Genomic DNA, 57,671 nt, shown 5'->3' with positions numbered 1-57,671 from the left:
CATCATTGTCTTTCAATGCTGTCGTGTAGATACCGCGTAACGTTCCACAGTCTTGATCGATAACAATCATATCTTGTGCAACATCATGCAAACGACGTGTCAAGTAACCCGCATCGGCCGTTTTCAAAGCCGTATCGGCCAAACCTTTACGCGCACCGTGTGTAGAGATAAAGTACTCGAGTACCGATAGTCCTTCTTTGAAGTTGGACAAAATCGGGTTCTCAATAATTTCACCACCTGATGTACCTGATTTCTGTGGCTTAGCCATCAAACCACGCATACCACATAGCTGACGAATCTGCTCTTTGGAACCACGTGCTCCAGAATCCAACATCATGTATACTGAGTTAAATCCTTGATTGTCGTTAGACAAGATATCCATTACGTGTGCCGTTAGACGGTTGTTGATACGTGTCCAGATATCGATAATTTGGTTGTAACGCTCGTTGTTCGTAATGAAACCCATATTGTAGTTACCCAATACTTCTTCCACTTCGTTCGTTGCTTGGTCTAGCAAATCTGTTTTAGCTGCTGGAATGTTAAGATCCTGCAAGTTAAATGACAGACCTCCTTTGAAAGCGGTTTGGAAACCTAACTCTTTCATATCGTCCAAGAATCTAGCCGCACGTGCCATACCAGTATTCTTCACGATCTCACCAATGACGTTACGTAAAGATTTTTTGGTCAACAAATCGTTGATATAACCTACTTCTTCTGGTACAATCTGGTTAAAGATCACACGGCCAACAGTAGTTTCAATGATTTGTTGTTCGAAGTTGCCTTCTTTTGTTTTGATCTGTGTTTTCACTTTGATGAACGAGTGCAGGTCAACTTGCTGCTCATTCAACGCGATGATCACCTCTTCCGGAGAATAGAACACGGTTCCTTCACCTTTCATACGACGAGCATCATCTGTCTTACGGCCTTTAGTAATGTAGTAAAGACCCAATACCATATCCTGAGATGGAACCGTTACCGGTGAACCATTCGCAGGGTTCAAGATATTGTGTGCTGCCAACATCAGAATTTGTGCTTCCAAGATTGCCGCATTACCTAGTGGTAAGTGGACTGCCATCTGGTCACCGTCAAAATCGGCGTTGAAAGCCGTACATACTAACGGGTGTAACTGAATCGCTTTACCCTCTACCAATGTCGGCTGGAATGCTTGGATACCCAAACGGTGAAGCGTAGGTGCACGGTTTAATAATACCGGGTGACCTTTCAATACATTCTCTAAGATATCCCAAACCACTGGATCTTTACGATCCACGATTTTCTTCGCAGACTTCACTGTTTTCACAATACCACGCTCAATCATCTTGCGGATGATAAACGGTTTGTAAAGCTCAGCAGCCATATCTTTAGGCAAACCACATTCGTGTAATTTCAAGTGTGGGCCTACAACAATAACCGAACGTGCTGAATAATCCACACGTTTACCGAGTAAGTTCTGACGGAAACGACCTTGTTTACCTTTCAATATATCAGAAAGAGATTTCAAGGCACGATTACCTTCGGTTTTCACCGCATTTACTTTACGGGAGTTATCGAATAATGAATCTACCGCTTCTTGAAGCATACGCTTCTCGTTACGCAAGATTACTTCTGGTGCTTTAATCTCGATTAGACGTTTCAAACGGTTGTTACGAATAATCACACGACGGTACAAATCATTCAAATCGGAAGTCGCGAAACGACCACCATCCAAAGGCACCAATGGGCGCAACTCTGGTGGAATAATAGGTACAATTTTCACGATCATCCACTCCGGACGGTTTTCAATACGGGTATTGGCACCACGGAAAGCTTCTACTACATGAAGGCGTTTCAATGCCTCATTTTTACGTTGTTGAGAAGTTTCGTTTGCTGCCTGGTGACGTAGATCGTACGACAACTGATCTAGATCCAGACGTTTTAGTAATTCTTCTAAAGCGTCGGCACCCATTTTAGCCACAAATTTTTGTGGGTCGTTGTCATCTAAATACTGGTTCTCTTTCGGTAAAGTATCTAGGATATCTAAGTACTCTTCTTCCGTTAAGAAATCCATGTACGATAGACCATCATCCTCTTTGATACCGGCTTGGATAACCACATATCGTTCGTAGTAGATGATCATATCCAATTTCTTAGTTGGAAGACCTAATAAGTAACCAATTTTGTTTGGCAAAGAACGGAAGTACCAAATGTGTGCCACAGGAACCACCAAGTTGATGTGTCCCATACGCTCACGACGTACTTTTTTCTCCGTTACTTCTACACCACAACGGTCACACACGATACCTTTGTAACGGATACGTTTGTACTTACCACAGTGACATTCGTAATCCTTTACCGGGCCGAAGATACGCTCACAGAATAATCCATCGCGTTCCGGCTTGTAGGTACGATAGTTAATCGTTTCCGGCTTAGTTACTTCACCGCTAGAACGCTCCAAGATAGTCTCAGGAGAAGCTAAGCTGATCGTAATCGACGTGAAGTTACTTTTGATTTTATTATCTTTTTTATAAGACATACGTTGTATAACTTAAAAGCTGTATGTAAAGTTTGGGAAGCTCGCACCTCCCAAACTCAAATTACTTGATTAATCTAATGTGATATCCAGACCTAGACCACGTAACTCATGAACCAATACATTGAATGATTCTGGTACGGACGGTGTAGGTAGGTTGTTACCTTTCACGATCGCCTCATAGGTTTTCGCACGGCCAATCACATCATCGGATTTCACGGTTAAGATCTCCTGTAGGATATTAGATGCACCGAATGCCTCTAGTGCCCAAACCTCCATCTCACCAAAACGCTGACCACCAAACTGGGCTTTACCACCCAATGGTTGTTGTGTGATCAATGAGTATGGCCCGATCGAACGCGCGTGCATCTTATCATCCACCATGTGACCTAGTTTCAACATGTAGATTACACCTACTGTTGTTGGCTGGTCAAAGCGCTCTCCTGTCAATCCATTGTACAAGTAGGTACGTCCGGATGCAGGAAGACCTGCTTTTTCTACCCATTCTTCTACCTGACCCATTTCAGCACCATCAAAGATTGGCGTCGCGAACTTCATTCCAAGTTTCTGCCCAGCCCATCCAAGAACAGTTTCATAGATCTGACCCAAGTTCATACGAGAAGGTACACCTAATGGATTCAACACGATATCTACTGGCGTACCGTCCGATAAGAAAGGCATGTCTTCGTCACGTACGATACGTGCTACGATACCTTTGTTACCGTGGCGTCCAGCCATTTTATCACCGACTTTCAACTTACGTTTTTTCGCTACGTAAACTTTAGCCATTTGTACAATACCCGATGGCAACTCATCACCTACAGATACGGCAAACTTATCACGTTTGAATGCACCTAACTCCTCATTGAACTTGATGTTGTAGTTATGCAACGCGATTTTGATCGCATCGTTTTTCTCGTCATCTGTTGTCCAACCCGCAGGGTTAAGGTTTGCATAATCTAAATCCGTTAAGATTTTTTGGGTGAATTTCGCACCCTTAGCAACCAAAAGCTCTTTGTAGACATTGTAGATACCTTGGCTGGTTTTGCCATTTACCACGGTAAACAATTTATCTACTAAACGCTCTTTCAGCACGCGAAGGTTTTTCTGGTGCGTTGTATCCAGTTTCTCTAATGCTTTTCTTTCGATGTCTTTAGACATCTTCTTAGCACGGGAGAACAACTTCGTATCGATAACCACACCTTTGATGGATGGTGGCGTTTTTAACGAAGCATCTTTCACGTCACCTGCTTTATCACCGAAGATTGCACGTAGCAACTTCTCTTCTGGTGAAGGATCTGATTCACCTTTAGGTGTAATCTTACCGATCAGGATATCGCCTTCCACAACCTCTGCTCCGATACGGATGATTCCGTTTTCGTCCAGATCCTTAGTAGCTTCTTCGGATACGTTCGGGATGTCTGAAGTCAATTCCTCTTCACCACGTTTTGTATCACGCACTTCTAATTCAAACTCTTCGATATGCAAAGAAGTAAAGATATCCTGAGATACTACACGCTCTGAAATTACGATCGCATCCTCAAAGTTGTATCCCTGCCAAGGCATGAATGCTACTTTTAAGTTACGGCCTAATGCCAACTCGCCATCTTCTGTTGCATAACCTTCACACAATACCTGTCCTTTTACTACTTTCTCGCCTTTGATAACGATCGGCTTCAAGTTGATACAGGTATTCTGGTTGGTTTTCTTGAATTTAATTAATTTATATGTTTTGACGTCGTCGTCGAATGATACCAAGCGATCAGCATCTGTACGTTCGTAACGGATATGAATCTCTTGTGCATCTACGTATTCTACGACACCATTTCCCTCTGCATTGATCAAGGTGCGGGAATCGGATGCCACACGGCCTTCCAATCCTGTACCTACAATCGGCGCTTGCGGACGCAACAATGGCACCGCTTGGCGTTGCATGTTGGATCCCATCAAGGCACGGTTGGCATCATCGTGCTCCAAGAAAGGAATTAACGAGGCTGCAATAGACGTAATCTGGTTTGGCGCAACGTCCATGTAATCCAACTTCTCCGGCTCGATAATCGGGAAGTCACCCTCATATCTTGCTTTTACTTTTGCGTCTTCGAAGTTACCTTTATCGTCATAGATTGCATTCGCTTGTGCGATTGTTTTGCCATCTTCATCTTCTGCGGATAAGTATACCACAGGATGATCTACCACTACTTTACCTTCATCTACCTTACGGTATGGTGTTTCAATAAAACCAAGGTTATTGATTTTTGCATGTACTGCTAATGAAGAAATCAAACCAATGTTTGGACCCTCAGGAGTTTCGATAGTACACAAGCGACCGTAGTGCGTATAGTGAACGTCACGAACCTCGAAACCTGCGCGCTCACGAGATAGACCACCAGGACCTAACGCGGATAAACGACGTTTGTGTGTAATCTCGGCCAATGGATTGGTTTGATCCATAAACTGAGATAACTGATTGGTACCAAAGAAAGAGTTGATTACGGACGATAACGTACGTGCATTGATCAAATCTGTCGGTGTAAAGACCTCATTGTCCCGAATGTTCATACGTTCGCGGATAGTACGCGCCATACGAGCAAGACCTACCCCAAATTGAGCGTAAAGTTGCTCACCAACGGTACGTACACGACGATTAGACAAGTGGTCAATATCATCTACTTCTGCTTTTGAATTGATCAGGTTGATCAAGTATTTTACGATCGCGATGATATCTTCGCGAGTTAATACTTTAGTTTCTGATCCAGTCGATAAGCCTAATTTACGGTTGATACGGTAACGACCTACATCGCCCAAGTCATAACGCTTATCAGAGAAGAACAAGCGATCGATAATACCGCGAGCTGTTTCCTCATCAGGTGGTTCGGCGTTACGTAATTGGCGATAGATATGCTCCACCGCTTCTTTTTCCGAATTAGACGTATCCTTTTGTAGTGTATTGTATATAATAGAGTAATCGGCATTGTTCGACTCATCGTCTTTCGCTAAGATAATAGACTTAACTCCAGCGTCGATGATCATTTCAATGTGATCTTCTTCTAGTACGGTTTCACGTTCAAGGATGATTTCGTTACGGTCGATAGACACGACTTCACCCGTATCCTCGTCTACGAAATCTTCTATCCATTTCTTCAATACCCTAGCCGCCAGGCGACGACCTACGTATTTTTTAAGACCCGATTTACTAACTTTTACTTCATCAGCCAGATCGAACAATTCTAGGATATCTTTATCCGAATCGAATCCGATGGCACGTAATAAAGTGGTAACCGGGAATTTTTTCTTCCGATCGATATAGGCATACATGACGTTATTTACGTCTGTTGCAAATTCGATCCAAGATCCTTTAAAAGGAATTACCCTAGCAGAATAAAGTTTTGTTCCATTTGTGTGTCTACTCTGACCGAAGAATACGCCAGGTGAGCGGTGTAGTTGGGATACAATTACCCGTTCCGCACCATTAATCACGAAAGTACCTTTTGGTGTCATGTAAGGAATGGTACCTAAGTACACATCCTGTACAATCGTCTCGAAATCTTCGTGCTCTTCGTCGTTACAAGATAACTTTAATTTTGCTTTTAGAGGTACACTGTACGTTAAGCCACGCTCGATACATTCTTGAATGTCGTAACGTGGTGGATCTATGAAATAGTCCAAAAACTCTAGCACAAAAATGTTTCTTGAATCAGAAATAGGGAAGTTTTCGGCGAAAACCTGATAAAGCCCTTCCTGATGGCGATCGTCAGAAGTAGTTTCCAGTTGAAAAAACTCCCTGAAAGATTCTAATTGCACGTCCAAGAAATCAGGATAATCAATTACCTTCTTACTTGTAGCAAAATTCACTCTTTCTTTTTGAATATTGTTGTTTGCCAAGGGAATAAGATTTTAGTTTTAATAAACTGCGCTAACATGTTTGTTGAAAACCCTGGAATCGACGTGTCAACAACACCACATCGAGGGGTAGATAGTATAAACAGGGAAAGACTCTGATAGAAAATCCATCAGAGTCTATACCTTAAAGGTGCTTTACGCAGGAGAGATTACTTAACCTCAACTACAGCTCCAGCTTCTTCTAGTTGTTTTTTCAAAGCTTCAGCTTCGTCTTTAGAAACACCAGTTTTCAATTCTTTAGGTGCTCCATCAACTAAGTCTTTTGCCTCTTTCAAACCTAGACCAGCTAAATCTTTTACCAATTTAACTACCGCTAATTTAGAACCACCAGCTTCTTTCAAGATTACATCAAAAGATGTTTTCTCTTCAGCAGCAGCAGCACCACCATCAGCAGGGCCAGCAGCAACAGCAACTGCAGCAGCAGCTGGTTCGATACCGTACTCGTCTTTTAAGATATCAGCTAGTTCTTTAACTTCTTTTACTGTTAAGTTCACTAACTGCTCAGCAAGTTGTTTTAAATCTGCCATTTTATTTTGAATTTTTGAATTTACTAAATGAATATTGTTAATTAAAATGTTAACGAACGTTTATAAGAGTGTTCGTTAGCCTCTTTCTTCTAAAGCTTTAAGCAATCCTGAAACTGTATTTCCGCCTGATTGTAGTGCAGAAATAACATTTTTCGCTGGAGATTGAAGTAGAGCAATAACGTCTGCGATCAATTCGTCTTTCGATTTTAGGTTGACCAAAGCATCAAGCTGAGAATCACCAATGAAAGCCGTTTCCTGGATATAAGCCGCTTTTAAAAGGGGCTTGTCACCTTCTTTACGCAATTGTTTGATCAATTTAGCGGGACCGTTACCAGTCTCTGAGAACATCATAGTAGATGCGCCTTTCAATACGCCAAATATCTCTTCCGAATCTACACCTGCTTCGATTAGGGCTTTCTTGATCAAGGTGTTTTTCACTACCTGAACTTCGATGCCACTTTCAAAACATTTGCGACGGATTTTGCTCACTTTTTCCACAGGTAAATCAGCAGTATCTGCAATGTAAAAGTTGCCGTAGGATTTAATCTGCTCTGCCAAAGCTTGAACAATTTCTTGTTTTTCTTCTTTTCTCATGATTAAATACCCGCTACTGATTTAGTCTCGATATGAATACCAGGACTCATAGTCGATGAAATGTGAATACTCTTGAAGTATGTACCTTTCGCTGCAGATGGTTTAAGGCGTGAGAGTGTTTGCAACACTTCTAACGCGTTATCATAAATCTTGTCTGCTTCGAATGACACTTTTCCAACTGAAGTGTGGATGATACCGGTTTTGTCGACTTTGAAATCTATTTTACCGCCTTTAACATCAGTTACTGCTTTACCTACGTCTGTAGTAACAGTACCTGTTTTAGGATTTGGCATCAAGTTTCTTGGACCTAAAATACGACCCAATTTACCTACTTTCGCCATCACACTAGGCATAGTAATAATGATATCAACGTCAGTCCAACCACCTTCGATCTTGCTGATATAATCGTCAAGACCTACGTAGTCAGCACCTGCTGCTTTAGCTTCTTCTTCCTTATCAGGAGTACACAATACTAAAACGCGAACAGTTTTACCGGTTCCGTGAGGTAATGTTGCAATACCACGAACCATTTGATTCGCTTTACGAGGATCTACGCCCAAACGAACGTCGATATCCACAGAAGCATCAAACTTAGTCGTTGTAATCTCTTTTACCAAAGCCGCAGCTTCTTTTAAAGAGTACGCTTTACCAGCTTCAATTTTGGATAGTGCCGCTTTTTGATTTTTTGTTAATCTAGCCACTTTCTTAAACTGATTTCGTTAATTAATTGTTCCAAGGAGCGTCACCTGATACAGTGATACCCATACTGCGCGCCGTACCTGCTACCATTCTCATAGCTGACTCTACAGTAAACGCATTCAAATCTGGCATTTTATCTTCTGCAATCTGCTTTACCTGATCCCAAGTAACTGAAGCTACTTTCTTACGGTTAGGCTCACCAGATCCACTCTTCAATTTAGCAGCGTCTTTCAACTGAACCGCAACTGGAGGAGTTTTGATGATAAAATCAAAAGATTTGTCCGTGTAAACTGTAATGACAACTGGCAGAATTTGACCAGGCTTGTCTTGCGTACGAGCATTGAACTGCTTACAGAAATCCATAATGTTCACCCCTTTAGCACCTAACGCAGGCCCTACTGGAGGTGACGGATTAGCTGCACCGCCCTTTACTTGTAATTTTACTAACGCACCGACTTCTTTTGCCATTTCGTTATAAATTTAATATTTGTAAATGTTTGTTAGTAAGTGGAAGCTATACTGTAACATTTATTCGAAGGACACAAAACATGTCTTGCAACCAAACGAGGTGCAAAGATATACAATATACCAACACAAACAAAATCTAAAATAAAAATTAGCGCTGTAACCCGCTGATTTAGAACTGAACTTCTACGGTTTCGTCCCACTCCTCATTAATCTCCACCTGGAAGCCTGCCTGGAATGGCAAAAAACCAAGTAGCTCTCCCCTAAAAAGCACCTGCACGTTGTTTCTTACGGCAACCGACACATCAAGAACACGCAAGAGTTCTCCTGATTTCCCAAACGCCATCAGCTGGTAAGACAAAGGAACCGGATCAACTACGCGACCAATAAACTGATTGAACTGTAATTCCTTGCTGAGAGCAAGATTGGGGTGCATTTCAATTTCCGACTGATCTAATACGGGATTAGCCAGCTGCAGGTTGAACGGAGCATAAAAAGCGGGTTCCTCCATACGCACAATAACGACACTTTCTACGATCGATAAATCCCTCGCATCTGTAAATTCGAATTTGATTTGGCTGTGATAGCGATCAAGCACCACAGATTCTTGGATATTCTGGTTGATGAAGATTGATTTTTCGAAGCCATAGACTTCTCCAGCGTACGCCGAAAAACGATTGCCAAAGTAGTAGGTATTGGACGATGATACATAAGCTGGCAAAAGTATATCCGATAGTCCAGTGTGTCGTAGAAAGGAGAACCTGTATTCGCCATGAGGCAAATTCATGGATATGGCAGGCATGTCCAGAGCATATTCTTGTATCAAAGAAGATGCGAGGTCTCCAGTGGCCTGGTCGAAAGCATATATTCGTAATTGATCTCCTTCCTGTGGTTTAGCCGCTTGCACAGTACCCTGAAAACGTAGATTATCCAATCGAAGTACACCCGTGTTTTCATTATATTCGCTTCCCCCTCCCCGTTCACCAGCAGCACTTACCAAACGAAAGCGAATAATATCCGTGGAAGACAAGTCCAGATTGCTCAAGTCAAACAAAAAACTATTCCTGGCTTGGCTGGTCGTAAAATTGGAGAATTGATTGACATTACGCAATATATGCCATTCCATATCATCATAACTGTAATGGAGATCGAAAGCTTTGGGCCCTGTGGCGGAGGAGCTGATATCAAACCCCATATTGGTCAACGATGAAATTATGTGGGTGGGCAATGCTATAGTGAGCTCTTTTACGCCGTTTATAGAAAGGGCTCGTCCTGCCGGGAATTGCTCAAAGGGCCATCCCGCCGCAAAGCTTGTTGGCTCTAGGCCATCATTATAGGTGATTGTTGCGCCAGGCTGTATGGCAATATCTGCTCGAAGCGATTCGTTGTTAAAAGACCAGAAGTAAACATAATCAACCAAACCATCCAAACCAGCTGCTTGCTGTGACAAAATTCCTGAGCTGGCATTTCTATCTGCAACAGAAAGCATAGCCTCTTGCACATTGAAATTAATAGTATACGTTTCATCAGAAAGTCCGGAAGCAGAACGTGGATCTTTTTGACAGCTGAGCATAGAAACCACAAAAACAAGTAGCCCTAACCGCTTGAGCAAGAGGATGGATGACGCATTAAACATAATAATTAGTATTGGTTCAAACGCAAATTAGCCATATTATTTCTTTAAAAGAAATAATATGGCTAATTAAATAAATTAGTTAACTAATTTATTTAATGAAACCCAGCTCACTTGCGCTGAAACCTCGTTCTACGGTTTCAGTAGCTTCAAATTTTATGTACTTGTATTGCACGTTTTTACTAAAGCGAACGACCTGTTCTATGGGATTTGATTTGATATTAGAAAATTCCCCTTCTTTAATTATTTCCCATTTGGCATTATCCTGACTTCCCGAGAGGCGATATCTAGTTACCATACCTTCCTTTTTGCCATCCTGACGTGGTAGATAGAAAAAGCCTCCGATAGTTTGTGTTCCTATATCAAATACGAATATCTTTTCTGAAAGTTCTGAAAAAGTAACAGGGTTACGGTCCATCGCTGCCGCAAGTCCATCTCCAGTCGTTAATTTCACAGAATTACTTGGCACTCGGACAATTGCGGATGGAGACTGGTCGATATCGTAAGCAACGTGTGCCTCTTTATATAACCCAAAGTCGCTTAACGTGGGGGCCACTGGTGCAAACAGTTCTATACGAACCTTTGTCGCTCTGACAGGTTCGCTCAGTTTTATGATGCGTGTAGCTCCGATGCTGGTCGCTCCCGCAATCTTCTGCCAATCTTGTCCGTCCCATGTAGAAATACGCACGCTATCTAAACGTTGGCCTAGCTTAATGTTCTCCCGCAAACGAATTAGATCAAACTCCTGTTCGCCACCTAAATCTAACTCCAATGATGGATTCAAGACGTCATCATCCGATGCATAATAAGAATAGCGATCGTCGTCTAGAATCTGGTCTGCTGAGTACGCTTTATGATCGCCACGCGTATTAGATGTCGTGATCTTTGCTTTGGACGCGAGATTGCTCGAAAAGGTTTTCTCTAGCTTTTCACCAAAACCTTTTAGTGAAGCGACATCATTGGCATGTAATTGGCCATTTGGCATCGGAGCTAATCCAAGGTTCATATTAGCACCTCGCCCAACAGATTTCAGATAAATTTCGAACAAAGCGTCGGGACTTTTCACTTGTGCATCTTGCTCCGGATGGTAAAACCAACCAGAACGATGTGGCACATCACACTCTGCCGGGATCCAGGATTCTCCGCCACGCGTACCGGTAGTCAGGTTGCTATCATCCAGGTATCCGGGCATCGGCTCCTTCCCCTCTATCCCTTTCAGTGTAATCGTTGCCCAGCTTGTTTCGGCTGCGTGACCGTGTTCATTACCTACCCAACGCATATCAGGGCCAATGTCTGAGAAGATCATCGCCATAGGCTGATGCTCTCGTACGATTGGCCAAGTCTTATCCTTCCAATTATAATAACTAGAGCGGTCTATCAGGCGTTTTTCATTTCTACCACCATAATACCCGTCGCCACCATTGGCACCATCATGCCAAGAGGTAAACAGATCTCCATATCCTGTCATGAGTTCGGTGAGCTGCTGGCGATAGGCTTCTGGATAGGCTTCAGATCCGTAGCGGATATCGTTACGATCCCAGGCAGAAAGATAAACGCCAAAAGCAAGATTCGCCTTTTTGGCGGCGCCCATAAATTCCTTCACCATATCACCTTTACCATCTCTCCAGGGAGATTGTGCTACACTATAGTTGGTGGTGGCTGTTGGCCATAAACAGAAACCATCGTGATGTTTCGCAACAGAAATTAATCCTTTAAATCCACCTGCTGCGGCAGCATTTGCGATTTGATTCGCATCAAACTCTGTTGGGTTGAAAATAGCAGGGTCTGCATCTCCGAATCCCCATTCTTTATTCTGGTAAGTAGTCGGTGTAAAATGTATCAACGTATACGTCTCCATCTCATGCCAACGTAGTTGACGTTCGGAGGGTAAAGCACCATACGGTTCGGGCGGCGGCGGTGTGCTCACTTGGCAAGCGGTCAATGTTCCTGCTAACAATCCTAACGCTATGCCTAATTTTTTGGAAAATATCATTGGTAGTTATGTTTGAGCGCTGAATATACGTTTTTTCCAGCGAAAATATTGATTACTTCTGGCAGGAAAGAATTAGATCTGGAGCCGCAATTGCCAATATTGACTTTCACATGAACGATATCTAGCATGAAATGGATAAATTCGCATTTTAAAATAAAATTATAGATGGCGAAGGTAGAAAAGGATATTTCCAGAGAAAGATCAGGTCAATTATTCGAAGAAGCGAAAGGCTATTTCCCAGGTGGCGTGAATTCACCTGTGCGTGCATTCAAATCAGTATATGGCACTCCCCTATTTATTGAACGTGGCGACAAAGCGCACTTGTGGGATGCCGATGGCAATGAGTTTATCGACTACTGCTGCTCCTGGGGGCCACTTATTTTAGGGCATAACAACGACGCCGTGCGAGAAGCCGTGGCAGAGCAGTTGCACAAAGGGTTGAGCTTTGGAGCACCTACCGCTTTAGAAAACAAGCTGGCCAGCCTGATCATCAATAATAATCAATATTTAGAAAAAATTCGTTTTGTAAGCTCGGGTACAGAAGCCGTTATGTCGGCGATTCGCTTGGCCAGAGGATATACCAAACGAGATAAAATTGTCAAGTTTGAAGGCTGTTATCATGGACACTCCGACGCGCTGTTGGTAAAAGCGGGATCTGGCTTGGTGACTTTCGGCGAAACTTCATCTGCAGGTGTGCCAAAGGCTTTTGCAGCAGAAACCATTGTGATTGCCCTTAATGATTATGAGGCCTTGAAACAAGTTTTTGCAGACTTTAAAGATCAAATTGCCGCTGTCATTATTGAAGGTGTGCCTGCTAATAATGGTCTGCTACTCCAAGATAAGGCGTATGTGCAATTCTTAAGGGAGATCACGCAGCAAAACGGTAGTTTGTTGATCTTCGACGAAGTGATCACGGGTTTCCGCTTAGGGTTTGAAGGTGCTGCACGCTACTATGATGTAAAACCTGACATCATTACTTACGGCAAAATCATTGGTGGAGGAATGCCCGTCGGCGCTTATGGTGCATCCAACGAGCTGATGAGTCATATATCACCGGATGGGGCGGTATATCAGGCAGGCACTCTATCCGGAAATCCGGTCGCGATGTCTGCGGGTATTGCGGCATTGAGTATCTTAGTACAAGAAGGATTTTATGAGAATCTTGAGGCGATCACGCAAAAATTTGTACAGGAAATTCAGTCATTTATCGCGCAAAAAGGATACCGTGTGAAGGTGTTTACCATTGGATCAATCTTTTGGTTTGCCTTTACAGACCAGGAAAAGATTCAACGCGCGGATGAAATTGTACATGATTCCATGGAGCAATACAAAATCATGCATCGCGAATTGTTGAACCGTGGCATCTATTTTGGCCCATCCGGTTATGAGGTCGGCTTTATTTCCGCTGCTCATACGCAAGAAGATTTGAGCACAACCCTCGTTGCACTTCAAGAATCGCTAGATGTCGTTTTTGCCTTGTAAAGAAGCTTTATATAGATATCAAAATGGGCTGCGTTGAAGAACGCAGCCCATTTTAGTTTTTAGATCAAGTCGTAACCTACTCGCGAAGAAGTTATCAGACTGTATAAACCTGAACTCGATCATTTAATATATTGATGATAAATAACTGAATACTTACTTTGCCCTCTAATGCCGGACGGGCATGATACTTTTAGTCGCAAAAGCATCCAAAACTCGCCGCTTACCGTATTGGCACAACGTCCGTGCATCCTAGTGCTATTGCCAATCCGCTAAGGCGGCAATTTGATAAAATGGATAGGGGTTGCTTGAGTCAAGTTTTAATTTGGGTATTAAAATTGGGAAACTTTGCAATCGACCTAGCGTTACGACTGCAGCAAGCCGCGCGAAAGTAAATCTGTGTTTATGAAGCTAAAAGCAGGTTTCGCGTAGCCCTTGATCGAAACGTCTTTGCGAAGTCGAGGCACGAGGCTGCGGCAATCTAAACTTAATTTGGAATGATGGCCATCACGCTATCAACTTTATTAATCTTATTAACTTTAAAAATAGATTGCTTCGTACTTCGCGATGACGCATAAAAAAATGGCAGTGAGCTACTGCTCACTGCCATTTTCTATACTGCATTGATTGAGTCTAAAACCCAGCAGGTTTCAAATTCAAACCGGCACGTTCATCTAGGCCAAATAGCAAATTCATATTTTGCACGGCTTGACCGGAAGCTCCTTTTAGCAAATTATCTGTGGCATTCAAGATCAACAATTTATCGCCATGCTTCTCTAAATGCATAATACTTTTATTGGTATTCACTACCTGTTTCAGATCAATGTTTTGCTCGCTCACAAAAGTGAACGGATGGGATTGATAATAATTGTAGTACAAGCTGTACGCGTCCATTGCTTCAATATCCACATCCACATATATCGCAGAAAAAATACCTCGAGCAAAGTCGCCACGTTGAGGCACAAAATTGATGCGTTGCTGCGCCCGCGACAGCAAAGATCCATCGCCAAATGGTAAATAGCCCGCTTGCAATTGATCCAAAGATTCCGAAATCTCTTGCAAATGTTGGTGCTCGAAAGATTTATAAGCAGATAGATTGTTGTTGCGCCAAGAGAAATGTGTCGTCGGGCCAGGTTTTTGGCCTGCTCCGGTAGATCCAGTGGTGGCATTTACATGAATCTGATCGGGTAACAAACCAGCATTGGCCAAGGGCAATAAGGCCAATTGAATATTAGTCGCAAAACATCCTGGGTTGGCGACATAGTGCGCCTGCTTAATCGCTTCCCTATTCAGTTCCGGCAATCCATAAACAAATGCACCTTGTGCATATGCCTGATGATCACGCAAACGGTAATCTTGCGACAGATCGATAATTTTGACCTTGGCATCGACTGGATTTTCATCTAGAAACTTGCGCGCATCGCCATGTCCCAAACACAAGAAAAGCACATCAATATCCGAATGGAAGTCGGTAGAAAATTCGAGTTCGGTATCGCCCAACAAGTCATTATGCACCGCATAAATCTTATTTCCTGCATTGGATGCGCTATTCGCAAACACAATCTCCACGTCAGGATGATAAACCAATACGCGTAACAATTCTCCTCCGGTATAGCCGGCCGAGCCTACTATTCCTGCTTTTATCTTTGTCATGTACTTTCTTATTTGTTGGGTAGCCAAGCGTTACGACTGCCCGTTCACTTTAAACCAGATTCCTACTTGATTACCGAATATTTTCGAAAATCCTTTTACATCATCTCCCGTGTAGCCTTCGTTCATTTCGCCGTAGCTTCCGAATTTATTGTTCATCAAATCATGATCCGACTCGATGCCGATGATCACAAAACGGTGTGGATGCAGTTCTATAATTACGCGGCCTGTCACCGTGGCTTGCGCACTGCCCAAGAATGCTTCGATATCGCGCATCACTGGATCGTGCATCTGACCTTCGTGCATGTAATTCCCGTAGAAAGATGCGATTTGATCTTTCCATGAAAGTTGCCATTTGGTCAAAGTATGCTTTTCCAACATATGGTGTGCTTTTACCAAAATGATTGGCCCAGCAGCTTCAAAACCCACACGGCCCTTGATACCGATAATCGTATCACCTACATGGATATCTCGCCCAATACCGTAAGGTTGCGCGAGTTCTTGCAATTGTTGGATCACTTTTACCGGACCGATCTTTTCTCCATTTAGCGCTACTGGTTCTCCTTTTTCGAAATCGATGGTGATCTGCTTTGGTTGATCTTGCGTGATCGGCGTTGGCCAAGCAGATTCTGGCAAGTATTGGTTGGATGTCAACGTTTCTGCGCCACCAACCGAAGTACCCCAAAGGCCTTTATTAATCGAATATTTAGCTTTTTCTGCCGAATACTCCACGCCATGTTTATTTAAGTATTCGATCTCCGCTTCGCGGGATAATTTAAGATCGCGGATCGGAGTGATGATTTCAATCCCTGGAATCAAGGTTTGGAAGATCATATCAAAACGAACCTGATCGTTACCAGCTCCGGTAGAACCGTGAGCCACACAAGTAGCGCCGATTTTCTTCGCATAGTTGGCTATTGCCGTAGCTTGTGTAACGCGTTCTGCCGATACGGACAAAGGATATGTCGCATTTTTCAATACGTTACCAAAGATCAGGTACTTGATGGTATCTTTGTAATAATCTTCCGTTTCGTCGATGGTAGTATGCGATTTTACGCCTAATTCATACGCGCGCTTTTCCACAGTTTGTAACTCTTCGGCAGAGAAGCCACCGGTGTTGACAATAACAGAATGTACTTCCAAACCCAAATCTTTGGAAAGATATATACAGCAAAACGAGGTATCCAAACCACCACTGAATGCTAAAACGACTTTTTTCATCTTATTCTTGAGGTATATAAATTAAAATCCCTTTACTGGCTTAACACCAACAGGGAATACAAATGTGACCATTTTTTTAGTGGATTTCCAGAGCCTTGCTTCGATGCGTTTGAGCAAAGATTGCTTTTTTGCGATGCGATTGAGCCGCTCTTTGGCTTCCGCTTTGCGTTGAATCTTTTCTTTGAGTTCGCGTTCTTTCTCTACCGGATCCCACAACATGGCTGTACACATACAGTTTTTACGCTCTTTAGCCGTCAGAATATCGAAATTTACGCAAGATTGGCAGCCTTTCCAGAACTCTTCATCTTGAGTAAGCTCCCCATAGGTGACTGGCTCGTAGCCTAAATCCGAATTGATTTTCATGACAGCCAATCCGGTTGTCAATCCGAATATTTTGGACTTTGGATACCGTTCGCGTGAAAGCTCAAAGATTTCTTTCTTGATGGCTTTGGCCAATCCCTCTTTACGAAATATGGGATTTACGATCAGGCCCGAGTTGGCCACATAATCGCCATGGCTCCAAGTTTCTATATAACAAAAACCCGCCCAGCGACCATCTTTGTGTAAGGCAATCACGGATTTGCCTTCTTCTATCTTCTTAGCAATATATTCTGGCTGCCGACGTGCTATGCCTGTTCCCCGCGCTTTGGCAGACTCAAACATTTCATCACAAATCTGCTGAGCATAATTAATATGCGAAGCATTAGCAGGAATAATCAAAAAATCTGAAAGTATCATTCTGAGACTTCGACCTAAAAAACATTCCACTCTACATGGAATCTATACATGAATTTAACGATTGTAATAGCAGCACACACCCGAGCACTTAATGGTGGCCACCTATCCGGAAATTTCCTGCCCTTTTATCAAGCTCTGGGCAGTATTGGTCGTCGAAATCGCAGAAAAGGACAACTCAACGCAAAACCTTGGCGCATAGCATATGCCACAAGCCCGTTATTTGCTCGTGATACTATCTGCGTATTATGGTTATGACAGTGCATTATCGTTTCTTCTTAAAATTCTGACAGACAAAAGTATAAAATATTTCCGTGTCAACAATGGTATTCGTTTTTTTTTACAAATACCCTAATATATTAACAAATATGCGACCAAGTACTCATCTTATGCATTCACAAATAATGATTTAATGAAAATTTGACGCGAATTTTATGACGTTAATATTCTAAACTTTAGCGAGTAAAAGCCTACTTTTGCGGAGTATAATTTAAAGTTATTATGGTTACTCCAAGTATTGTTTTCTACCTATTTTTTGCGATTCCCTACATCGGTATCATGTACTGGTTAGTTAAACAAGATAAGAAAAAGCATGCCTGGGGCGTCACCGTGATTACCGCTATTGCCATTGCGGGGTTTTTCGTATCTCAACGGGCCAGCAGAATTGCGGTACAGAATTACAAACAACATCAAATTGATGCGCGTAAGCAAGAGCAGGAAGCAGATAGCATATTGCGAACGTTGAATCGCGACACCGTTAAATAACTGCTCTTTAATAAGCATTTATCATAGCATGAAAAAGGGGCTTTCTTTCGAAAGCCCCTTTTTATATAATAAAAAATTCTCCTTTAGTCTTCTCCTAAAAACGGGTAACGGTAATCTGTATCCGGATTAAACGTTTCTTTGATCGTACGTGGAGAAACCCAACGTAAAAGATTGATCATCGAACCGGCTTTATCGTTGGTACCTGATCCACGCGCGCCACCAAATGGCTGCTGACCTACTACTGCTCCTGTACATTTATCGTTGATATAGAAGTTACCTGCCGCGTGGCGTAATGCCTGGCTTGCTTCTTCAATCGCGTAGCGATCTTGCGCAATCACAGCACCTGTAAGCGCATAGATGGACGTGGTATCCACTGTTTTTAATGTCTCAGACCATTTTTCGTCTTCGTACACAAAAATCGTTAATACTGGACCAAATAGCTCTTCTTGCATGGTCTCATAATCGGCGTTTTGAGCCAAAATTACAGTCGGGCGAATAAAGTACCCGGTTGACTTATCATAGTCTCCACCGAAAACTACCTCAGCATCTGCTGATTCTTTTGCACGATCGATGTACTTTGTAATTTTATCAAAAGCTTTTTCGTCGATCACCGCATTGATGAAGTTGGTGAAATCTTCTGTACCACCCATTTTGAATGTTTTCAGATCGTCCTCCATAAAGCCTTTCACTGCCGACCAAAGTGATTTAGGAATGTAGGCACGAGATGCAGCAGAACATTTTTGTCCTTGAAACTCAAAAGCTCCACGTACTAAAGCGGTACTTACCACTTTTGCATCTGCAGACGCGTGTGCTAAGATAAAGTCCTTACCACCAGTCTCACCAACAATGCGTGGGTACGTTTTGTACACATGAATATTTTCTCCGATCGTTTTCCAGATATCCTGAAATACTCCTGTAGAACCGGTGAAGTGGATGCCCGCAAAATCAGCATGTTTGAAGATCACTTCTCCAGCATCTGGACCAGATACATATACCAGATTAATAACACCGTCTGGCACACCTGCTTCGCGGAAAATTTCCATCAGCACATTAGCAGAGTAAATTTGTGTGTTAGAAGGTTTCCAAACCACCACGTTACCCATCATCGCTACTGAAGTCGGTAAATTACCGGCGATAGCCGTGAAGTTAAACGGCGTTAATGCAAACACGAATCCTTCTAAGGGGCGTTGTTCTACACGATTCCACACTCCTTTAGGCGATACAGGCGGTTGCTGAGCATAAATCTCGGTCATGTATTTCACATTGAAACGCAAGAAATCTGCAATCTCACATGCCGAGTCAATCTCTGCTTGAAAAGCATTTTTGGACTGACCTAGCATCGTTGCTGCATTAAGCTTATAACGATATTTGGTAGAGATCAATTCCGCCGCTTTTAAGAAAATAGCTGCACGGTGCTCCCATGGCAGATTTTCCCAAGCTTCTTTTGCAGACAATGCTGCATCGATCGCTGCCGTTACGTGCTCTTTGGTACCTTGATGGTAATGACCTAGAATGTGCTTATGATCGTGTGGAGGTGTCAATGGCGATTTATTTCCAGTACGCACTTCTTCAGATCCGATGTACATCGGAATATCTACCTCTTGTGCTCTCGCTGTTGCGATCGCCTCTTGAAGCAATTTTCTTTCTTTGGTTCCCGGCGCATACGAATAAATGGGCTCGTTGATTGGATTGGGAACATTAAAAAAACCTTTCAGCATAACTTTCCTTTTTTATCTTATTCTTATGGGTAAAGATACGGGAATGTGGACACAATTCATAAACGCCGATTGTCTGAATATAAACATATATTGTCCATCCTTAAGACAAGACCAGCATCATCTACTTCAATTACAAGCCTAATTAACAAGTATATAAATAATCAAATCGAAAAATCAATCACGAAATACTTAACAGTAAAATGACAAATTTAGTCTATATATTACACTCCGTGCTGCTGTAGGTAAAGCCTGGGTGAAACCTGCATAATTTGCTTAAATACCCGGTTGAAGTGCACTGCATTTTTAAAACCGACCTGAAATGCAGCTTCAGCAACAGACTCTGTCCGTCTGTTGATTAATAGCTGGCAAGCCTTCTCAATGCGTAATTCATTTAAGAAGCCGACGTAGGTTTTGGTCGTATGCTTTTTGAAGAATTTACAGAATGAACTCGATGTCATATGGACAAGGCTGGCCACATCAGCAATAGCTATATCCTCATGCAAATGATCGAAGGTATATTTATATACCGCACTAATACGCGCGCCGTCCTTATCTGAATAGCTGATCTTACGCGCACCAGAATAGAGGGACTCCGCCTCATACCGATGCTGAGTCAGCGTGTGCAGCATGGAGATAAATTCCACAAACCGAGGAATGCCGCTTTTTGTTGATAGTTCCCTGAAAAAAGGCTGTAAGTCACGGGCATGTTCTGCTCGTACCCTTTTACTGGCATCCAAGCCAATTAAATAACGGCCTACCTGATCAAATTCTGGAATCACAAATAATTTTTCCATACGTTCCAGATGTACGAACACATGCACAAGACGCACGGTTTCGTCGTACACACCTGGCTCTTCATATTTCGTAAACATGTGAGGTTCATCGGGCCGAAGGATAAATACATCGCCTTGTTGAAAGGATTGTGCCACATTGCCAACCACAATGGTTCCCCTCCCTTGCACAACACAAGTTACTTGCAGTTCCGTGTGGCGATGGTAATAGCCATAAAGAGAACTCCCTATATTTTCGAGGGTGGCAAATACACCTTCACCGTAAACTGGAACAGTAAACCGAATGGGTTCCATCGAAAAAGCGAGGATTATTTTAGCTTATCTGCAAAGACCTTTTTAAACTTATCCAACTTCGGCTGTACCACAAACTGACAGTAGCGATCGTTAGGATTCTTATTATAATAATCCTGATGATAATCTTCTGCGGGATAAAATACATTTGCCTTTTCGATCGTGGTTACGATTGCTTTATCGTACACTTTCTCCGCATTAAGCTGTTTAATGTAATAATTTGCTTTCTCTTCTTGTTCGGCATTAAGTGGAAACAAGGCTGAACGATATTGTGTACCCACATCGTTTCCCTGACGATTTAACTGTGTAGGATCATGCAGTTGAAAGAAGGCTTTCAGGAGCTCATCGTAGGAAATTACTTTGGGATCGTACGTGATTTTCACTGCCTCAGCGTAACCTGTTTGCCCAGTTGTAACCTGCGAATAGGTTGGATTTTCTCCTTTACCGCCAATATATCCTGAAATGACCGTATCTACTCCATCTAACAATGATAGGGAAGTCTCAATACACCAAAAACAACCTGCTGCCATAATCGCTTCCTGACGATCGTCACTTACAGGCAATGTCGCCAGAGATACTGGCTTAGAGGTGTTGGATGTAGCTTGGCAGGATGCAAAAACAAGCGAACATAAGGTAAATAAATACACAATCTTTTTAGTCATAATACGTGCTTTTATATAGCTAATATACGAAAGAAGCTGCCTTTTGGTTTTAGCAAAGACAGCTTCTGTTCTTATACAATGATTGGGTTGGGGGTCACAAATTACCCTTTGGCCGCTGCATATCTTTCGGCTACGGCACTCCAGTTTACTACCTCAAAGATAGCTTCTAGATAAGCCGGGCGCTTGTTTTGATATTTTAGGTAATAAGCGTGCTCCCATACATCGATCCCGAAGATTGGCGTACCTTTCACCTCTGCCACATCCATTAATGGATTATCTTGATTTGGCGTAGAAGTAACGGCTAACTTTCCATCTGCTCCAACGATCAACCAAGACCACCCAGAGCCGAAACGTGTAGCTCCTGCTTCCTGCAATTTCTTTTTCAAATCAGCAAACGAACCAAAAGTTTCGTTGATAGCATCTGCCAACTCGCCTGTAGGCTCGCCGCCCGCGTTAGGGCCTAGTACAGACCAGAACAAATCGTGGTTGAAGTGACCACCACCATTATTACGTACCGCTGCTGGATATTTGCTAATATTTTTAATCAATTCTTCCAAAGATGCGCCAGCTCCATCGGTATCCGCAAGAGCTTTATTCAAGTTATCTACATAAGCTTGATGGTGACGATCGTGATGGATTTCCATCGTATCTTTATCAATGTGTGGTTCTAATGCGTCGTTAGCGTATGGTAACGCTTTCAATTCGAATGCCATAATTATATAATTTTAGTATAAATCAATGCTGCATGTGCTGCGTTACGAAGATAACAAATGTTTGGTTTTTATGTTTGAAAAGCACTCTTTCTATTGACCATCATCGTCTTTTATTACGAAAAAATGATTGTATGAGCTCGCTACATGCTGACTCTAATACTCCACCCACGATTTCTGTCTTAGGATGTATGATACGATCATGAAAAGCACTGTAACCTCGCTTATAATCTTTTGCGCCGTATACAACCCGATCCAGCTGCGCCCAGTAAGCGGCACCAGCACACATCACGCAAGGCTCGATAGTAACATACAGCGTACAACCTTTTAAATACTTCCCTCCCAAATGATTAGCCGCTGCAGTAAATGCCTGCATCTCGGCATGTGCGGTCACGTCGTGCAACCGCTCTGTAAGGTTGTATCCTTTTGCAATAATCTGCCCGTTGGCGACAATTACCGCTCCGATTGGAATCTCATCTTCCTCATAGGCGATTTTTGCCAATCGTAGCGCTTCTTGCATATATAATTCGTCTATCGAATGTGAGGTTTCTTCCTCGATACTAAAATACCTCATCTATTTGCTTAATATTTGCCTATCTAACTCAATCTTGTACCGTTTGGAACCTCTTTATCTACCGTCGTCAAAACGATATCGCCATTCGCATCTGCGAAACCCGTTACTAGACATTCAGAAAAGAAATTAGCAATCTGCTTACGCGGAAAATTCAACACGGCAACGATCTGCCTACCGATCAATTCCTCCCGCCTATAATGAACCGTAATCTGTGCGCTAGATTTACGCATACCTATTTCTGTTCCAAAATCTATTTGCAATTGATATGCGGGCTTTTTAGCTTTCGGAAAATCTTGCACATCTACAATCGTACCGACACAGAGGGCAACCTTCTCAAAATCCGACCAAGTGATTTCTTCCATGATCTATAGCCTGTTCGTATGAAGATCTTGCAACTCTTTAGCCAATGTAAACCGGACATATTCTGCATCTCGCCGAATTCTCTTTGCTAATCGCTGTACGAACGCTTCTTCTTCACCTGGTGTATAGGTTAAGTCTTCTTCGCTCAACGTGTTGTACTTTCTAGTAATCTTTAGTCGAATGATTTCCCATTCTTCTGCGGATATTTTTAGTGTATTTGTCATATGTCGGGACTATTCGTGGCTTTATTTTTGTGAGGCTAACGTATCTATTAAAAAGTTAAATTAAAAATATTAGGATGAAAAAACGAATACTATCCCTATTTGTTGCTTTGGCAACGTTTGCTACCGCTCATGCACAATTGCTTCCAACTTTTGATTTGGGATTGAAAGCTGGTATGAACTTTAGCAGTTTACGTTCCAATGGAAACTATTTTGATTCAGACAGCAGAGCTGGATTCCTTGCTGGTGCATGGGGTCGTGTAGGCATGCTGGGTCTTCACCTTCAACCGGAGGTTTATTACTCTTCAAAAAACACCACAATTATGGCAGAAGGTGAGTCTCAAAATTTACGCTTCTCTACAATTGACGTGCCTGTATTATTAGGCACAAAGATCGGATTAGGTCCTATTGGCGCTCGCATTCAAGCAGGTCCAATATTTTCTTTTATCTTCGATAAAGACAATGTGACCAGATTTGACCGCGATGTCAATTTCCGCGACAACTTCGCTGCTATTGCAGGTGGTGTTGGAGTAGACATTTCAAAATTGTCATTAGACCTTCGTTACGAACATGGTTTAGGAAATCTAAATCGTGGTGGTGGAGACAGACAACGTTTGAACCTTTGGACGTTAGCTTTAGGTTTTCAGGTATTCTAGAATCTCGCATTCTTACCGATTTATAGAGGGTCGTCCAATGTGGGCGACCCTTCTGTTTTAGAACAATTCTAAATTGCTCTTTTTAACCCACGCAACAAGGGTTATTGTGTATTATATGATAAATTTGTGACCAAATATAAATTTTAAAGACTAATGAGTAAATCAAAGCCGGTGTTAACTTCTTCATTAGGGAAGAAACTCGTGATGAGCTTGACAGGACTATTCCTGTGTACATTTTTGATAGTCCATTTGATCGGTAATTTTCAGCTTTTTAGCGACGACCTTGGCTATTCTTTCAACAACTATGCCTACTTCATGACGCACTTTACGCCGATTAAAGTAACCTCTTATTTGTTGTACGCATCTATTATCATTCACGCGGTGTACGCGTTAATCCTAACCATCAGAAACAAGGCAGCACGTCCTATTGAGTACAATCAATATGATGGAAAAGCAAACAGCACTTGGAACTCCAGAAATATGGGCATCCTGGGTACCATATTATTGGTATTCATTGTTACGCACATGCAAAATTTCTGGTTTCAGTACAAATTCGGCACTACTCCTTATGTAGAATACCGAACAGACATTACTACTGGTGATCGGATGACTGACCAATTTGACGAAACTCCTGCTACCTACACGGGTTACAGAACTTTTGTTGATAACGGAATCGAAGTCGTGCAGTCCAAGGACCTATACAGACAAGTAGCGGTTACATTCCAAAACCCTGTAATTGTATTCTTCTATGTATTGGCGATGGCTGCGCTGTCTTTCCACTTAATCCATGGGTTTCAGTCGGCTTTTCAGACGTTGGGTTTTAATCACCGCCGCTATATCGGGGTGTTGAGAGCTATTGGCGTGTGGGGATTTGGCGTGCTTATTCCAATAGGATTTGCGCTGATGCCTTTATATTTTTTCTTTTTAAAATAATGTTATTTACAGGTGTTGCTTCGCAGCATCTTATAAATAGATAGATCGTTAACTATGTTAGATTCTAAAGTACCTGCTGGCCCATTAGCTGAAAAATGGTCCAAACATAAATTCAACATGAAGCTGGTCAATCCGGCCAACAAACGTAAATTCACGATTATCGTCGTAGGTACGGGTTTGGCAGGTGCTTCGGCAGCTGCTTCTTTAGCCGAGCTGGGCTATAATGTAAAAACATTTTGTTACCAGGATTCTCCACGTCGTGCGCACTCTATTGCGGCGCAAGGTGGTATCAACGCGGCGAAAAACTATCAGAATGATGGTGACTCCGTTTACCGCTTATTTTACGACACCATCAAAGGAGGAGATTACCGTGCTCGCGAAGCAAACGTATACCGTTTGGCGGAAGTTTCTGTTAATATTATCGATCAGTGTGTGGCGCAAGGTGTACCTTTTGCCCGTGAGTATGGTGGCCTTTTGGATAACCGTTCTTTTGGAGGATCACAAGTGTCGCGTACATTTTACGCTCGTGGACAAACGGGACAACAATTGCTTTTGGGCGCATACTCTGCATTGAACCGTCAGATTCAAAAAGGAAAAGTAACTTCCTATACCCGTCACGAAATGCTCGACTTGGTAAAAATAGACGGACATGCACGCGGTATTGTAACCCGTGATATGATTTCTGGCAAAATCGAGACCCACGAAGGACATGCAGTATTGTTGTGTACTGGTGGTTATGGAAACGTATTTTTTCTATCGACCAATGCGATGGGCTGTAATGTAACCGCAGCTTGGCGGGCACACAAACGAGGTGCTTACTTTGCAAACCCATGTTATACGCAAATTCACCCTACTTGTATCCCGGTAACGGGCGACCACCAATCGAAGCTGACCTTAATGTCTGAATCTCTTCGTAATGATGGCCGTGTTTGGGTTCCTAAAACAAGAGAAATCTCGGCAAAGCTTCGCAAAGGTGAGTTGCACCCAGCTGAAATTAAAGAAGACGACAGAGATTACTTCTTAGAGCGTAAATATCCATCTTTCGGTAACTTGGTACCACGTGACGTAGCTTCTCGTAATGCCAAAGAAGCAGTAGATGATGAGCGCGGTGTTGGTAAATCCGGTGTTGCTGTATTCTTAGATTTCACAGATGCTATTAACCGCTTAGGTGAGGATACGGTGCGTGCTAAATATGGTAACTTGTTTGACATGTACCACAAAATCACAGACGAAAACCCATACAAACAGCCGATGCGTATTTATCCAGCGGTTCACTATACTATGGGCGGTGTTTGGGTAGATTACAACTTGATGACGACTGTACCTGGTTTGTACGCTTTAGGAGAATGTAACTTCTCTGATCACGGGGCTAACCGCTTAGGTGCGTCTGCGTTGATGCAAGGATTATCCGATGGATATTTTGTTATTCCATTTACTGTTGGAGATTACCTAGCTAACTTAGGATCATTTGCTCCTGTAGATAAAAATCATCCAGCGTTCGAACAAACACGTCAAGAAGTAGAAGGAAAAGTAGCGGCCTTATTGGCATTACGTGGTACCAAAACCGTTGATGATATCCACAAAGAATTGGGTAAAATTATGTGGGAATACTGCGGTATGGCTCGTACGGCAGAAGGTCTGACTAAGGCTAAAGCCATGATACAAGAATTACGTAAAGACTTCTGGCAGAACGCTAACGTATTGGGTAAAAACGAAGAGCTCAACTTGTCTTTGGAGAAAGCCGGTCGCGTGGCTGACTTTTTGGAATTAGGAGAGCTGATGGTAGATGATGCACTAGACCGTAACGAATCGTGTGGTGGTCACTTCCGCTTAGAATCGCAAACTGATGAGGGAGAAGCGATGCGTAATGACGAAGAGTACACTTATGTGTCCGCTTGGCAATATACAGCAGATAACCAGCCGGAAGTGCTTCATAAAGAAGATTTGGTCTTCGAGAATGTTAAATTAACCCAAAGAAGTTATAAATAAGATCCATTGGGCTTCGCGCTCAATGTGTTACTCTATATAGATGTTATGAGTGGACATATGAATTTAACGCTAAAAGTTTGGCGTCAGAAAAACATACAGGATAAGGGGCAGTTTGTGACCTATCAAGCCAAAGATATTGCAGACGATATGTCTTTTCTAGAAATGCTAGATATCGTCAACGATGATCTTACACGCAAAGGAGAAGACCCGGTATATTTTGATCACGATTGCCGTGAGGGTATCTGTGGTATGTGTTCATTAGTGATTAATGGACGTCCGCACGGGCCAGAATATGGCACCACGACCTGTCAATTACATATGCGTTCATTCCACGATGGACAGACTATCGTGATCGAGCCTTGGAGAGCAGCAGCTTTCCCAGTATTAAAAGATTTGGCAGTAGATCGTACTTCTTTCGAGCGTATACAGCAAGCTGGTGGTTATGTGAACGTGAACACAGGTGGTGTACCAGATGCGAATGCGATCGCTATTCCTAAGCGTATCGCTGATGAAGCCTTTGAATCGGCTACGTGTATCGGATGTGGTGCATGTGTGGCTGCTTGTAAAAATGCTTCTGCGATGTTGTTTGTTTCCGCTAAAATATCTCAGTTTGCGTTAGTACCACAAGGCCAGACGGAGCGCTACGAACGTGCACAAAGTATGGTCGATCAGATGGATGCCGAAGGATTCGGAAACTGTACGAATACTGGTGCTTGTGAGGCTGAATGTCCTGTAGGAATCAAAATGACAAATATTGCTCGTATGAATAGAGAATATTATACCGCTAAGTTGTTCCGCGAAGAAGACGTACACAACTAGCCGTAGCTAACATCAACAAAGAAGTCCGCGCCATTCACTTTGGCGCGGACTTTTTGTTATATTTAACCCTCTAAACAATCTTCTGTATGGGAAATAGAGTTCTTCTTTTGCTGTCTATCATTATGTTGTTGCTTTTCGCCACGGCATTGATTATACATGGCACCATCACAGAAGCAGATATGTTGGCGATCAACACGGAGACCGTCTCTAAAAACATTCACAAAAAAGAGAAAGTTATAGAGGAATTATTTGCAGACTCTCTGGCACTGAAAACTTTTGAAAATGTGGAGCGATACCCAAAACAGGCGCTTGACATGACTAAAAGCTATCTGGATGACGAGCTTGTTTTATTTTACGTCTATAAAAAAAATGTACCTATATTCTGGAGTTCCAATTTAATAGTACCGCCGAGTGACCGTCCTTTTATACAGGATGCTACTTTTATTAACACGGAGCCGCGTTCGTACATTGTGAAGAAAAAAGATATTGGTCAGGATATGTCTGTTATGGCCATTATACTTGTTAGGCGGGCATTTAATCATTCTAATCCCTACCTTACCAATCGTTTTTACAAAAACATTATTGCTTCGGATAATCTGGAGATCGCACAGTACAGTGATAATGAAATTGTGCGGAATGTTTATAGTAAAGGGGGCACATACTTATTTTCGGTCAAATTTAAAGAGGGTAAGTATCACAATGTGTACCTTACTATTCAGCTGCTTTCGTGGGTTTTAGGCTCAATTATATTGCTTTCCCTTATTAACAGGGTATGCATTACGTTCGCAAAAAAGGGCTACGCCTGGGCATCGGCATTTGCTATGGCAGCCGTGCTCGTATTCCTTAAGTGGATTTCTTTACAAGCAGACTGGCTTTCAGCCACCTCTAGCATGGAGCTGTTTGATCCAAGATACTATGCTTATAATCCATTTCTACCAAACTTATGGGAATTCATTATCACGACAGTGAGTGCCGCATGGCTAATCTTCTACATCCGTAGTATACAGGTGTACCTTGCAGATCAAAATCCATTTAAACGCGACTTTCAAGCATTATTGCTGGCAGGACTAGCTCTATCTAGCATTTACCTACTCAGTAATTTGTTGCTCGAGCATCTTAGCACCTTGGTCACGCATACGCCTAGCGTCAATATGGACTTTACCAACATTCTGGGTTTTAGTCACTATAGCTGGATAAATGTCTTTCTATTCTGCATCAACATTATTCTACTGCTCCTGTATATTGATTTTGCCATTGGACAAGTACGTACGATGTTGGGTAATCTCACGACAGAAATCAATATGCAACTGATTACGTTGATTCTGTTTCTCTTTATCAGCGCCTTGTTTTTTGAACAGGCAGTATACTACAATCTCCTAGTTGGTGGGGTACTATTTATCCGCTCTTATACACGCCACAAAAACACGCAGTATTCCTTTTTTAATATCGTGATTGTTTTACTATCTATCTCTCTCTTGTCCTCTTTTATCTATCATAAAAGTATTCGGACCGTAAAACAGAGAGAGATGGATTTGACATTGCAACATTTGGAGGCCGAAAATGACCTAAATGCGATATCCATATTTGTTGAGATGGAAAGAAATATGGCAGCAGATTCTACGATCATGCGTCAATTACTTCGCGATGCTGTAACGAACCATCAATCACAATTACTCAATAGCCATATTAAATCTCGGTACTTGGGCGGGTATCTTTCACGATACGAGCATCAATTTTATTATTATATCGACGAACTACCATTAGAGGAATACGATAATGATAAGATGACAGAATACCGCGAAAAGGTGATTAACTATGCAGTGCGCGTGCCACAAACAGAGCATTTTTATCGTGTTCGTAGTGAGCTGGGCACACACGAGTATTTTTTCCAGATGGACGTTCCGATAGATGAGGCTTCTAACGCACAGATCTTCATCAACCTAAAAAATTATGCCTATAGCCCATCACTGCCCTACCCGGAGTTTCTGGTAGACAACAAGGTCGATCTTATCCGGGAGCATTACTCCAGTGATGCCGCATTTGCGTTGTACAAAGATCGTGTTCTGCTCACGCAAAATGGTAACTATGTATACCCTGCTCAGGATACGCAATTTCCGGCTGGCTTGCACAAAACTATGGAACTTCCGGACGACAAAGGCTTCTATCATATGATGCTGCGTCCGGACATACATACGACCATCGTCGTTAGCAAGCCTAATTTTGATATTTCGCAATCTTTGGCGATCATATCCTTCCTGTTTATTTCCTTATTTATTGTATACCTGCTGGCACTAATGATTCAATATCTCACGACAGTAGCATTTCGAAGGTCTTTTAGTTGGCGTACATTACAATATCAATTCATCTTATTGCGCAACAAATTGCGGTACAGTACCCGAATACAGACCATCGTCATTTTTACCGTGATCTTAGCTATCCTGATATCTGGTACCATTGCTTTCTTCACGATCCGGAAACAATTAGAGACGAGTAATCTTGCATTACAAGAAAGCTATAGTAAAGAGGTCTCTCACAAACTCGAAAACCTGCTGTCTGATTCGGAGAAGAAGGCTTGGACGGAAGATGCTGTACAGCGGATACAAGAGATTAATGAATTCTCTAACTTGGATGCTAATATTTACGACAAACGTGGTATGCTGGTATACTCTTCTCAGCCTAGAATATTCGAGTCAGGACTAGTCTCTCAATACATTAATCCCGATGCGTACAATGAGCTAAATGTAATTAAGAAAACGAATGTAACATTGACCGAGAGAATTGGTGACTTCTCGTTTAACTCCAGCTATTCTACGATTAGAAATGAGGATAATAATTCTGTCGCATTTGTCAACATTCCAAATTACGCAGCAAAAAAAGAAGAGATCAGAAACAGTAATTTGTTGCTCAATTCTTTGCTTAATATCTATACCGTTATTATCCTTATTGCCGGTTTCATCGCGGTATCGGTATCTCGTTTGATCACCAGACCATTATTGATGATTGGCGAAAAGATGGCTGAAACAACGGTCAGTGGTAAGGATAATGAACCGCTCTACTGGGAGCGTGATGACGAGATCGGCGCTTTAGTAAAAGCGTATAATCTCATGTTGGTAAAAATGGATCAGAACACAAAGCAGCTAATGAATGCTGAGCGGGAGTATGCTTGGAGAGAGATGGCCAGGCAGGTAGCTCATGAAATCAAGAATCCACTCACGCCGATGAAATTAGGGATACAGCAGCTGATGCGCTCTTTCAATGAGCATGATCCACGATTTGAAGATCGTTTCAAAAGGTTTTCTGATTCATTTGTAGAGCAGATTGATAGCCTGTCGAAAATTGCCGTGGAGTTTTCAAATTTTGCGAAACTACCCGACACAGAATTGGTCAACATTGACATATTAGAGAAGGTTCGAGAAGTCGTTACATTTTTCAATAGCTCAATGAATACCAACATACTCATCGCCAATAAGACTGGTCGCGACAAGCTTCACGTATTGGGTGATAAGGATCAAATCTTACGTAGTTTTAACAACTTGATAAAAAATGCAATTGAGGCTTCTCGCGGACGTAAAAGACATGCAATCAAGATCAGTTTATCTCTGCTGGAGAACGACTTGTTGAAAATTGCTATTGCAGATAATGGCCTGGGAGTACCAGCTGATGTAATCCCAAAGATTTTTCAGCCAAACTTTACTACGAAAAGCTCTGGAACGGGATTAGGACTGGCATTTGTCAAGAAAACGGTAGAATCTATGCAGGGTAAGATTTCATTCACTACCGCAGAGAATGTGGGCACTACATTTACAATCATCTTACCGATGGACAGCGCTGATCAATAAAATTGGTTATGTTCTGTAACAGAGAAAGTTCAGGAATTAGAATTATCCTTATTTGACGTATCTTATCGTTATTTCAGCACTAAACTAGCGCGTCCCATAATGGCGTTGTCAGCATATAATAATACGGTATACGCTCCTTTTTTAAACCCGGCGTTTTCATCAGCCCAATGTAACTGATATTCCTCGCCATTGTTTGTAAAGGTAATTGCTTCTTTAAAAGTATACTGCAGCTTCTCGCCATGCACATAGAAAAGATCTTCGGAGTTGGCAATAAGATTTCCGCTGGGATTAATAATGCGTACAAAGACCTCCTTCTTGCCAATTTCCGCAATCGGATTATCTGCAATGGTAAAACTTATCTGCAACTCATCCACGCGTTTTGCACGCGCATTAGTTATGTGTGAACCATCTCTTTTGTTAGAGATCCCATTAATCGTAACTTTGGATACCTTTATGGAGGATGCCTTCGACATCTTGCTTGTCAGCGCAGATTGCGTGCTTCGCAGGCTTCTAATTTCTCTGGCACTCTCATCCAGCTCGTCTTTCAACAAACTATTTTCCTGAGCCAATAAATCAGTCTTAACGCGAAGTCCTACTACCTCATCGCGAAACTGAGAGACACGATCTTTAAGACCACTTACTTCCTTGCGGACATTAAGTAAGTCATCTTCAGACAAATCATTTTTATTTAAATCCTGACGGAGGTTATTAATGACCATACGCGCCTCACTTTCTGAAGCTTCCAAGTCTGTGGTATAATCCACTCCCTGATTACTCGCATTATCAAGTTCTGCTTCAATACGATCAATATCGGTCTGAAGGTTTTCACGCTGCAGTGTTACCGTATATAATTTCTCACCAGAAGATCTAAATTTTATGTAAAAATAGACATTGGTCGCAACCAGTGCGGCAATGGCTATAATAAAGAAGTATATATTTCTATTCACACCAGATTGAGGTGCTTTTTTTTCTTCTTCTCTTTCTAATTCCGCTCGATCAACATTCATCCCTTATGTACCCAAAAGTCGAGAATACTCTAACTGTAAACTATTTAAATTTTAATGATTTCATAATATATACAAAAACTATTCCAAGGTAGATTTATTCAAAATAGTTCAATGTATCAAAGCCACCTTTCTTGAGGTAGGCGTCTTTGCGCATGAGCTGCAGATCTGACTGCACCATCTCCTGCACCAATTCGTTCAACCCATATTTTGGATGCCAGTTTAATTGGCTTTTTGCTTTATGTGGATCGCCAACCAAAAGGTCTACTTCGGTAGGTCGGAAGTACGCAGGATCTACTTTTACCACTGTTTGTCCAAGTTTGATATGATCTGCATCGATCCCCAATTCCTTCATCCGATCTTGATCCCGGTCTATCACCACACCTTTCTCTGCAACACCTTTACCACTGAACTCGACTTCAATTCCTAATTCAGAAAAACTAAGACGAACAAAATCGCGTACACTAGTGGTTATACCTGTTGCAATTACATAATCTTCTGGCTTCTCCTGCTGCAAGATGAGCCACATCGCCTCGACATAATCCTTGGCATGCCCCCAGTCGCGCTGCGCAGACAGATTTCCTAAGAAGAGTTTATCCTGTAGTCCTAAAGCAATCTTCGCGGCTGCTCTTGTTATTTTTCGAGTCACAAAGGTTTCACCACGTACAGGGCTTTCATGATTAAATAAAATACCATTGCATGCAAACATACCGTAGGCTTCGCGGTAATTGACCGTAATCCAATAAGCATACATTTTGGCGACAGCATAAGGACTTCTGGGGTAAAAGGGTGTAGTTTCACTTTGTGGAACCTCTTGTACCAAACCGTATAATTCGGATGTAGAAGCTTGGTATATTTTTGTTTTTTTGACCATTCCCAATAGACGGACGGCCTCCATAACTCGTAGTACACCAATGCCGTCTGCATTTGCGGTATATTCTGGAGTATCAAAACTAACTTTAACGTGAGATTGCGCGGCGAGATTATAGATCTCATCGGGCTGTGTTTCTTGGATGACACGAATTAAATTCGTGGAATCCGTTAGATCTCCATAGTGAAGAATTAGATTACGATGCTCTGCATGGGGATCTTGATAGAGGTGATCTATACGATCTGTATTGAAAAGCGAACTTCGTCGCTTCAATCCATGTACGATATATCCTTTCTTCAGTAAAAACTCGGAAAGGTAAGCCCCATCCTGACCAGTTACACCCGTAATTAACGCTACTTTTTGATGCATAGCAATCTAATAATTTCCCCAAAAATAAAAAAAACCTCCTAAAGTGCAGTACACTTTAGGAGGTTAGTCGATTACGCGCAGTTATGGCGCCCTATTAACTAGTCTAAACGAGTGAAATTAAATACTAAATTTCCCTCTCCTTGTTCCAAAGGAATAGGCATACGCATCACCATAGTTTCTCCATCTGCATACGACAGATCCAATCGGTAACCTGTTGTTACGTTAGACGCCTTATCTCCTGCGTACAATTTCTTAAACTGAAACTGAGGCTCACCCATTCCCTTACCTGGGTTAAAGATAGACCAAACAATGTTACGAACAGCTCCATTAGCGCATAAAGTGCCTTCACTTCTAAATTCAATGCTTCCGCGGTAATTTCCAGTTGGCAATTCCCAAATACTGCCTACAAAACATTCTACCGGTGCTTCATCAAAAATATTTTTTACGGTGTAAGCCGCAGGAATATCTTCCCGATCTACGGTATTTAATACCCACTTGCCTTTCACTCCTGCACGCCATTGTGCTGCAGTTGGCCCGGATTCTGCTGTAGCAGAACCTGCAGATTTACGTGGCGCTCCACATGAGCCAAACACAAAGACAATCGCTAAAAGCGATAATATCGAAATTACCTGTTTACGCATAATACTAAATTTGATATTTTTGATCATTCTTAAAATCTATTCATTGCTATGAAGACTCCATCTTCCAAAAATCATACCACTAGCAAGATCGTCGCAAAGTCAATATTACGATTATTTTTTGTTTTGTTCGTGATGTTACTGGCTTTTTATGTTACGCAAGACGCTTCAAAACTGAGTCGTATTAGCTTGTATTTTGCGAACAAATGGTTCTTACTTTTTCCGATCAGTCTATTCATTCTGTTTGTAGGGCTACTGATTAAGGTATTGAAAAATAAGTACGTGCGTACAGAATACAATTGGTTGATGTCTTTAAATGGCGGCTTCTTAATCGTATACCTATTGCTATTATTTGCCCGGATATATCCATTGGTATTTGGATAGGAAGCCACAGGTAGTTTTTACAGCACGAACACCCAAAATTATTCAAACCATGTGGTCGAAAATCGGGAAATATATCTTTGAAAGTACTGATTACTAGTGCGCCGATCTACTTTGTGGTGTTACAGATTGAGTTTGATGTGGTGGGCTATAAGCTAGCCGTCTCCAATTATGTGACACTGCTGATATTAGCATTTCAAATAGAATCATCATCTTTACCAGAAGTAAAATAAAAAATTAATATGGCGAATATCATTATTACTGGAGCGAGTAGCGGCGTAGGCTTTGAAGCGGTATTGGATCTTACTGCAAAGAAGGAAAACAAGGTTATTGCATTAGCACGGTCCGCGGATAAGTTGCGGAAGTTACACGAAATATCGACCTCACTCAACCCCGATGGCGGCACATTGTATCCTGCACAGTTTGATATCGTATACGACGATTACCTGGACTCACTGATCCCTTTCATTTCTTCTAAATTTGATCAAGTGGACATTCTGATCAACAATGCAGGTACGTTAGTGAACAAACCTTTTTTGGAAACTTCCGCAGAAGACTTTGCTCAAGTGCTACAAACCAATTTGCTGGCACATGCAAAGATGATTCAACACATCGTGCCAATGATGAAAGCGGGTAGCCACATCGTGAACATCGGCAGTATGGGCGGTGTGCAAGGCTCCTCAAAATTCCCAGGTTTAGCAGCTTATTCCGCAAGCAAAGGCGCCCTAGCGATATTGACGGAGTGCTTGGCGGAAGAATTTAAACCATTGGAGATATCTGTAAACTGTCTCGCTCTGGGGTCTGCACAAACAGAAATGTTTGAAGAGGCGTTTCCAGGTATTCAGGCGGGTACGTTGGCCTTCGAGATGGGTAGATACATTGCTGAATTTGCACAGACAGGAAATAAGTATTTCAATGGCAAAGTATTACCAGTAGCTAATACAACACCGTAAGCCATACTTTTCTAGCAAGTGCTATAGCCCATTGATCCAGTTGGCGATGTCTTTAAGTAGCTCCGGCTCAATCGTAGTTTCAATGGTGTAGTATTCTTGTAAAGCGCCTGTTTTTGCTGGTTGCAGCAAATGATTTAAGTTTGGATATGTTTTAATGCGGCTTTGTGGATTACCAGGCAGATTAGCCACCAACGATTTCTGGTTTTCTTTAGCAGGCACCTGAATGTCTTTGTCTCCAAATGCAGCATAAAGCGGAATATTGATCTTTTGAATAAAAGGTACCGGATCTATACGCATAAAATAACGATAGGGTTCCAGCAGCATCACTTGAAGCTCTTTTTGGAGTGCACCAGACGCTCCACCGACAGATCGCATGTTTTTAAGCAATTGACTCATGGCCACGGGTGCGGGCAAATTACTTTTTACGATTTCAAAATTCTTGCGATTGATTGGGCGAACTTTTGCTAACTCTGCTTCACTCATTCCTTGACTTTTACCTACGTGATATAGCTGCAGGACCATCAAGGAGTCGATTGGCATAGCAGGCCCAGCCAGTGACACGATAAATCGCAAACCCGGCGCATGCTGACCGGCCAGTAAAAGCGAGATCAATCCTCCTTCACTATGCCCAATCATCCCCAAGCGAGCGGAATCCACATTCGTTTGCGTTTTTAAAAACGTCAAGCCAGCAAGTGCATCCCTGCTAAAATCCGCAATATTACTTTGCAGAAAATTTCCAGTGGATTGTGCAATACCACGGTCATCGTACCGCAGCACAATAATACCTTGCCGGGTAAGATAATCTGCCAATACCTCAAATGGTTTATGATCTTCAACTTCAGAGTTACGATTTTGTGGACCTGATCCGCTTACCAGAATCACGGCCGGATATCTCCCGGGCTCTTTTGGTTGGGTAAGCGTGCCAGCCAGCGTTACATCGCTAGCGGTATTCTCAAACGAGACTTCCTTTCTGTCGTATGGATAAGGACCTATCGGTTGCTGAGGTCGCTTTACCGTTTGGGTACTATCATATCTTCCCAAGCGCAATGCAGCCGCATAATTTCCTTGGCTGAAGGTACCGTCCACGTGTTCGCCATCAGCAGCAATGCGCCCACGATAAGACATGCCCAATGCTGCAGATTTCATATGGATAGAATCGCCCGTTACCTCAATGACATTCAGTTTAAAATCCAATCGCGTTTGGGACGGACTGCGCACGGTACCCGTCCAACTATCTCCCTTTTGCAAAGAAAACAAGAGTGGTAAACTGCCATTAGGGACGGCCAAATCGCCTTTCCAAGCACCTTCAAATGACTGCGAGACGCCGCGACAAGAATAAAAGAACGTTACTAAAATTATAATTATAAATCTCATTTTACTATTTTACGTACGGTCCCCACAGGTGCAACAATGTATCGGCTATGATGATCACTAATACAATCCATACCGCATGAACCCTTTTTTTAGAATTCATGGCTATCTTCATGCCAACTACCAATAAATAGAAAAAATAGACAAGTAATATCAGACCAATTATACTAGTAACGCCGATTACTAACAAATCGAAAGGTGCAACTGTCTCTAGCGTCATATCCCCAGCTTCAATTGCGCGTATTATGTGCTCACTTTTGGATCTGGAATAGGGATTAAGCAACAAAAATCCAACTACATAATTCACTACTTGCGAAAGCATTAGCACGATAAATACATCCAGCCATCGAACTTTATTATAAAGTGCCTTTGCCATGCCCCACAATAAAGCAGAAGGCAACAAGATGTTGATCGCTACATTTACAAGGCCTGCATACCAGGAAACTTCAGAAACTAAATGTTGCTGAAAAACACCGTCTGGCACGTAGCGAAACAAATACACCTGTACCGAAGCCCACACGTATCCAATGAAACCGATCCAGAGCATCGCGCGATCGGATAAGTTCTCAAAGGGATTTATTAGTAACTGACTATATCTGCTCATGTCTTCTGTTATCTAAAAATTGCTGAATTTCTTCCGGTTTTTGAGTACCCACTAATACCTTACTGCCATCTTTAAATTGAATCTGAAAACCATATTTCCCCTGAACGGTGTACGCTGTGCCTTGAGGCCCGATTCGATATCCCCAACCTCCATAATCTAGCAGAGTATATTTCTTGATCTGCACATCAGCGATTTTGTCCCAAGTCCATAACTTGCGCCATAGAAAAGGTTTGAAATCGACCATAATTCCAGTGCTATCAACGGAAGTGCGTAGCCTGACGAAAGCAAAAAATACAACTGTTAAGAATAGAATAGACAAACCAATAATCGGCTCTGACCCCCACTCCTTTTCTCGGAGCGCACCAAAGACGCCTACTCCTACTAATAATAGGAACAGGACAAAGAACCATCGCGACCAAAAACTTTGCGTTTCTACATACCTGTTATTTTCCATTTTAAAAAGGATTAGTTGCTGTACGGTTATATTACTTACTTGCTTTATTATTTTTCAACTTTGAGATGAGATCATCCAGTTTGTTTCTCACCGTTGGATAGCTTTTACCCATCTGACTAGCCATTTCTTTCAGACTTCCAGAATTCTCTAAAAATCGGATCACAAACTCCTGTTCTTCTCGATCCAGCAGCATTAGAGGTGGCAGATCGTATGTACCACTTACCTCCGTTCCGCAGGCATGGCATTGCAATTTGGCAACGCGAAGATCTGCATCGCAGCTAGGACAAACTGTAGGGAGCTTCATCATAAATTTTAATTTTATTAAATATAATATTAATTTTATTAAAACAAAAATTAATATTATCAATATACTGAGCAGAGATTTACGTTAGGACATTTTGTATCTTTGCAAGTAGTTTAAATTATGAGAAAAATTATTGGGTATTTGCTGTCACCGCTCTTTTACGCCGCGTTTTTTGTGGTACTTATGGTATTTCATCCTATTCAGTGGCTTTGCTTAAAATTCGGTGGTTATACTGCGCACAAATGGAGCGTTGATATCTTAAATGGTGGTCTGGTCGCTTGCAATTATTTATTATTTAACTCCGTACGTTTTATTGACAACGTGGATTTACCAACTGGCACACCTATCGTGTTTGTTGCAAATCATCAAAGCATGTACGACATTCCACCACTTATTTTCTTCTTACGCCGATTTCACGGAAAGTTTATCTCCAAGATGGAATTGGCCAATGCGGGTATTCCAAGTATCTCATTTAATCTAAAACATGGTGGTGCTGCCAACATCGACCGTAAAGATCCCAAGCAGTCTATTGCGGAGATTCTGAAGCTAGCGGAAAATATGGATAGCCAAAAATGGTCTGCGTTTATCTTTCCGGAAGGAACGCGTACTAAAACAGGGCAGATGAAAGCCTTCTCCATCGGCGGGATTGCCACGCTGCTCAAGAAGAATCCAGATGCCTTGGTAGTGCCGATTGCAATAAACGGCTCGTATAAGATGGTGCAATGGGGCATGTTTCCTTTAAGACCTTTCACGGCCATGTCTTGGGAAGTATTGCCTCCTATCGAAAAAGGAGATTTGCTGGTAGATGAAATTGTGTTGGCCGCGGAGAAGGCTATCCGAAAAAAGGTAAATGCCTAACTATTTAACGGTCCTTCCCTTCCAATCGTATTTGCCAATATTACCTGCAACACCAATATATACGAGATACAGTGCGTGCGCAAAAGATAAGAAAGGTAAGTAGCGCAATAACTCTGTACGACGCACAAACTGGGTAATGGGTAAGAGAAATATGAATTCTACCGCGACTTTTAGTACTACACAAATAGCGAATACCCAATCAAATACGGGCAACATATAGAAGAATTGGACCGTACCCCATAATAGCGCAAAGTTGAACAGCCAAATCACAATACCCAAAGCAACGATCCGTTTGTCTTTGTATTTTGTACTCTTGGATGCCCAACGTTTTCTCTGGCTGATGAATGAGGCTAATGTTGGCTTAGCTTCTGTGTATACAATTGCCTCCGAAGATTTGCAGAAGCCAATCTGATGAGCGGATCCCTCCGAAACCTTGTGTAATAATAATTCGTCATCACCCGACGCCAAATCATCTATTCCCTTGAAGCCACCTACGCGATAGAAGGTTTCTTTACGATAAGCCAGATTGGCTCCATTACAGGTGGTAGGCACGCCATTGCCGATACCAGAAGCACCCAACCCGATTAAATACAGAAATTCTAGGGTTTGTAAGCGCTCGAACAGTGATTTCTCTTCGTGATACGCTACAGGAGAGGATACCATCTCCAATCTACCGCGCTCCATATAATCCACCACTGTTTTGATCCAATTCGGACCCATACGGCAATCTGCATCGGTGGTCATAATAATATTGCCAGACGACAGATCAATGGCTTTGGCAATGGCTAGTTTTTTATAGGAGTTAAGCTTGTCGCCCTCATCCAGCTGCAGCAAACGAACACCTTGATCGTGATAACCGCGAACAATCTCGGCAGTTCGATCCGTAGAGTGATCATCGATCACGATAACTTCTAACAAATGCTTGGGGTAAGATTGCGCAACCATGCAATCCAGCGTTCTCTCAATATTTTCCTCCTCGTTTCTAGCCGCGATTAGCACCGATACAGACTCCAAATTCTGCACTTTGGTTCGTGTTGTAGAAAAGCCGGTGCGATACCAACCCAACCGCATGTACAGTACCAAACCTACGTACACTAATGTAGCAACCAATAAACAGCTATTAAGACTTTCCATTCCCCCCGACATAATTAACGTGAAACACAAAGAAAGTGCCTATGATGGCGGGTAATATTAGGTTGACAAACCACACGAAAGATACGATTGCCATGACAGCGATCTCCTGTGTAGTTATGTAGGCATATAAATTACTCGCCACAAAGCTGCGCACACTGAAGTCGAACAAGTCCAACGACGGCACAGCAGCCTGCACAAAGAACAAAATAAAAATCATAAATACCATCGATAACATGGGCAACTCGGGCAAAAAGAATACCATGAGTACCATATACTGCGATGTGAAGATAGCAAAGCGGGCAAAGGAAATCAATAATACATGCCATAATTCTCGTGTAGAAAAGTTTTCCAGAATACCAAAGAAGGGCTTTACTTTGGCCAGAAACTTCACTTTTCCGACTAGCACATCAATCCAATGCACATTGAAATACAGCACCAGAAAAGCAGCTGCATAGATACCTCCTATCATCCATACGGCCAATTTTACAAAGACTGGTGTAGGAAGAAAGGTCTGTACAAACCAGGCAATACTTAATGCTCCAAATACACTCGTTAGCACGAGTTGTGCAAATAATCCCACGCCCATTGCTACCGCACCGGATGCACGATTCTCTGGTTTGAGTAAAAGTACGCGTCCGCCATACTCTCCAATTCGATTGGGGGTAAAAATAGCCCAGGTCAATCCACAGAATACCGATCGGATGGCAGTCCACCAACTCAGTTGCTCAATTTTTTGACTCAAGTACCTCCACTTAACCACTTCAAGAAACCAGTTGGCAAACATCATGATCACCACTAAGCCTAAGACCAGCCAAATAGAAGAACCATCGAACTCATTGATCAAAGTTTTGAATTGCTTAAGGTTTTGTTGGTGACTTATCTTGCTATATACAAACCAGGTCGTCAACGCCACAATGAGCACTTTTATGAAAATATTGAGATATGTCTTCTGTACTTTGTTCAAGATAATTTTTGAAAGCACAATGTTAAGAATTTTTTAACACATAGTCGGGCAAACAGTGGGGTAATTTCCAGCGGAAATTTCCAGCATATCGTGCGCCCGAGACCAGTAAGAGCAGCATCCGGGACTGTAAATATAATTTTGTAATATTGCTCCATGCAAAGGGAGAAGGCGAAAGAGCGAATTATATTAGGAATAGACCCCGGTACGGTCGTGCTAGGCTATGGCGTGGTCAAAGAGGTGGGCAGTAAAATTACGCTGGTGAGCATGGGTGTTGTAAAAATGGGACATTTAGATGATCACGCCCTGAAATTACAACGCATTTTTAAAAAGACCACTTCTCTTATCGAGCAGTATAAGCCAGACTGCATGGCGCTAGAAGCGCCATTTTATGGAAAAAACGTGCAGGTAATGCTAAAACTTGGCCGAGCACAAGGTGTAGCCATGGCAGCGGGTCTGAACTACGATCTGCCGATCTTTGAATATGCGCCTCGTAAAATAAAGCAATCGGTCACTGGAAGTGGTAATGCCAGTAAAGAGCAGGTTGCTGCTATGCTAAAAAGTTTATTGAAGTTCGAAGAAAGTCCCGAATTTCTGGATGCGACCGATGGTCTGGCTGTCGCTGTATGCCATTCCTTTCAAAAGGTAGGTTCATCGGGCAAAAGCACCAGCTACTCCGGCTGGGAATCCTTTGTAAAAGACAATAAATCACGGATAAAATAAGCATTTACAATTTCACCTGCCGGATTACATTTTTCACATTCAACTCTACGATATCAATCATCGTTTTGCACCTTTCGTAAGCCGGATTTTTATAAAATTCGGCATAGCCGGATTTTAGCTGCTGGATATTTTCTGGTGTAGATACGGGTTGCGATCGCGAAGCATCCCGTAAATCTTTAATTCTATGGCGCTCACTTCGTACCCGATGTACGATAGACGAGTGCTCTTCTTGCTGATATTGCAGCACCGTGCGTTCGGTAAGGTACTCCATCGAAAGCTTCACATAAGGGAAATTCTCTTTGAAAAACTGTGGCATATATACCTTAGGATTCCCTTCATAAAATTGCTGATCAAAATCAATCGCTCTAATACGAAATTGAAAGTCATCGAAATCTGGCGTGATCTGCATCACAAAGTTGTAGGCGCGCATATCACCCAAAAGGGAGATGATGCATCGTTCGTTAAATTTCACGAACTCTTTGGCTATCCGCGTCTGGTTGAAATCTTCGCGACGCATAGTGGTCTTGGAGAAAACATCTCCGGGAATGCCGACTATATGCTCTTCCACCAAGGTATCTCGGTCATAAATGTAGTTTACCTGATTGGGAGAAATAATTTCTTCCAGCTCTAAGCCCAATATGCGCGAGGCATCTGCTTGTTTTATATAGAAGTAATCGTAGACATCGTTCAAGCGATTCACAATCTTCACCCGAAAGGGCTTTGTATTGCCAAATGCGCAGTATTCAATACGTTCGACAATCTTATGCTCCACGATCTTTGTATTTCCAGATGCTTTCAAACTAGCATACACGACTTTAAGCTTTGCATGCAATTGCTCCAAGGTGTGCTGTGGGTACAATGGAGACTCCCAATAGGTATCTTCGCCATGCTTATCATATACTGGCACAGATTCATCAAATTCCAATAGATCGACATAGCTCACGGGCAAACGGGCATCTCGCTGATAGAATTTCAGGTATTTTGACAAAGCCGCATCTACGGCAAACCGTGGCTTCTTTCTGGAAATATTTACGTCATCTAGCATTTGTCTTGTTACTTAGTAAGGCACTGTATCCTGTAAGGTATTTGCTGCCGCATGAGCAAGCAATTTATAAAAAATATAATAGTATCATTCCCGGCTAATTCAAAACACATCACTAGAAATCACCAAGTAAATTTAGACAATCTATTTGACTACCTAGAGTCAAGATTCTATGACAATATCATAAAAAATGTGTGGTAATATTACAAACAAAACATACAAATACTAATTAAACTTATTATTTTTGAAAAAGTTTAATTTAATCGAGCTAACGGAAGCACTTATGGAAAAGAAATATGCGAACTACGATCTAGATAATTTGGATGTTCAAATCTTATCAATTCTGATGGAGGATGCCTCCATTCCTTACACAGAAATAGCCAAAAAGCTGATTGTATCTGGTGGAACTATCCACGTACGCATGAAGAAAATGGAGGAATTAGGAATCATCCGTGGATCTCATCTGATGATCAATCCACAAAAGGTTGGCTTTGACATTACCGCTTTTCTGGGCATTTACTTGGAAAAGGGATCTCAATACTCTGATGCAGTAAGCCAATTGAAGGAGATTAAAGAGGTGGTAGAACTTCATTATTGTACGGGTCAGTACAGTATGTTTGCTAAAATCGTTTGTCGGGATACAGCACATCTGAGAAAAGTACTGAATGAAGATATTCAAGCTTTGAAAGGCATACAACGGACAGAAACGATCATCTCTTTGGAAGAGAGCATCAAAAGACAAATTACGTTATAAGATCTCTTTTAGTAGTTGGATGTAAAACGCGATGCCATCGTTGATCTCCGCTACATAAATAAACTCATCTGCAGAATGGGAGCGTGCGGAGTGTCCGGGGCCGACTTTTAAGGAAGGAATTGGCAGTAAGGCTTGGTCACTCATTGTTGGGCTCCCATAGGTATTTTTGCCTAGCTTGATCCCCGCTTTTACCACTGGATGATGCATTGCGATGGTAGAAGAATTTAATCGAGTAGAGCGTGGCGTGACGTCCGACTTTACCTGTGCACGGATTATTTCCAATATTTCCGCATTGCTATATACATCTGTCGTGCGTACATCGACCACATAATGGCATTCTGCCGGCACCACATTATGCTGCGATCCAGCATTCACCATCGTTACCGACATTTTGACTGGGCCTAGGAAGGTCGATTCCTTGGGGAATTTGTATTTGCTAAACCACGCGATATCTTCCAGTGCTTTATAAATTGCGTTTATACCTTCTTCACGTGCCGCATGCCCGGATTCACCATGTGCCACACAATCCAACACCATCAATCCTTTTTCAGCGATGGCCAAATCTAGAAGTGTAGGTTCGCCGACAATGGCAAACTCGCAGTCAGTAATAGCGGCGTAAGCTGCTTCAATGCCATTCTTGCCGGACACTTCTTCTTCTGCAGAAGCAATCAGACACAAATTGTATGCTAAATTCTGATCTTGGTAATAATGACAGAATGCCGCAATTAATGCAACTAGGCAGCCTCCCGCATCATTAGATCCTAAGCCATACAACTTACCATCGAGCAGCTCTGCATGAAAAGGATCGCGGGTATAGCCCGGATTAGGCTTAACGGTATCGTGGTGTGAGTTAAGTAAGATGGTAGGCTTCGAGACGTCGAAAAATTGATTGTAAGCAATCACGTTATTGCCGACCCGTTCGTTAGCGATGCTTCTCGCCGTCAGAAATTCTTCAATTAATTGCGCCGTTTGGCCTTCTTCCCTGCTCAATGAAGGTGTTTGGATAAGCGCCTGCAATAACATCAAGCTATCTTGCTGAAGCTGCTCGATACTGGGCCTATTCATGGTATAATCCTCCTGCTTTGAGCGCAGATAGCTTAATCCCTTTGATAAAAGCAGAGCTGAAACCGTGATGTTCCATCTCGTTCAATCCTGCGATCGTACATCCCTTTGGGGAAGTTACTTTATCGATTTCACTTTCCGGATGCGACTGCATTTGCAAAAGCAAATCTGCGGCTCCTTTGGCCGTTTGTACGGCCATTTTTAATGCATCATGGGCGTGAAAGCCAATTTCTACACCTCCCTGCGATGCAGCACGGATACTTCTTAAGAAAAACGCTATTCCGCAAGCACACAAAGCCGTTGCCGCAGTCATGAGTTCTTCTTGGATAACCACTACAGCACCTACCGTATTAAATAACCGCTCGACCACCCCTACCTGATCTGCTGTCGCGCGATCTGTTGTGATACAGGTCATTGACTGCCCGATAGCAATAGCGGTATTGGGCATAGCGCGTACGATGATCGCCTGCTCGCCCAACACAGCACGCATATCTGCGCAGGAAACTCCAGACACGACCGAAACAATTATTTGCTCTGGTTTCAATGCTGTACGAATCTCTTCCATTACGAGCTTTGCCTGCTGTGGTAGTATAGCAAGCACCACGATTTCTGCATCGAGTACTGCTTTCGCATTGTCCGCGCTCACCGTAAAGCCTGCCGCTAATTCCTCGGTCATGGCCTGTACCGAGCGACGGGTTAGCATAATGTCCGATTTAGTGTAAATACCAGCCTGAGCGATCCCTTTAGCTAGAGAAAAGCCGATATTGCCACTTCCAATGATAGTAATTCTGGCCATGATAATCGATTATAGCATTTTATAGCGCGTTATGCGGACAGCCGCGTACCGAACTTCTGTTGTTGATAGTGATGCAGGTTGTCAGCATTTCCGATGAATACATCTCGCACACCTTTCCCAATCGCATCAAAGGCGTTCTGCAACTTTGGAATCATGCCTGCATGCACAATATGATTCGCTTTTAGCAACTCAAACTCTGAACTTTTGATCACGTCAATTACGGAGCTATCATCATTCACATCCCGCAATACACCGTCTTTTTCAAAACAGTATAGTAGGGATACATTATAAGATGAGGCCAAGCCTACGGCTAATGCCGAGGCAATGGTGTCGGCGTTGGTATTTAATAACTGTCCAGTACCATTATGCGTAATGGCAGAAAAAACAGGCGTGAAGCCAGATTCTAAAAAACGCTTAATGGCATGTTCATTTACCGAATCTGCCAGTATATCGCCAGCAAAGCCATAATCGATTTCTCGCACAGGCCGTTTGATTGCTTTAATAGCATTGCCATCTGCTCCGCTCAGTCCAATGGCATCGCAGGAATATTTCTGCAAGCTAGCCACGATAGATTTATTGGTCAGTCCGGCATACACCATGGTTACTACCTTAAGCATCTCCGCGTCGGTGATTCGCCTACCATCTACCATCTTTACCTCCAGACCCAAGTCCGCAGCTAGGCGTGTAGCTATTTTTCCACCACCATGCACCAATATCTTTTTACCTGGCAATGCAGCAAAATTTTCCAGAAACGCATCCAATTTTGATGGATCATCAATGACATTGCCACCTATCTTTATTATACTTAAATCCGAATGATTCGACATGTTTACTATACGATCTATTTGAGGTTTTCCAACATACGTTTTAACACCAATTGTGCTGCCCAGACTCTATTGCTGGCTTCCTTGACGACTAACGAATGTGGACCATCCAGCACTTCCGCAGAAAGTTCCAAGTCTCGACGAACAGGTAGACAATGCATCACTTTTGCTTGGTTGGTTTGCTCCAGGTGTTTATTGGTAATGAGCCAATCTTGTTCTACAGGATATACTTTACCGTATTCTTTGAAAGAAGACCAGTTTTTGACATATACAAAATCGGCGCCCGTTAATGCTTCGTTTAGATCATGGGTAACAGCTACACCTTGGGTAAATTCATCCGATAATTCGTACCCTTCCGGGTGAGCGATGACGAAGTCTACCAAGCCCTGCTCCTGTGCTTTACCCATCCATTCGCTGAATGAATTTGGCACCGCTTGTGGTAATGCTTTCACGTGAGGCGCCCAAGCTAGTACGACCTTCGGTTTTTCTACTTTTTTATGTTCTGTGATCGTGATCAGATCAGTCAAACTTTGTAGTGGATGGCGCGTGGCACTTTCCAAGGACACAACAGGCACACCGCAAAATTTGATAAATTTATTAAACAAATCTTCCGTATAATCGGCTTCCCTATCTTTTAAAGATGGGAAAGAACGTAAACCCAGAATATCACAGTACTCACCCATGACGGCTGCGGCCTCACGAATATGCTCTACCGTTGTGCCATTCATAACTACACCGTCTTGTGTTTCTAACGCCCAGCCATCTTTGTCCATATTCATCACCATGACGTCCATACCCAGATGAATAGCTGCCTTTTGTGTACTAAGGCGGGTACGCAGGCTAGGATTTAAGAACACCAGCCCTAAGGTCTTATGCTTACCCAAATCAGCGTGTGCTCTCGGATTGGCTTTTAATGTTAACGCTTCTTGTACAGCCTCAGACAAATTGTCAATGTCTGCCGCTGAAAAAAAATTCTGCATGCTTGTATCCTAAAATTATGTTTGTCATGCTCTCATTCGAGCACTCAATTCTTCTCGTATAAATTGATTCTTTAAAGAATCTTAAGCTGTAGCGTGTTGTGCCTGTAGCTGCTCCGCAAATGCCGCTAAAAATTGATCGGCATGCTCCATGCTGAGATTTAAGGCCGGCAATAGGCGAATCACGTTTGGTTTGGCTTCGCCGGTGAATATCCTACTTTTCATAAGCAGATCTTTCTTCACGTTACCCAGCTCAGTTGGCAATTCTATTCCAATCATCAGGCCGCGACCGCGTACTTCAAGCACTTGATCAAAGGTGCGCAATTGATTGATGAGGTAGTTCCCCACCTTTGTGGCGCTGCTCATTAAATCGTCTTGCTCCATCACATCCAACACCGCTATAGCAGCTGCGCAAGCCAAGTGATTTCCACCAAAAGTAGTTCCCAGCATTCCGTATGATGCTTTAAATTTAGGGGATACGGATATCGCTCCGATGGGGAATCCGTTACCCATTCCTTTGGCCATCGTATAGATATCGGCTTCTACTCCGGAATAATCATGCGAATAGAAGATTCCAGTACGACCATATCCGCACTGTACCGAATCGGCGATGTAAATGGCGCCATATTGATCACATAGACGTCTGATGGCTTGCAAAAATGATTTCGATGCTTCGCGAATACCACCCACTCCTTGTATTCCTTCAATGATCACAGCAGCGATTTCCTCACCCTGTGTCGCAAACACGTGCTCTAGGGCTTCTTCATCATTGAACGCGCTAAAAATAATATTATCGGTTTCATTAACCGGCGCAACAATCGCCCGATTGTCGGTAGCAGCTACTGCCAAAGATGTACGGCCATGAAATGCTTTGGAAAAAGCTAACACTTTTTTTCTTCCAGTATGAAAGGAAGCGAGTTTTAGTGCATTTTCGTTGGCCTCTGCCCCCGAATTACATAAAAATAGTTCGAAATCTTCTTTGCCCGACACGCGACCAAGCTTTTCTGCTAATACGCGCTGCAACGGCATCTCTACCGAGTTGGAATAAAATCCAATACGATCGAGCTGCTCTTTCAACATATTTACATAATGCGGATGCGTGTGTCCAATAGAAATCACTGCGTGCCCGCCGTAAAGATCAAGGTACTTATTCCCCTGATCATCCCATACAGAAGACCCCATTGCCTTGGCAATGTTAATTGGGTTAATGGGATAAACGTCAAATAGTTTCATCGAATTAATAATTTGCAGGGTCTACGAAATCGTAATCCCCTCTGAGCAAATATAAGTAACAAGAAAAGGAAATAGTTGGGAATAGCGGAAATTATTTGTGATGAGCCAAACATCGTAAAGAAAGTGCAAATATCTCCAAAGTAGCAAAGAGCAGGTTTTCGAACCTGCTCTTTAATTTAGTCTATTAAAATAGGCTCCTTTAGAAAGACAACGGCACGCGGTTGGGGAAATGTTCTAAGCTGATCGGCTCCACACCCGCTGAGGTCAATCCATTTCCTTGTATAGCTATTTCAGAGTCAGCGGCAGTGTAACCCGGAGTGGTTGTTTGCAATGCCCCCGCCTGCAGCAACGGTTGAATGGCACTGGTCACAATGCCGTTCGTAACACCTGAATCCCGGATGTTCAATCGGTGCAAGCTGGTCAGTTGTACCAATACGCTGCCAGCAGCGTCCCCGAAATGGTTCCCTCTCACGATAACGGTTTGCAAGAATTCCCTGCTACCCAATAAGGGACTCAGGTCTGTGATGCCTCCAGTGGCAGCAGCTCCCCTATTGGCGTTGAAATAGGTCAATTTCGTCCATCCACTGATTGGGGAGACATCCACCACTTGTGTTCCATCGATACGCAGGGAAGATACCTGAGTGGCGTACTCCAGTCCGACCAATGAAGTAAGAGAGGTCAACGTTCTTAGGTCGACGGTTGTCAAAGCTTGTAGCGCTCCACGAGTAATGGGCGCACTAGCCTCTAGGTTTAACTGTGTTCTAATCAAATTAGCTAAGGCCTCATCTCCAAACACCACAGCTGTTTGATCGTTACCAGCCTCACCACCTGGAGTTGGCACACGGCAGGCGCCTTCTATCTCACCGGCCAAACGATCTCTGTACGGGTTCAGCACCTCACAATTGGTAATTTCTAGATCTTGGAGATTCAGTGTTGGATCCGATCCCAACTCACTGGCGCCTGGTGTAGTGCTCAAGAAAGCTCCGCGACTCATCAAGTCAGCAATTACGCTGAGATCAGTCACACCTGTGGAGCGAAGATTTAGACGATATAAGTTAACGAAACTAGAGATTCCTCGCAAACCGTCATTGCCTAATGGTTGGCCGCGAAGGATCATAGTCTGCAAACCGGTATTTTGAGACAGAGGGGTAAGATCCGAAATACCTGGAGATGCTTGATTAGCATTGAAATAGGTCAAGGTAGTATATTCACGAATGGGCGAGAGATCCGTTACTCCCGACTGGTTAAGGCGCAAATAAGTGATCTTACGCAACCCGGCTACCGGTGTTAGGCTTGTAACTGGATTACCCCCAAAGTCCAGATAATTTAATTCTGTAGCATGCTCCAATCCCACTAAGCTGTTGACATCCTCAATCATCTCCGTACGCAAGTCCACTCTTTCCAAACGAAGAAGTTCTCCTCTTGTGATTGGCGCATTTGTTGCCAAATTCAATTGCTCGCGTACGTAATTTGCTAAAGATGCATTTTCGAACGTGACGACCAGCGTCCTTTCATCAGGATCGGGTTCGACCATGCCATTATTACAGGCGCTGAACGTCAGTACTGCCCCAATTAACAGGAAGGCCAAAAAAAGTGTGTTAAAGTGTTTCATTTCTCTTTTGGTTTTATTGTTTTGTTATTGTTTTCGTGTGTATTTGTAGAGTGGTGGATATTGAGGTAGTCCAGCCCGCTCACTTACCGTGTAATAATTGTCGTACTTGTCAAAGCAAACTGCTTCACCCTGCACTTCGCCTTGATACGGCAACCGCTGGGGTGTGCGACTCATCATTTCCCAAATAGCTTCATTAGTATTTCGCTCCCAATAAAATAGGTTTTGGCGATTACGCACGATCAATTTGTCGGCCTGCAGATTCAAACTTGCAGCAGAAGCTTCTCTAAAGCCAAATTCACCAACGAAGTAAGTCTGATTGCCTGCCCCTTCCTGATAAGGAAAAGGCATAATATAAATTCTGGATAGTACATCTCTCTTAGTGACAAAATAGATGTCTTTGGTCGAAGGATCAACGAACATACTTTCTACATCTTTGCTTCCATCTGGATAGGAAAATGTGTACCGTTGAATCATAGAGCGATCCAGATCAATTGTTTGACCAAAGTCTGCCGCAGTGTACACTGGCTCTTCGACACGATACACTGCAGAGACTGCTCTACGTTGCGCGTTGTCGCCTGTATCCGAGATGTAGACGTATGATTTGCCAGTTTCTGGATCGATGACGGTCTCGATATCTTCCCAGTCGATATTATTTGTACCTGTTACACGATAACGACAAACGATCTCAGCATTGCTGTTAATTAAAAAGATGAAGTTTGTGTTTCCAGAGTCTTCATGTGTCCAAAACATACCTTCATTTTTGACGCTAGGGCTAATACCAGAGGCTTCATCCAACTGTAGATTGCCCAAAATAGTTGGTTCCGCTTCATAACGATTAGTGATTGGCAATAAATCCGCGAAATAATCGCCTTGAAAAGGTGTATGGTTCGACCAGTTATGCGAAGGGTTGTCGCCATCACCATCGATAACAGGACTATTTTCCCCACACCCAAGAAAGAGTAGCGAGAGACAACAGTATGCTGTAGCTATTTGAGTTCTATTCAGTCTTCTCATGTGTTTATTCCGAAATGGATTATTCCCTTCCAAATGCCCCAAAGTAAGCCGCCGGACGCGGTGCTGCATACGCGTCTCCTTGAAGGGTGGTGTAAGTAGCAAACTTTGGTTCGAAGTCAGTTTTAGCACCAGTTAAGGCAGGAGAGTTAGCCGTTAAATGGAAATTTGCTCCGTTTGGAATAGCACTGTTATTCGAGCGACCTGCCCAAGTAAATGTACTTACTCTGTAATTCACGAAACCTGGATCATTCTCGTTTGGTGCACCGATCACGTCAGTTGTCGGGATAGGAAGTGTAGAACCAATTAAACCGTTGGAAGGGTTATTTGCTCCTGTTGGATAAAAGTTGTCTGTGATATTACGATCAGTACCATAATGCCAGTTGTATCCAAATTGCATAGAGGTCACTCGAGGGGTTCCTTCTCCTGGGGTCAATCTTAGACCGTAGCGACTGTTAACGATCAGGTTATTGTACGCTTTACCATAAGCATCTGATTCGTAGTTTAAGCTGCCACCACGGGCTTCTTCAGCTCTTCGATAACCAGAGTTGACAATTGTATTGTTGTAGAAGTTTGTTTCTAGAATACCACGTACACCTGCCTGAGTATCTGCAGATTTCAATGAGTTTGTAGCGATGTTAAAGAACAAATTAAATGCATAGTCACCTGGAGCACCTGCTTTAATATTGACTGCTTCACCACCATTCAATCCAATTACTTCAAACGTATTGTAGGCCAACAAAGTACGACCACCGTTGGTGCGGATGGCATCGTCTAAGGTATATGCGATGTGTGAGTACAACAGAATAAACACTCCGTCTTGGCGTTCATCGACTGGACGACAATACCATAAACCATAGCCTCTATCACCTGCACCTAATCTTCCGCTTCCACCCGACTCTGGTGTAGTGATGATCGTGCCTTCACGTGCAATTCCTCCTGCATGAAGTACGTCTGCATGTTCGATAACAAGGTCTCCAGCTTTTCGACCGGCATGAATACCTCCCCAAAGACCACCGTAGCCTGTATTGCGTGCAGATGCTAATGCCGTACGCGATGCCGTAAACACCACTCGATTGTTTTCTGTTCCTTTGACATATAATGAACCGTGCACATCTAATACCCACGCTTCGTTGCGAGGCCCTAGATTAAACTCAAAAGTCACACCCGCAGGAATAGTGACCACTTGTCCTTCGGGAACTTGTAAATCACCTACCACCGTGTAGGTTGCACCGGCTCTCAATGTTATAGCGGAGAGGTTTCCAGATATTCCCGCTTGTTCCATTGGCGTTGGATCTGGCTCTCGTTCTTCGATGAGTGGCGCATTTTGTCCACATCCTAATACGACAAACAAGGCTAACAACACATAAATTTTTGACACTAATCTCATAACTTCTCAATATTTCAATTTCTCAATCAATTAATTACAGTTTAAAACGAAAACCAAGACGAAATGCGATACCGTAACGATCCAACCGCACATTCGCCATTTCTTCTGGATTTTCTTGGTGTGGATAAGGCCCCTCTGGCACTGCTAGTCCGCGACCAATCGTCAATCTATAGGGTGTATCCAACAGGTTGTTACCCTTGACGAATACGACGTAACGGCCGAAACCCTTCTCTATCGACAGATCCATGACGGCCATTGGACTCATAAAATGATCTGCTCCCTCAAAGGGTGATACAAATGCTAGACGCCGACCGGTATAGTTAAGAACGAGTTGCGCATCCCACTGCCTCATGAGGTCTTTGTAGAGTAAAGCAACATTTCCGATGTGGTCAGACTGACCTTGTAGAGCACGATTTTCATCTACCAAAACATATTCGTTGGGGGCTCCCTGTACTTGGCTTCCAACCAATTTAGTAGCTATGATATTGGAATTGGTATAGGTATAATTCAAACGCACCCCAACTTTTCGGAAATACCGTGTATAATCGACTTCCAAACCGAAATTATTAGCTGTGCCATAGTTTTGCGGAGCAATTACACTGGAGGCTTGGGGAGCACCGGTAGTGGCATTAAAACGCGGCACAAATCCATATTCTATTGGATCGAGTAGTCGCTTATAAAATGCACCGACCAATATCTGATCTAATACCGTCGGAAAGTACTCATACCGTACATCAAAATTGTGTGCTACTGTCGGTCGCAATTCGGAATTACCCTCTTCATGAAAAAATGAATCTCCTCCTCCCCGATTTCTTCTGGTTGGTACAATCTCAAAGAATCCTGGACGGCTGATTGCTTTGTAATAGGTTGACTTCAAGAAAGTTTCGTCATCCAATGCATATTTCAAACTCACGGATGGAAAAAAATTGAGGTAACTCTGTTTCTGTGATAACGCTGTAGCATTTGCCGTGGCGGCAGTCTGATTGATTTGGTAGCCTTGATTCGTATGCTCCGCACGTAAACCCGCTTGGATAGCCAATTTATTAACTACCCATTGCGTATTGATGTATCCAGCGGTGATACGTTCATCTGCATCGTACACCAGGCTGCTAGCATTACCATCGCCAAAGCCATTGGTAAATCCGTCCCATGGTAGATCGTCAAATACCTCCCAGTCTACCCCGCGAATGCCATCGAAAGGAATAGATTGATAACGATAGTACCTATAGAAATTATCGCGAGTCTTATTTCTGAATAATCCTCCAACTTTAACCAGATCGAGATAGTCGATATTTGGTGTGTTATAGGAGGCATTCAAGAAAAAAGAGATGTCTTCATCAGCATTACGTTCCCATGCACGCGTATTTGGAGAATCCTGAAAATAAGGTCGTTCATTGACGTATTGGTTATTTGTTAGCGTTGCTGATCGCATAAACACACCATCGTCAGGCAATTCATTCTGGGCTAACGAATATACTGCGTGCCAATCGATTTTGAGTTGATCAGAAATCTGATGATCTCCGCTCAAGTCAACAATCGAGATGGTTTGATAGGTATTGGTGACTCGTGTAGTCGGATAGATTGGAAAATTATCGGTCGAGGTAAACAATTCTCTATTATATTGCTCTCTAACACGAAATTCGTTCAATAAATATTGCCCGCTATAGAGCGCAATGTTATGTCCTGATGCAAGGTTATAATCCAGCTTCCCATGAAAAGCTGCCCGTTGCTGCTGCGTGCTTGTTCTTCGGTTGATATATTCATTCATATTCAAGCGATTGCCGAGCGCTACGTTGGGCTGCGGATTGAATTGATAGCTTTCGCTCGGCCTATAGGAATTCTGATAGCTTGCCCCTAAGAGCACACCTAGCTTTTTATTGAAAAACCGTTCACCATAACTTACGCTAGTCAAAATGTCTGGCAACACACTAAGCTGTATCGGTGTAAACATAGTATTGGACAGATCGCTGGCAGTCGCTTCTCTTCCAATGGGTAAATACTCGGCAGGCGAGAATTTGTAGACGCCAGATCGATCATATGTCGTGAAGTTTCCATCTTGCGACATAAAATTACCTCCGATTTGGAAATCAAAATCTAACAGTCGACGGCTTGCTGGCACGTTTTTCATGATCATATCAATTGTACCGCCGATCGCGTCAGCTTCCATATCGGCAGACAGAGATTTGGACACCGTTAGCTTTTCCAGAAAAACTGCCGGAAAAATATCCAAAGGAACAAACCTGTTGTCATTATCTGGAGAAGGGATTTTTATTCCATTCACCAATGTATTGTTATACCGTTTGTTCATACCTCGTACTACGGCATACTGTGGATCTCCATTGGCGTTACGCTCTATGGAAAGACCCGATACGCGTTGTACGACATTGGCCACTGTAATATCTGGAGAAAGTTCTATTTGGCGAGCTGAAATAATGTTGATCACATTGGGCGAAAGACGCTCCAGACGGCGTGCTTCAGCATCGGTCCCAGCGGATAGACGCTGTACCTCGACTTGATCAATAGATCGTGTAGTTGCAGACAATTTAAAAACCTTAGAAACATTACCCAAAATGGCGATCGTTTCCTTGTGATCCTGGTATCCATCCATTGTAATCACAACATGATAGGTCTGGGCAGGAATTACATCGAACCGAAATGTTCCGGTTAGCCCAGTCGAAGCTGTTGCACTATATCTATTCGAAACAGCTGTAATCGTGATCTTCGCATCTATCAATAATTCATCGGTTTGCATACCGCTAACTTTTCCAGAAAATGATTGTAATTGTGCGTATACGGAACTAACCAATAGAAAAAAAAAGATGGAAAGAAACTTCTTGAGCATTTTAATTGATGTTATTTTGCATTTATTTTACGAACACAAAACTGTCAATTTACTTTAAAGATAATTTTAACAAAAAATTAATAAATCATTATTAAAACATGTTTATTAAGAAATACTCGGTAACTATGTTATAAATAATTTCCTTCAAAGACAAAATAGACATTACAATACAAGTTTTGAGAATCACAGACTGTCGTGTGATCGAAGCGTTATGTTATCTTGAAATGCTTAAACTGGCGTCTTTTTCATAAAAAAAAAGCCTGTTATGTACATACATAACAGGCTTTCTGTAAATTGAAAACTAATGCTTAATTAGTCTTTCTTTTCTTCAGAAGATTCTTCTTCGGTAGCTGGAGTTTCTTCTACCGCTGGTGTAGCTTCCACTTCTTCTACTGCTGCTTCTTCCGCTACTACTGTTTCTTCAACAGGCGCTTCTTCTGCAGTTGCTTTCTTCTTCGCACCACCACGACGACGAGTAGTTTTCTTCTCAGTCTGTGCAGTTTTGCCGTATACTTCATTGTAGTCAACCAACTCGATGAATGCCATCTCAGCATTATCACCTAGACGATTTTCCATTTTGATAATGCGTGTATAACCACCTGGACGGTTTGCTACTTTCTCTGAAATCTCACGAAAGAGAAGTGTAACAGCATCTTTATCTTTAAGATAAGAGAATACGGTACGACGAGAGTGCGTAGTATCGTTTTTAGACTTGGTGATTAATGGCTCTACATATTGACGTAATGCTTTCGCTTTTGCCAAAGTAGTTGTGATGCGTTTGTGCTTGATCAATGACGTCGCCATATTCGCTAGCATAGCTTTACGGTGACTGTCAGTGCGGCCTAAGTGGTTTACTTTTTTTCCGTGTCTCATTTTAGTGTTTGTTTTGTGCGCACCGTTCTTATTCGATGTAAAAAAGTGGAAAGTAAAAAGTAATGCATCACACTACTCTATACTCACGACTAAATACTATCTAGAGGAATTACGCAACAGGTCGCTTATTATTATTAATAATTCTTTTTATTCTTCTTCCAATTTGTACTTAGACAAATTCATACCGAAAGAAAGACCTTTGGCTTTTACCAACTCTTGGATCTCGCTCAATGACTTCTTACCGAAGTTACGGAACTTCAACATATCCGCTACATCGTAAGTAACCAACTCTGCTAAAGTACGAATATCCGCAGCTTTAAGACAGTTGAGGGCACGAACAGAAAGATCTAAATCTACCAATTCAGTTTTCAAGATCTTACGCATGTGCAAGATTTCCTCGTCTACTACTTTAGTTTCTTCTTTAGTCTGCGATTCCAATAGCATATTCTCATCAGAGAACAACATGAAATGCTGAATCAAGATACGAGCAGCTTCTTTCAGTGCATCTTCTGGATGAATAGATCCATCAGTAGAGATATCCAATAACAATTTCTCGTAATCGGTCTTCTGTTCTACACGATAGTTCTCAATGGTATATTTCACATTTTTGATCGGCGTGTAGATAGAATCAATTGCGATAACACCTACTGGTCCATCTGATACTTTGTTTTCTTCCGCGTTGACGTAACCACGACCTTTAGAAACAGATAGTTCTACTTCTATAGTCACGGATGGATCCATATTGCATACCACAAAATCAGGGTTCAATACTTCGAAGTTGTTAGAAAACTTAGAAATATCTCCTGCTTTAAACTGATCTTGGCCGTTAAGCACGATAAAGATTTTCTCTGAATCACCTTGATCACCAGTTTTCTGAAAACGTACTTGTTTAAGGTT

General features: G+C 42.5%; 53 protein-coding genes (2 of these 53 running past the window's edge). 14 read left to right on the top strand and 39 right to left on the bottom strand.

The window, feature by feature from the left end; genetic code table 11:
• From rpoC to M8998_RS13025, 8 genes are all read right to left on the bottom strand, one after another.
• Positions 1–2,512, bottom strand: partial view of a DNA-directed RNA polymerase subunit beta' gene (rpoC, locus tag M8998_RS13060; RefSeq protein WP_249993557.1) — the 5' portion only. 1,766 nt of this gene lie to the left of the window's left edge; 2,512 of the gene's 4,278 nt are visible here — the first part of the coding sequence; its start codon is at positions 2,510–2,512; the stop codon falls past the left edge of the window.
• 69 nt (positions 2,513–2,581) lie between these two features.
• Positions 2,582–6,391, bottom strand: coding sequence for a DNA-directed RNA polymerase subunit beta (gene rpoB, locus M8998_RS13055; RefSeq protein ID WP_249993556.1), 3,810 nt, complete (start codon positions 6,389–6,391; stop codon positions 2,582–2,584).
• 167 nt (positions 6,392–6,558) lie between these two features.
• Entirely contained in the window at positions 6,559–6,936 is a 378-nt protein-coding gene (gene rplL, locus M8998_RS13050) for a 50S ribosomal protein L7/L12 (protein WP_249993555.1), read from the bottom strand.
• 75 nt (positions 6,937–7,011) lie between these two features.
• The gene (gene rplJ / locus M8998_RS13045) at positions 7,012–7,530 is read right to left on the bottom strand and encodes a 50S ribosomal protein L10 (protein ID WP_249993554.1); all 519 of its coding nucleotides are present in this window, start codon (positions 7,528–7,530) and stop codon (positions 7,012–7,014) included.
• 2 nt (positions 7,531–7,532) lie between these two features.
• Entirely contained in the window at positions 7,533–8,231 is a 699-nt protein-coding gene (rplA, locus tag M8998_RS13040; protein ID WP_249993553.1) for a 50S ribosomal protein L1, read from the bottom strand.
• A gap of 22 nt (positions 8,232–8,253) precedes the next feature.
• Positions 8,254–8,697, bottom strand: a complete 444-nt coding sequence (gene rplK / locus M8998_RS13035; protein ID WP_249993552.1) for a 50S ribosomal protein L11 — start codon at positions 8,695–8,697, stop codon at positions 8,254–8,256.
• Positions 8,698–8,866: 169 nt separating this feature from the next.
• Positions 8,867–10,330 carry a hypothetical protein gene (locus tag M8998_RS13030; protein WP_249993551.1) on the bottom strand — a complete coding sequence of 488 codons (1,464 nt, stop codon included), beginning with the start codon at positions 10,328–10,330 and terminating at the stop codon, positions 8,867–8,869.
• A gap of 88 nt (positions 10,331–10,418) precedes the next feature.
• Positions 10,419–12,320, bottom strand: a complete 1,902-nt coding sequence (locus M8998_RS13025; protein WP_249993550.1) for an alpha-L-fucosidase — start codon at positions 12,318–12,320, stop codon at positions 10,419–10,421.
• A gap of 165 nt (positions 12,321–12,485) precedes the next feature.
• Here M8998_RS13025 and hemL point away from each other — a divergent pair, with 165 nt between their 5' ends.
• Positions 12,486–13,802 carry a glutamate-1-semialdehyde 2,1-aminomutase gene (hemL, locus tag M8998_RS13020; RefSeq protein WP_249993548.1) on the top strand — a complete coding sequence of 439 codons (1,317 nt, stop codon included), beginning with the start codon at positions 12,486–12,488 and terminating at the stop codon, positions 13,800–13,802.
• 630 nt (positions 13,803–14,432) lie between these two features.
• Here the strand turns inward: hemL and argC are convergent.
• The 3 genes from argC to M8998_RS13005 are packed head-to-tail and all read right to left on the bottom strand — an operon-like array spanning position 14,433 to position 17,408.
• Positions 14,433–15,452 (bottom strand): N-acetyl-gamma-glutamyl-phosphate reductase, encoded by a 1,020-nt coding sequence (gene argC / locus M8998_RS13015; RefSeq protein WP_249993546.1) that lies wholly within the window; start codon positions 15,450–15,452, stop codon positions 14,433–14,435.
• A gap of 30 nt (positions 15,453–15,482) precedes the next feature.
• Entirely contained in the window at positions 15,483–16,670 is a 1,188-nt protein-coding gene (gene argG, locus M8998_RS13010) for an argininosuccinate synthase (protein WP_249993544.1), read from the bottom strand.
• 21 nt (positions 16,671–16,691) lie between these two features.
• Positions 16,692–17,408, bottom strand: a complete 717-nt coding sequence (locus tag M8998_RS13005; RefSeq protein ID WP_249993542.1) for a GNAT family N-acetyltransferase — start codon at positions 17,406–17,408, stop codon at positions 16,692–16,694.
• Positions 17,409–17,456: 48 nt separating this feature from the next.
• Between M8998_RS13005 and M8998_RS13000 the strand changes: the two genes are divergently transcribed.
• Both M8998_RS13000 and M8998_RS12995 read left to right on the top strand, forming a co-directional pair.
• Positions 17,457–17,663, top strand: coding sequence for a hypothetical protein (locus M8998_RS13000; RefSeq protein WP_249993541.1), 207 nt, complete (start codon positions 17,457–17,459; stop codon positions 17,661–17,663).
• 243 nt (positions 17,664–17,906) lie between these two features.
• Positions 17,907–18,170, top strand: a complete 264-nt coding sequence (locus tag M8998_RS12995) for a hypothetical protein (RefSeq protein ID WP_249993540.1) — start codon at positions 17,907–17,909, stop codon at positions 18,168–18,170.
• A gap of 83 nt (positions 18,171–18,253) precedes the next feature.
• Here the strand turns inward: M8998_RS12995 and pruA are convergent, their stop codons facing one another.
• The 7 genes from pruA to M8998_RS12960 form a co-directional block, all read right to left on the bottom strand.
• A complete protein-coding gene (gene pruA, locus M8998_RS12990; RefSeq protein ID WP_249993539.1) occupies positions 18,254–19,888 on the bottom strand; it encodes an L-glutamate gamma-semialdehyde dehydrogenase in 1,635 nt (544 codons plus the stop codon).
• Between the two features lie 221 nt (positions 19,889–20,109).
• Entirely contained in the window at positions 20,110–20,973 is an 864-nt protein-coding gene (locus M8998_RS12985) for an AraC family transcriptional regulator (protein ID WP_249993538.1), read from the bottom strand.
• A gap of 14 nt (positions 20,974–20,987) precedes the next feature.
• The gene (gene msrA / locus M8998_RS12980) at positions 20,988–21,632 is read right to left on the bottom strand and encodes a peptide-methionine (S)-S-oxide reductase MsrA (RefSeq protein WP_249993537.1); all 645 of its coding nucleotides are present in this window, start codon (positions 21,630–21,632) and stop codon (positions 20,988–20,990) included.
• A gap of 101 nt (positions 21,633–21,733) precedes the next feature.
• Positions 21,734–22,345 (bottom strand): superoxide dismutase, encoded by a 612-nt coding sequence (locus M8998_RS12975; protein WP_249993536.1) that lies wholly within the window; start codon positions 22,343–22,345, stop codon positions 21,734–21,736.
• Positions 22,346–22,445: 100 nt separating this feature from the next.
• Complete coding sequence (locus tag M8998_RS12970) at positions 22,446–22,916, bottom strand: nucleoside deaminase (RefSeq protein WP_249993535.1); 471 nt, start codon at positions 22,914–22,916, stop codon at positions 22,446–22,448.
• Between the two features lie 23 nt (positions 22,917–22,939).
• On the bottom strand, positions 22,940–23,278 hold the full coding sequence (locus tag M8998_RS12965) for a tRNA-binding protein (RefSeq protein ID WP_249993534.1): 339 nt from the start codon (positions 23,276–23,278) through the stop codon (positions 22,940–22,942).
• A 3-nt stretch (positions 23,279–23,281) separates the two neighbouring features.
• Positions 23,282–23,500: a hypothetical protein gene (locus tag M8998_RS12960; protein ID WP_249993533.1), complete on the bottom strand. Its 219-nt coding sequence runs from the start codon at positions 23,498–23,500 to the stop codon at positions 23,282–23,284.
• Positions 23,501–23,574: 74 nt separating this feature from the next.
• Between M8998_RS12960 and M8998_RS12955 the strand changes: the two genes are divergently transcribed.
• The 5 genes from M8998_RS12955 (at position 23,575) to M8998_RS12935 (ending at position 31,733) form a co-directional block, all read left to right on the top strand.
• On the top strand, positions 23,575–24,153 hold the full coding sequence (locus tag M8998_RS12955; RefSeq protein ID WP_249993531.1) for a porin family protein: 579 nt from the start codon (positions 23,575–23,577) through the stop codon (positions 24,151–24,153).
• A 153-nt stretch (positions 24,154–24,306) separates the two neighbouring features.
• On the top strand, positions 24,307–25,086 hold the full coding sequence (locus tag M8998_RS12950) for a succinate dehydrogenase cytochrome b subunit (protein ID WP_249993529.1): 780 nt from the start codon (positions 24,307–24,309) through the stop codon (positions 25,084–25,086).
• Positions 25,087–25,140: 54 nt separating this feature from the next.
• A complete protein-coding gene (locus M8998_RS12945; protein WP_249993527.1) occupies positions 25,141–27,075 on the top strand; it encodes a fumarate reductase/succinate dehydrogenase flavoprotein subunit in 1,935 nt (644 codons plus the stop codon).
• Positions 27,076–27,120: 45 nt separating this feature from the next.
• The gene (locus M8998_RS12940) at positions 27,121–27,894 is read left to right on the top strand and encodes a succinate dehydrogenase/fumarate reductase iron-sulfur subunit (RefSeq protein ID WP_249993525.1); all 774 of its coding nucleotides are present in this window, start codon (positions 27,121–27,123) and stop codon (positions 27,892–27,894) included.
• An 86-nt stretch (positions 27,895–27,980) separates the two neighbouring features.
• Entirely contained in the window at positions 27,981–31,733 is a 3,753-nt protein-coding gene (locus tag M8998_RS12935) for an ATP-binding protein (RefSeq protein ID WP_249993523.1), read from the top strand.
• Positions 31,734–31,801: 68 nt separating this feature from the next.
• On the opposite strand, the gene M8998_RS12930 is transcribed toward M8998_RS12935, so the two are convergent.
• The 3 genes from M8998_RS12930 to M8998_RS12920 all read right to left on the bottom strand — a co-directional run bounded on the left by M8998_RS12930 (position 31,802) and on the right by M8998_RS12920 (position 34,618).
• The gene (locus M8998_RS12930) at positions 31,802–32,740 is read right to left on the bottom strand and encodes a DUF8428 domain-containing protein (protein ID WP_249993521.1); all 939 of its coding nucleotides are present in this window, start codon (positions 32,738–32,740) and stop codon (positions 31,802–31,804) included.
• A gap of 94 nt (positions 32,741–32,834) precedes the next feature.
• Positions 32,835–33,977 carry a GDP-mannose 4,6-dehydratase gene (gene gmd, locus M8998_RS12925; RefSeq protein ID WP_249993519.1) on the bottom strand — a complete coding sequence of 381 codons (1,143 nt, stop codon included), beginning with the start codon at positions 33,975–33,977 and terminating at the stop codon, positions 32,835–32,837.
• A 98-nt stretch (positions 33,978–34,075) separates the two neighbouring features.
• Positions 34,076–34,618: a hypothetical protein gene (locus tag M8998_RS12920; RefSeq protein WP_249993517.1), complete on the bottom strand. Its 543-nt coding sequence runs from the start codon at positions 34,616–34,618 to the stop codon at positions 34,076–34,078.
• Between the two features lie 48 nt (positions 34,619–34,666).
• Here M8998_RS12920 and M8998_RS12915 point away from each other — a divergent pair, with 48 nt between their 5' ends.
• The 3 genes from M8998_RS12915 to M8998_RS12905 all read left to right on the top strand — a co-directional run bounded on the left by M8998_RS12915 (position 34,667) and on the right by M8998_RS12905 (position 35,949).
• A complete protein-coding gene (locus M8998_RS12915) occupies positions 34,667–34,999 on the top strand; it encodes a hypothetical protein (protein ID WP_249993515.1) in 333 nt (110 codons plus the stop codon).
• A gap of 77 nt (positions 35,000–35,076) precedes the next feature.
• Positions 35,077–35,229, top strand: a complete 153-nt coding sequence (locus M8998_RS12910) for a hypothetical protein (RefSeq protein WP_249993513.1) — start codon at positions 35,077–35,079, stop codon at positions 35,227–35,229.
• A gap of 9 nt (positions 35,230–35,238) precedes the next feature.
• The gene (locus tag M8998_RS12905; RefSeq protein WP_249993511.1) at positions 35,239–35,949 is read left to right on the top strand and encodes an SDR family NAD(P)-dependent oxidoreductase; all 711 of its coding nucleotides are present in this window, start codon (positions 35,239–35,241) and stop codon (positions 35,947–35,949) included.
• Positions 35,950–35,970: 21 nt separating this feature from the next.
• Here the strand turns inward: M8998_RS12905 and M8998_RS12900 are convergent, their stop codons facing one another.
• The 4 genes from M8998_RS12900 to M8998_RS12885 are packed head-to-tail and all read right to left on the bottom strand — an operon-like array spanning position 35,971 to position 38,685.
• Positions 35,971–37,323 carry an alpha/beta hydrolase family protein gene (locus M8998_RS12900; RefSeq protein WP_249993510.1) on the bottom strand — a complete coding sequence of 451 codons (1,353 nt, stop codon included), beginning with the start codon at positions 37,321–37,323 and terminating at the stop codon, positions 35,971–35,973.
• A gap of 4 nt (positions 37,324–37,327) precedes the next feature.
• The gene (locus M8998_RS12895) at positions 37,328–37,924 is read right to left on the bottom strand and encodes a YIP1 family protein (RefSeq protein ID WP_249993507.1); all 597 of its coding nucleotides are present in this window, start codon (positions 37,922–37,924) and stop codon (positions 37,328–37,330) included.
• Entirely contained in the window at positions 37,911–38,378 is a 468-nt protein-coding gene (locus tag M8998_RS12890) for a hypothetical protein (protein ID WP_249993505.1), read from the bottom strand. The genes M8998_RS12895 and M8998_RS12890 overlap by 14 nt, the downstream gene beginning before the upstream one ends.
• Before the next feature lie 31 nt (positions 38,379–38,409).
• The gene (locus M8998_RS12885; protein ID WP_249993503.1) at positions 38,410–38,685 is read right to left on the bottom strand and encodes a DUF2089 family protein; all 276 of its coding nucleotides are present in this window, start codon (positions 38,683–38,685) and stop codon (positions 38,410–38,412) included.
• A 117-nt stretch (positions 38,686–38,802) separates the two neighbouring features.
• Between M8998_RS12885 and M8998_RS12880 the strand changes: the two genes are divergently transcribed.
• Entirely contained in the window at positions 38,803–39,540 is a 738-nt protein-coding gene (locus tag M8998_RS12880; protein ID WP_249993500.1) for a lysophospholipid acyltransferase family protein, read from the top strand.
• Here M8998_RS12880 and M8998_RS12875 read toward each other — a convergent pair whose 3' ends face one another.
• A complete protein-coding gene (locus M8998_RS12875) occupies positions 39,541–40,674 on the bottom strand; it encodes a glycosyltransferase family 2 protein (protein WP_249993499.1) in 1,134 nt (377 codons plus the stop codon). It lies immediately after the preceding gene.
• Positions 40,661–41,656 (bottom strand): lysylphosphatidylglycerol synthase domain-containing protein, encoded by a 996-nt coding sequence (locus tag M8998_RS12870; protein WP_249993496.1) that lies wholly within the window; start codon positions 41,654–41,656, stop codon positions 40,661–40,663. The genes M8998_RS12875 and M8998_RS12870 overlap by 14 nt, the downstream gene beginning before the upstream one ends.
• 135 nt (positions 41,657–41,791) lie before the next feature.
• Between M8998_RS12870 and ruvC the strand changes: the two genes are divergently transcribed.
• Complete coding sequence (ruvC, locus tag M8998_RS12865) at positions 41,792–42,358, top strand: crossover junction endodeoxyribonuclease RuvC (protein ID WP_249993494.1); 567 nt, start codon at positions 41,792–41,794, stop codon at positions 42,356–42,358.
• A gap of 4 nt (positions 42,359–42,362) precedes the next feature.
• Here the strand turns inward: ruvC and M8998_RS12860 are convergent, their stop codons facing one another.
• Positions 42,363–43,403 (bottom strand): hypothetical protein, encoded by a 1,041-nt coding sequence (locus M8998_RS12860; protein WP_249993493.1) that lies wholly within the window; start codon positions 43,401–43,403, stop codon positions 42,363–42,365.
• 280 nt (positions 43,404–43,683) lie between these two features.
• On the opposite strand from M8998_RS12860, the gene M8998_RS12855 reads away from it, so the two are divergent.
• Positions 43,684–44,154, top strand: a complete 471-nt coding sequence (locus tag M8998_RS12855; protein ID WP_066754805.1) for an Lrp/AsnC ligand binding domain-containing protein — start codon at positions 43,684–43,686, stop codon at positions 44,152–44,154.
• Here M8998_RS12855 and M8998_RS12850 read toward each other — a convergent pair.
• From M8998_RS12850 to M8998_RS12800, 11 genes are all read right to left on the bottom strand, one after another.
• Complete coding sequence (locus M8998_RS12850; RefSeq protein WP_249993491.1) at positions 44,149–45,219, bottom strand: M20 family metallo-hydrolase; 1,071 nt, start codon at positions 45,217–45,219, stop codon at positions 44,149–44,151. The genes M8998_RS12855 and M8998_RS12850 overlap by 6 nt on opposite strands.
• Positions 45,212–46,012, bottom strand: coding sequence for a pyrroline-5-carboxylate reductase (gene proC / locus M8998_RS12845; protein WP_249993489.1), 801 nt, complete (start codon positions 46,010–46,012; stop codon positions 45,212–45,214). The genes M8998_RS12850 and proC overlap by 8 nt, the downstream gene beginning before the upstream one ends.
• 29 nt (positions 46,013–46,041) lie before the next feature.
• Positions 46,042–46,839 carry an acetylglutamate kinase gene (argB, locus tag M8998_RS12840; protein WP_249993487.1) on the bottom strand — a complete coding sequence of 266 codons (798 nt, stop codon included), beginning with the start codon at positions 46,837–46,839 and terminating at the stop codon, positions 46,042–46,044.
• Between the two features lie 14 nt (positions 46,840–46,853).
• Positions 46,854–47,816: a Rossmann-fold NAD(P)-binding domain-containing protein gene (locus M8998_RS12835; protein WP_249993485.1), complete on the bottom strand. Its 963-nt coding sequence runs from the start codon at positions 47,814–47,816 to the stop codon at positions 46,854–46,856.
• An 81-nt stretch (positions 47,817–47,897) separates the two neighbouring features.
• Positions 47,898–49,046 carry an aspartate aminotransferase family protein gene (locus M8998_RS12830; protein WP_249993483.1) on the bottom strand — a complete coding sequence of 383 codons (1,149 nt, stop codon included), beginning with the start codon at positions 49,044–49,046 and terminating at the stop codon, positions 47,898–47,900.
• 199 nt (positions 49,047–49,245) lie between these two features.
• Positions 49,246–50,658, bottom strand: coding sequence for a leucine-rich repeat domain-containing protein (locus tag M8998_RS12825; protein WP_249993482.1), 1,413 nt, complete (start codon positions 50,656–50,658; stop codon positions 49,246–49,248).
• Between the two features lie 24 nt (positions 50,659–50,682).
• Positions 50,683–51,672, bottom strand: coding sequence for a hypothetical protein (locus M8998_RS12820; protein WP_249993480.1), 990 nt, complete (start codon positions 51,670–51,672; stop codon positions 50,683–50,685).
• A 19-nt stretch (positions 51,673–51,691) separates the two neighbouring features.
• Positions 51,692–53,059 carry a beta-helix domain-containing protein gene (locus M8998_RS12815; protein WP_249993478.1) on the bottom strand — a complete coding sequence of 456 codons (1,368 nt, stop codon included), beginning with the start codon at positions 53,057–53,059 and terminating at the stop codon, positions 51,692–51,694.
• A gap of 34 nt (positions 53,060–53,093) precedes the next feature.
• Positions 53,094–55,901: a TonB-dependent receptor gene (locus tag M8998_RS12810; protein ID WP_249993476.1), complete on the bottom strand. Its 2,808-nt coding sequence runs from the start codon at positions 55,899–55,901 to the stop codon at positions 53,094–53,096.
• Positions 55,902–56,213: 312 nt separating this feature from the next.
• Positions 56,214–56,774 carry a 50S ribosomal protein L17 gene (gene rplQ / locus M8998_RS12805; RefSeq protein WP_249993474.1) on the bottom strand — a complete coding sequence of 187 codons (561 nt, stop codon included), beginning with the start codon at positions 56,772–56,774 and terminating at the stop codon, positions 56,214–56,216.
• A 147-nt stretch (positions 56,775–56,921) separates the two neighbouring features.
• Positions 56,922–57,671, bottom strand: partial view of a DNA-directed RNA polymerase subunit alpha gene (locus M8998_RS12800; protein ID WP_249993472.1) — the 3' portion only. Its footprint extends 243 nt past the window's final position; only the last 750 of its 993 coding nucleotides appear in the window; its start codon lies beyond the right edge, outside the window — the gene reads right to left on this strand; the stop codon is at positions 56,922–56,924.

Origin of the sequence: Sphingobacterium sp. lm-10, assembly GCF_023554555.1 — a bacterium.
Classification (GTDB): Bacteria; Bacteroidota; Bacteroidia; order Sphingobacteriales; family Sphingobacteriaceae; genus Sphingobacterium.
Note: the sequence above shows the minus strand (reverse complement) of the source record. Positions and strands in the feature narration are given on the sequence as shown.

Excerpts from the sequence above, each read along its gene's own strand:
- M8998_RS12885 (WP_249993503.1), bottom strand. The coding sequence starts at position 38,685 with ATGATGAAGCTCCCTACAGTTTGTCCTAGCTGCGATGCAGATCTTCGC.
- M8998_RS12975 (WP_249993536.1), bottom strand. The coding sequence starts at position 22,345 with ATGGCATTCGAATTGAAAGCGTTACCATACGCTAACGACGCATTAGAA.
- M8998_RS12945 (WP_249993527.1), top strand. The coding sequence starts at position 25,141 with ATGTTAGATTCTAAAGTACCTGCTGGCCCATTAGCTGAAAAATGGTCC.
- M8998_RS13025 (WP_249993550.1), bottom strand. The coding sequence starts at position 12,320 with ATGATATTTTCCAAAAAATTAGGCATAGCGTTAGGATTGTTAGCAGGA.
- rplL (WP_249993555.1), bottom strand. The coding sequence starts at position 6,936 with ATGGCAGATTTAAAACAACTTGCTGAGCAGTTAGTGAACTTAACAGTA.
- M8998_RS12810 (WP_249993476.1), bottom strand. The coding sequence starts at position 55,901 with ATGCTCAAGAAGTTTCTTTCCATCTTTTTTTTTCTATTGGTTAGTTCC.
- M8998_RS12955 (WP_249993531.1), top strand. The coding sequence starts at position 23,575 with ATGAAAAAACGAATACTATCCCTATTTGTTGCTTTGGCAACGTTTGCT.
- M8998_RS12825 (WP_249993482.1), bottom strand. The coding sequence starts at position 50,658 with ATGAAACACTTTAACACACTTTTTTTGGCCTTCCTGTTAATTGGGGCA.
- M8998_RS12930 (WP_249993521.1), bottom strand. The coding sequence starts at position 32,740 with ATGAATGTTGATCGAGCGGAATTAGAAAGAGAAGAAGAAAAAAAAGCA.
- rplQ (WP_249993474.1), bottom strand. The coding sequence starts at position 56,774 with ATGAGACACGGAAAAAAAGTAAACCACTTAGGCCGCACTGACAGTCAC.
- argC (WP_249993546.1), bottom strand. The coding sequence starts at position 15,452 with ATGACAAAGATAAAAGCAGGAATAGTAGGCTCGGCCGGCTATACCGGA.
- proC (WP_249993489.1), bottom strand. The coding sequence starts at position 46,012 with ATGGCCAGAATTACTATCATTGGAAGTGGCAATATCGGCTTTTCTCTA.
- M8998_RS12855 (WP_066754805.1), top strand. The coding sequence starts at position 43,684 with ATGGAAAAGAAATATGCGAACTACGATCTAGATAATTTGGATGTTCAA.
- M8998_RS12960 (WP_249993533.1), bottom strand. The coding sequence starts at position 23,500 with ATGACAAATACACTAAAAATATCCGCAGAAGAATGGGAAATCATTCGA.
- M8998_RS12875 (WP_249993499.1), bottom strand. The coding sequence starts at position 40,674 with ATGGAAAGTCTTAATAGCTGTTTATTGGTTGCTACATTAGTGTACGTA.
- gmd (WP_249993519.1), bottom strand. The coding sequence starts at position 33,977 with ATGCATCAAAAAGTAGCGTTAATTACGGGTGTAACTGGTCAGGATGGG.
- M8998_RS12890 (WP_249993505.1), bottom strand. The coding sequence starts at position 38,378 with ATGGAAAATAACAGGTATGTAGAAACGCAAAGTTTTTGGTCGCGATGG.
- M8998_RS12820 (WP_249993480.1), bottom strand. The coding sequence starts at position 51,672 with ATGAGAAGACTGAATAGAACTCAAATAGCTACAGCATACTGTTGTCTC.
- msrA (WP_249993537.1), bottom strand. The coding sequence starts at position 21,632 with ATGACTAAAAAGATTGTGTATTTATTTACCTTATGTTCGCTTGTTTTT.
- M8998_RS12995 (WP_249993540.1), top strand. The coding sequence starts at position 17,907 with ATGGTTACTCCAAGTATTGTTTTCTACCTATTTTTTGCGATTCCCTAC.
- hemL (WP_249993548.1), top strand. The coding sequence starts at position 12,486 with ATGGCGAAGGTAGAAAAGGATATTTCCAGAGAAAGATCAGGTCAATTA.
- M8998_RS13030 (WP_249993551.1), bottom strand. The coding sequence starts at position 10,330 with ATGTTTAATGCGTCATCCATCCTCTTGCTCAAGCGGTTAGGGCTACTT.
- M8998_RS13000 (WP_249993541.1), top strand. The coding sequence starts at position 17,457 with ATGAATTTAACGATTGTAATAGCAGCACACACCCGAGCACTTAATGGT.
- rplJ (WP_249993554.1), bottom strand. The coding sequence starts at position 7,530 with ATGAGAAAAGAAGAAAAACAAGAAATTGTTCAAGCTTTGGCAGAGCAG.
- M8998_RS13005 (WP_249993542.1), bottom strand. The coding sequence starts at position 17,408 with ATGATACTTTCAGATTTTTTGATTATTCCTGCTAATGCTTCGCATATT.
- M8998_RS12965 (WP_249993534.1), bottom strand. The coding sequence starts at position 23,278 with ATGGAAGAAATCACTTGGTCGGATTTTGAGAAGGTTGCCCTCTGTGTC.
- M8998_RS12920 (WP_249993517.1), bottom strand. The coding sequence starts at position 34,618 with ATGCGTAAACAGGTAATTTCGATATTATCGCTTTTAGCGATTGTCTTT.
- M8998_RS12970 (WP_249993535.1), bottom strand. The coding sequence starts at position 22,916 with ATGAGGTATTTTAGTATCGAGGAAGAAACCTCACATTCGATAGACGAA.
- M8998_RS12850 (WP_249993491.1), bottom strand. The coding sequence starts at position 45,219 with ATGAATAGGCCCAGTATCGAGCAGCTTCAGCAAGATAGCTTGATGTTA.
- M8998_RS12935 (WP_249993523.1), top strand. The coding sequence starts at position 27,981 with ATGGGAAATAGAGTTCTTCTTTTGCTGTCTATCATTATGTTGTTGCTT.
- M8998_RS12815 (WP_249993478.1), bottom strand. The coding sequence starts at position 53,059 with ATGAGATTAGTGTCAAAAATTTATGTGTTGTTAGCCTTGTTTGTCGTA.
- argG (WP_249993544.1), bottom strand. The coding sequence starts at position 16,670 with ATGAAAAAAGTCGTTTTAGCATTCAGTGGTGGTTTGGATACCTCGTTT.
- M8998_RS12985 (WP_249993538.1), bottom strand. The coding sequence starts at position 20,973 with ATGGAACCCATTCGGTTTACTGTTCCAGTTTACGGTGAAGGTGTATTT.
- M8998_RS12895 (WP_249993507.1), bottom strand. The coding sequence starts at position 37,924 with ATGAGCAGATATAGTCAGTTACTAATAAATCCCTTTGAGAACTTATCC.
- ruvC (WP_249993494.1), top strand. The coding sequence starts at position 41,792 with ATGCAAAGGGAGAAGGCGAAAGAGCGAATTATATTAGGAATAGACCCC.
- pruA (WP_249993539.1), bottom strand. The coding sequence starts at position 19,888 with ATGCTGAAAGGTTTTTTTAATGTTCCCAATCCAATCAACGAGCCCATT.
- M8998_RS12940 (WP_249993525.1), top strand. The coding sequence starts at position 27,121 with ATGAGTGGACATATGAATTTAACGCTAAAAGTTTGGCGTCAGAAAAAC.
- M8998_RS12950 (WP_249993529.1), top strand. The coding sequence starts at position 24,307 with ATGAGTAAATCAAAGCCGGTGTTAACTTCTTCATTAGGGAAGAAACTC.
- argB (WP_249993487.1), bottom strand. The coding sequence starts at position 46,839 with ATGTCGAATCATTCGGATTTAAGTATAATAAAGATAGGTGGCAATGTC.
- M8998_RS12830 (WP_249993483.1), bottom strand. The coding sequence starts at position 49,046 with ATGAAACTATTTGACGTTTATCCCATTAACCCAATTAACATTGCCAAG.
- M8998_RS12905 (WP_249993511.1), top strand. The coding sequence starts at position 35,239 with ATGGCGAATATCATTATTACTGGAGCGAGTAGCGGCGTAGGCTTTGAA.
- M8998_RS12900 (WP_249993510.1), bottom strand. The coding sequence starts at position 37,323 with ATGAGATTTATAATTATAATTTTAGTAACGTTCTTTTATTCTTGTCGC.
- M8998_RS12915 (WP_249993515.1), top strand. The coding sequence starts at position 34,667 with ATGAAGACTCCATCTTCCAAAAATCATACCACTAGCAAGATCGTCGCA.
- rplK (WP_249993552.1), bottom strand. The coding sequence starts at position 8,697 with ATGGCAAAAGAAGTCGGTGCGTTAGTAAAATTACAAGTAAAGGGCGGT.
- M8998_RS12835 (WP_249993485.1), bottom strand. The coding sequence starts at position 47,816 with ATGCAGAATTTTTTTTCAGCGGCAGACATTGACAATTTGTCTGAGGCT.
- M8998_RS12880 (WP_249993500.1), top strand. The coding sequence starts at position 38,803 with ATGAGAAAAATTATTGGGTATTTGCTGTCACCGCTCTTTTACGCCGCG.
- M8998_RS12860 (WP_249993493.1), bottom strand. The coding sequence starts at position 43,403 with ATGCTAGATGACGTAAATATTTCCAGAAAGAAGCCACGGTTTGCCGTA.